Consider the following 57,671-nt stretch of genomic DNA (forward strand, 5'->3'; position numbering starts at 1 on the left):
CCGATTTAAAGCACAAGCACGCCGCTATCGCTATGTCGTCTATAACCATCCTGTACGTCCTGCTTTACTACATAAGCAAGTCACCCACATACATGCACCACTAGATGTTGCCAGCATGATCCTGGCTGCCAGCAAGTTTGAAGGCACGCATAATTTTGAAAGTTTTCGTGCTGCTGCCTGCCAATCAAATCAGCCAGTTCGTACCGTCAGTCACTGTCGTTTAATTCAACATGGATGCTATTTGGTCTTAGACATTCAAGCGGATGGCTTCTTACACCACATGGTCCGTAACATTATGGGCTGTTTGTTAGAAGTGGGCCAAGGCATGTATGGCATCGATCATATCGATACAATTTTTGCTGCCGAAGATCGTTCAGCGGCAGGCGTGACTGCACCGCCCGACGGTTTGTATTTCATTCATGCAGATTATCCTGAGCAGTTTCAGCTTCCTACAGCGCCACTTGGCCCACATTGGCTCAACATGCCTGAATAATATGTACTTTTTACTGGTTCTGCCCTTAAAAGAAGTAAAAAATGCTGTCCAAAAATCCATTTGCACGAGTTTATTGAGTGGGTACACCATATAAAAAATCCCTCCATTCAGGAGGGATTTCATGCGTTGTTTTTAAGATTTAACGTTGCTTACGCTTACGATATTCCACTGGGGTTTCGTTAGTCCAACGCTTAAATGCGCGGTAAAAGGTACTTGGCTCCGAAAAGCCGGTTAAGTACACAATTCGCTCAACACTTTCATTGGTATTGGCCAAGAGTTTTTTCGCTAAACGACAACGGTAATCCGACAAAATCTGCTGAAAGCTAGTATTGGCCTCTGAAAGCTGGGTACGTAAACGACGTGGCGTAATATTTAGCTGTGCAGCCACGGTTTCTAAGGTTGTTTCACCGCTTTCTAAGGTTGAACCAATAGCACGACGTACCTCACCTACCAAATCATAGCGCGCAAGTTCTTGCAGTTTTTCGATCGCAAGTTGTTCATGTAACTGTAAAAGCTCAGGTTCAGCTTGCCACAGTTGATAATCTAAAATAGCAGGGTCAAAATATAATCGTGTTTCTTTTTGCCCTAAGCTCACTGGGCATTCATAAACACGGAAATATTCATCATCCGGCGCGCCCTGACTAAAATTAAAGTCGATATAAATGGGCTGGAAACGCCCTTCAGTAATAAACTTAAAAAAGCGCAATACACCCGACATCGCACATTCAGAAAAATGACGATTAACGATATTTTCTGCCCAAGGCTGATGACCATTGGTTAAATAGCAACGATCATCCTCTATGACCAGTTTGGCATGAAAAGCATCACTAATTAAGCGCTGATAGGCCAATGCACGCTTGAGACCTTCACCAAAATTTTCTGATGAAATAAACAGGTGCTCAATCACCTGCCCGCGGTACAAAGGAAGGTGTTCACCCAGATGTAAACCAATATCTGGATCTTTGCTGACTTCTTCAGCTGCCACCCAAAACGCGTACTGCGCACTTAAAGGTGTACGATCATTGGCTTCAACCTGCTTCAGTGCAACACCAGCTTTGGTTAAAATATCTTCCGTCGGCAAACCCGCACGACGAATCGCTTGGTAGCCCAACCGCAATACTACGGATGCATCAGTTAGCTGACCCACTCAAGAACCTTCCTTGTATGTACTTCATTTATACTCAAATGCTTAATTTTAGATTAACTGTGATTGACCAAACTGACAACTATTCTACAAACATTTTTGTTGAAAAAGTTTAACCGCACTGTTCGCTTATTTTACTTGCATCTGATTATTCTGACGGCCGTTTCATCTTGTTTTATGCAAAAAAATTGACTATAATTTGCGCCTTGCTAATTTATTCATTCAGGTAGGCTATGGCCAATAAAGAGGAACTCATCGAGTTCGAAGGCGTTGTCACCGAGACGCTTCCTAATACTATGTTCCGTGTACGTTTAGAAAACGGTCATGAAGTGATTGCTCACATCTCTGGTAAAATGCGTAAACACTATATTCGTATTTTGACTGGCGACAGTGTTAAAGTAGAAATGACACCTTATGATTTGACTAAGGGTCGTATCACTTATCGTGCACGATAAGTTTTAGCGAAGCAGAAAAAGCCACATTACATGTGGCTTTTTTTATGCAATCGATAGAATAACCCGTATATCAAGCAGACTTAGTTCAAAGCACTGCTTTTACAGCCAATAGTCTTGCATTCACGTAAGCGCTCTAACAACCAATGATTACGCTCCTGTGTGGTTTCTAGACGGCAATTCACATTGACGCCTGTATCCGTCGTACAGTTTGCATCACGCTCACGAATCCATTGCAGTTGAGAACGCTTTAGCGTAGTTTTTTGCTTGTCTGATAACTTAGCCCGCAAAGCCTGATAATTCTTATTTAATTCAGCATCGGCACTGGCATAGACTTTATTGGTGCAATAGATATCATCGTAGGTATTACGCGCACTGTCGCAATTGTCTGCATTGGCATAGCTGGTCAGAAGCAATACGCCAAGCAATAAGATCTTTTTCATTTTATTCATCCAAAATCATTGTTTTTATCTTATGGAATTCACCTACACGCCATTTTTAAATCGCTTGTAAGATGCCTATTCATTTTAAAACATGCCCACAATACGGCGTAAGAAAAAAATTGTATCTTCATTCCACTTCAAGCATCGTGACTCATTCAAATTAACCGTTTATCAAATCACTACATAGTTATTGTGTTCAACTCCATACACTGGTTTGCAATTAGTCAGCATGAGATATGCTTATGAATTTTAAAATGACCTTAGGCCAATGTGCGCTTGCCTCTGTGCTTTTTGGCTGTGCCAGTACCCCTGTGATGAATGCGACTGAGCGAGAAAAATACTTAGCACAATTTGTGGGTCAAAGTAGCAGCTATATTCAAAGCCATTTAGACTTAGCCAAACTTGGCTATCAAAATGCCACTGCCCCATTCGTACAGCAAAATACATTAAGTTATACCGTGATTCGGCCGATTAGCATTCCTATTCCAATGGCACAGAATCCTGCCTTAGGTGCAGGTGCCGGGACTGCAGTGCCTATTCCAACACAAAGCTATGATGCAAGTCTTCAATGCGAAATTCGTTTTCAACTGCAAAACCAAATTGCGACTGCGGTACAACTCAGCGGACGTACCTGTTAATTGGTATTAAACGCCCTACTCACCCCCAATGATGTCCATAAAAAAACCGAGTCTGTAGACTCGGTTTTTTAAGATCAATAGAACTTAGTTCAATGCAGCTACAACTGCTTGACCCATTTCTACTGTACCCACTTTATTCATGCCTTCAGACATGATATCTGCTGTACGTAAGCCTTGATCCAATACCGAGCCTACTGCATCTTCAATGGCTTTTGCTGCAGCTTCTTCACGGAATGTATAACGAAGTAACATGGCTACAGACAAAATAGTTGCCAATGGGTTTGCAAGGTTTTGACCAGCGATGTCTGGTGCAGAACCGTGGCAAGGCTCGTACATACCTTTGCCGTTTTCATCCAAAGATGCAGATGGCAACATGCCGATAGAACCCGTTAACATCGCAGCCTCATCAGACAAGATGTCGCCGAATAAGTTAGAGGTTACAATCACGTCAAATTGTTTTGGTGCACGTACCAATTGCATTGCTGCATTGTCTACATACATGTGTGACAAGTTAATTTCTGGATACTGCTCTTCTTTCAATGCAGTCACTGTTTGTTTCCAAAGTTCAGTCACTTCAAGTACGTTGGCTTTATCTACAGAACATACTTTACCACCACGTAAGCCAGCCAATTCAAAGGCTACTTTTGCAATGCGCTTGATTTCAGACTCTGCATATATATCAGTGTTGAAACCTTGCTTCTCACCATTTTCTAATTCACGGATACCGCGTGGCTGACCAAAGTAGATACCGCCAGTTAATTCGCGAACAATTAGAATGTCCAAGCCAGCTACGATTTCAGGCTTCAGGCTTGAAGCATCCGCCAATTGCGGATACAAGATCGCTGGGCGCAAGTTTGCAAAAAGGTTAAGTTCGCTACGTAGTTTTAATAAACCGCGCTCAGGACGAATTGAACGTTCAATCGTATCCCATTTAGGACCACCTACCGCACCAAGCAGTAAAGCATCTGCTTTTTTGGCTTGTTCAGATGTCACTTCTGGGTAAGGTGAACCATGCGCATCAATTGCCGCACCACCTAATAGACCTTCTTCCCAAGTCAAACCTAAATTGAATTTTTCATTCACTCGGGTAAGCACTTGTTCTGCAGCTTTTACAATTTCAGGACCAATGCCGTCACCCGGTAAAATCAAGATATGTTTTGACATGAGTTTTTCCATTTTATGTGCCAATTATACGTGGCAATTGATTACAATTTTTTCTCTACAAACTCACCAAGCCCCGTCAGGACATTGTAGGGTTTGCAAAAACGTCGAATAGTTTTCTGTTCCATTTTCAAATCTACACACAAAGGATCTGGCGCGGAGGCCTCTAACAAGCTCGCTTTGTGTTTGGTTCGATCACGGTACATCGTTAAGGTATAATTCGCTTTGGGTTTAAACGCATGAATCACGTGTAAACGCTCAGCTTTGTCAGGCGATATCGGGTAAAACCGAACAACTACTTCATGCTGTACAGGGGTCACAGAAAGATAAAGCGCATTCGGCTCTTTCAACGATTTTCCCTGTATACGCACAATACCCGCCTTGATTGCTTCACGCTCAAGTTCATTATGCTCTTTCATAATGAAGGTCTGATCTAAACGCTCAAACTGACAGCTTTCTGTACCTGCACAATAAATATGTGCATTATTTTGCGTACTTGCAGATTCTTTTATATTTTGAACCTGTATTACCTGAACGCTTTGGCAAGCGCTCAACGATCCAATTATCGTGAGCCCTACTGCCATGTGTGTGAGTAACTTTTCCATGTCTGAACCCAGTATAAATCTGACATTTGTATATTGTTATGCCTAGATATTAGCAAGAGTTCGGCATGGTGACTATGCATTCGTCACTTCAATTGTTAAGCTTTTACGTCTGCAAATACCCAAGGGCGTGATGCTTTGGTTTTAGCTTCATAAGCTTTGATATCATCAGCAGCTTGTAAAGTTAAGCCAATATCATCCAAACCATTCAATAAGCAATGCTTACGGAACGGATCAACTTCAAATTTAAAGCTTTCGCCATTTGGCGTACGTACTTCTTGCGCTTCTAAATCAATCGTTAACTGATAGCCTTCCGATGCAGCACATTCTTTAAATAACTGATCGACAATCTCTTCAGACAAGATCACTGGCAACATGCCATTTTTAAAGCTGTTATTAAAGAAAATATCTGCATAGCTTGGTGCAATCACCGTACGGAAACCATACTCTTCCAATGCCCAAGGCGCATGCTCACGGCTCGAGCCACAACCAAAGTTCGCACGTGAAATTAATATGCTTGCACCTTGGTAGCGTGCTTTGTTCAATTCGAAATCTGGGTTAATCGGTCGTTTTGAAATGTCTTGACCTAAATAACCTTCGTCTAAATAGCGCAATTCATCAAATAAGTTTGCACCAAAGCCAGTACGCTTAATCGATTTTAAAAACTGTTTTGGAATGATTAAATCTGTATCGACATTGGCACGGTCTAAGGGTGCAACGATACCTTGTTCAACGGTATATTTTTTCATGCTGTTTGCTCCTATTAGCCCAAATTAGAACGAACGTACGTCAACAAAGTGACCCGCGATTGCAGCTGCTGCCGCCATTGCTGGACTCACCAAGTGGGTACGACCGCCATTACCTTGACGACCTTCAAAATTACGGTTTGAGGTTGATGCACAATGTTCACCTGGCTGCAATTTATCTGCATTCATTGCCAAGCACATTGAACAGCCTGGTTCACGCCATTCAAAGCCAGCTTCGATTAAGATTTTATCCAAGCCTTCAGCTTCCGCTTGCGCTTTTACCAAACCTGAACCCGGAACAACCATCGCTTGTTTGATTGTGCCCGCAACTTTTTTGCCTTTGGCAACTTCAGCGGCCGCACGGATATCTTCAATACGTGAGTTAGTACAAGAACCGATAAATACGCGGTCTAATTGAATATCAGCCAATGCCTGACCTGCATTTAAACCCATATAGCTATAAGCGCGTGTCCAGTCATTACGCTGCACGTCATCTTTAGCTTGATCTAAAGTTGGAACAGCTTGAGAGACAGGAATCACCATCTCAGGAGAAGTTCCCCAAGATACTTGCGGCTCAATCTCTTCACCTTGCAATACAACCACTGTATCGAAGTGTGCGCCTTCATCAGAGACCAAAGTATTCCAATATTCTACTGCTGCATCCCACTGCTCGCCTTTCGGTGCATAAGGACGGTCTTTTACATACTCAATGGTTTTTTCATCGACAGCGACCATACCAACACGCGCACCGCCTTCGATTGCCATGTTGCATACAGTCATACGGCCTTCAATCGACATATCACGGAAAACTTGACCGCCAAATTCAATTGCGTGACCTGTACCGCCCGCAGTACCAATTTTACCAATGATGGCTAAAACCACATCTTTTGGTGTTACGCCTTGACCTAATTTACCGTCAACACGCACCAACATGTTTTTCATTTTCTTTTGAACTAAACATTGGGTTGCCAATACATGTTCAACTTCCGATGTACCAATACCGTGCGCCAAGCAGCCAAATGCGCCATGTGTCGCAGTATGCGAGTCACCGCAAACAACTGTCATGCCCGGTAAAGTCAAACCTTGTTCAGGACCAACCACGTGAGCAATACCTTGACGTACGTCATTGATGTCAAACTGCGCAACATTAAAAGTTTTACAGTTGTCATCCAAAGTTTGTACTTGGATACGTGAAGTATCATCTTCGATACCCGCAATACCTTCAGCACGTTCCTTAGTAGAAGTCGGTACGTTGTGGTCAGGTGTCGCAATATTTGCACTTAAACGCCAAGGCTGACGACCTGCAAGTTGCAAACCTTCAAATGCCTGTGGAGAGGTTACTTCATGCAATAAATGACGGTCGATATACAGTAATGAAGAGCCATCATCTCGTTGTTTTACTAGATGGTCATCCCACAATTTGTCATACAATGTTTTTGCTTTTTGGGTTTCGCCTGCCATGTCGATTTGCTCCACTGGACTGGGTAAATTCTTTCATTAACTTCGATTATAACCACGTAATCACATAAATCTAATTTATCATTTTTATTAGTTTGTAAACTTTTTGGAATTGTTTTATTCGCTAATTTCACGCTTAAAATCGCTCAAAAATAAATCTAATTTTCCGATCGAAAAATATCAAAAAATCACTTTTACAAAGTAAATGAGAATCAGTATTATTTGCATATACCAAGCGAACACACTTTTTAAAGGAACATCATCATGGCGAATATTCAACAATTTGTAGAAAACAATCAACGTATGTTTAAAAAGACCTTAAGCTATTACATCATGCACATTACCGTTGCCATGATTGTCGGTTATGTTGTGACAGGTAGCTTATGGATGGCCATTACTTTAAGTTTAGTTGAACCTACAGTTCAAGCAGTTGCATATTTCTTCCATGAGCGTATTTGGGATAAAAAATCCGCTGTTGACAATCAGGAAGCGAGCGCCCAAGTCTAGTGTGATTGCAAATCACTTTGCTTGATGTTGTTCACGACCACCTACGGGTGGTTTTTCTATTGAAAACGATTTAAATCGACTACTGCGAATTTGTTTTCGAAACAATATTTTGTATCAAACCAATTTAGTGCTTTTGCTAAACCTAAGATAAGACTAAGAGTAAATATCTTAAATCTTCTTCTACTTGATACACAAAGGTCCGATATTTTTTAAACCACGAATCCAGTCATCCAATGCCATCTATTTACGTCCGCATATCCTGCTAGCGTTTGACTTTTGACATGTAAATTTGGGTTAAAATATAACAAGTGATTTTTTCTTAAAGCAATGCATGAAGCATTCCCTATAGATGCTTCATTTGACAAATAAATTATTCGTTCATCACCACAACTGATGTTCTCAATGTTCAGCAATGCTTCAACAATTTTCCCTGAATAGGGATTGGGTGGTGTTTGGTCGCAACTTTCTGTACATAATCACGTCGAATTGACCATGTCACTACACCTTGCTCGAGCCTCTGTATTTTCGTGATTTATCCACCGATCACCCTAAAATGATTATTCATTGATTTCATTTCTATTTTTGCCAATTGGATAAGTTTATAGCAAACAATTACACATTTCCTTTGATTTATTCTAATTTTTTCTAAATAATAAAAGTAAGCATAAATTTTCTTTATGGGTGATTAATATGAATCTTGCTGCATTCGAAGCCTTTGTCAAAGTCATGGAAACAGGCTCTATTTCTTTGGCTGCAGATCAACTGTTTATTACCCAGCCTGCGGTGACCAAGCGAATTCATAGCTTAGAAGAATATTTTGGTGTAAAGCTGTTTGAATCGGCTGGTCGTGGTGTACAAGCAACGCATGCCGCACATTCACTGTTACCTAAAGTTAAAAACTGGCTCAATGAATTGGGAGATATTCACCATACATTAAGCCATGAACAAGGCCAGATTCAGGGCAAGCTCAAAATTGGTACCAGTCATCATATTGGCTTACATCATTTACCTAACCATTTACGTAATTATGTACAAGCCTACCCAGATGTGACTTTAGATGTGCATTTTGTCGATTCAGAACAAGCACATGAAAAAGTACTGGCAGGTGATTTAGAACTGGCCTTTTTAACCTTACCTCCACAAGGTGATGAGCGTCTAAAATATGTCAATATTTGGCAAGACCCATTGGTGTTTGTGGCTGCGCCATTTCATCCTCTTGCACAGCAAAGCCATTTAACCCTTGAAGATTTAATCCAATATCCAAGCTTGCTTCCTGCTGCGCAAACTTATACCACCCAAATCACATTGGCTGAGTTTGAAAAGCAAGGGATTAAACCTAAAATCACCATGAGTAATAATCCCTTAGAATCTATTCGGATGTTGGCATCGATTGGTTTAGGTTGGTCTGTACTTCCAAAAACCATGATTAACCAAGACTTAAAGCAACTCGATATTGATTTGGTCATGCACCGTCAATTGGGCATGGTTTGGCATCCTGGCCGTACACAATCTAAAGCCGCTGAAGCTTTGGTGTCGCTCATGAAGCAACATTTGGCTTAAGCCCACTTATTGCATCAGTTATGTAGCAAACAAACTTTTACACATTAAAAAACGGCCTAGGCCGTTTTTTAATGTTTGTTTGAATGAATCATTGGCTTTATGCAAAATGTGCAATAAAGACAGCAACAAAGATAAAAGCCAACAACACCCAAGCAAGACCTAAATTGGTACCACCCGCTTGCTCAAGTGCCTGATTTAAATCACTGGCTGATAACTGACGACGCACTTTGGCAATTTTTTGTTCGGCAAATTTTTTATACAGACTGTTTCCGACTAAACCTAAGCTCACCGACACCGCTATTCCAACGCCTTTGGCTTCAAATTTAAACATATTTTCGAGTATGCTTAACGTCACTAATAACGCGACGACCAGCGTACCATAGCCATACATTTTGCGATAAAACAACCAAATCACACCAAAGACAAATGCGCCCCAATTGATTCCCGCAACATGTTTCGTTGCAGTTAATTGCGAAAATGCCTTTTGATAATAATGCTGATATTTTTCTTCACCTACGAAACATTGCATGAGTTGTTCATCGTGATAACTCAGTGCCGTTCTATGGCTTAAGGGAGGGGGTAAAACACTGGCTTCTTCATTCATCTCATTGTCCTTATTCTTATATTTTAGTTATCGCATTTGCTATACAACACACATCAAATCATCAATGTGATGTAAAAATTATTCAAAAGAAAAAGCCTCTGTACAAGTAAAACCCGACAGAGGCAAATACAAATTTTAGGGACTTTACCAATACCAACTGAGTACTTAAACTGAATCCTCATGTAAAGACTCATTTAACTGATCGACAATGATGGCCCACTCACCATCTGAGGCTATTTTTTCGGCCAAAAATTGACGTTGCCCCTCATTCCAATAATCAGCTTGTGTAATTTTAGTGTGCGCATTGAGTTGATGGGTCGCAATAAACAAAGCTATCGCTTGTTCGCTTGAATCTAAGCCCAACTGTTCAAATAAGTGGGTCATTCTTGGTCGTACACTCATCTTGTTCTCCTTATTTTACCCAATCAAAATATCAATTATGCTGTCATTAAGGATATAACATGGAACGTCCAAGCACTCAATTTAAACTGCGCTTATTGTCACCCACTGATTGAGAATACATACATATTCAATACGCCATGTGCTTCAGTCATTTAGCATATCAATACTGTAAAAAAGGTGTCGTTAGCATGTAGCCCACAACCATTTGTATACCTAACCATAAAATCGGTTGGCTCCACGATGTGCCCCCAGACTCTGCAAAAACCTGCGGACTGTACTTTGGCTGATGTTGATAGTCATGGACTTTTTCTTGTGCAAAACGCGCATATAAATCTGACCCGATAAAGCCATAAACCACATGTGGCAATACAGAAATACCCAACAAAATTGGCCACGGAAGCCCAATAACAGCCCCAAGCATGCCGAGAAAAAACAATATCGACAGCAATAAAAAAAACTGTGCGTACATTTTGCGGTAAAGCAACCAATAGGCCCCAAACAACAAACCGCCCCAATTAAAGGATGTAGGATTTTGCAGTGCTTGTACATACGCACTTACACGAGGGCCAACAAACATTTCAAACAATGTGGCTGTAGAAACAGAGCTTGCACTCGATGTATGGGCTTCAGACTGATGCGTCAATTTAAAAGTCACTCTTGATCATTGGATAATGTGTCCATGTAGGCAAAACCACTTCAAGCAAAGCAATGTATTGAAGGCACTGCTTTACTTAAATGACGGTTTTCGATGTCGTGTGATGTGTATTCAACACCACTTTAAAAAAGCATGAGGGTCTTTAAATTGACCAATCTTGAATTTCCCAACCCTGCTCTTTAGCCAAAGCTTCAAGGCGGTCATCAGGATTTACCGCAATTGCATGATCTGCATATTCCAATAAAAAACGGTCGTTAATTGAATCTGAATATGCCCAAGACTCTGTCACATCACGCCCTTGTAGCCATTGATCTAAGCGCGCCAACTTGCCTTGTTGATAACATGGAATATTGGTCACTTTACCAGTGTATTTTCCGTCTTTCACTTCTGCATTGGTGGCAATGACCTCTTGAATGCCAAATTCATGAAAAATAGGCGCAGTAATAAAATCAGATGTCGCTGTAATGCCCACCAGTTGATGACCCATTTCTTGATGTTTTTGAATGGCTTTAAAACCCTCAGGGCGCATTTGAGGACGAATCACTTTTTGCATAAATAACTGATGTAATTCTGTTAAATAGGCATTGTCATGCTGTGTTAAAAATTCAAATACAAATTCGTTATAGGCAATCGGATCAAGCTGACCTTTTTTATAATCTTCATAAAATTTGTCATTCATCGCGCGATGATGAATTGGATCTACCAAGCCCTCATTCACCAAAAACTCCCCCCAAGAATGGTCAGAATCTGTATTTAATAAGGTGTGATCAAGATCAAAGAGCGCCAATTTCATGAAAATACTCGTAAAAGCTGAAATTTAAGAAAAAAATTGTAAATCTATCTCCGCTAGTCGATAGAAATTCGTTAAGATCATAGCAATTTTAACATTTTTACACTTTGCTTTTTTCGAGCTGGATTAAAAATTCATGATCCCCGAAGGCAAAGATATAAATTACACAATATTTAGGTAGCCAAATGATCGACTCAGAAGGTTTCCGACCGAATGTCGGGATCATTTTGGCAAACGATTTTGGACAGGTTTTATGGGCAAAGCGCATTGGTCACAATGCTTGGCAATTTCCGCAAGGAGGTATTCAGCATGGTGAAACCCCTGAAGAGGCACTCTTTCGTGAACTCCGCGAAGAAGTAGGCTTATTGCCCGAACACGTCGAAATTATTGCGCAGACTAAAGGGTGGCTGCGCTACCGTTTGCCAAACCGTTATATACGCATGGACTCAGATCCAGTATGTATTGGTCAAAAACAGAAATGGTTTTTGCTGAAGCTGACGGCTTCTGTCAAAAACATTCAACTGGATTTGTCTGATCCACCTGAATTTGATCAATGGCAGTGGGTAAGTTATTGGTATCCACTGGGACAAGTGGTCAATTTTAAGCGCGATGTATACCGCAAAGCGATGGTGGAACTATGCAATCAGTTGCCCCAAAAAATATAAAAAATCGCAACACATTGCAGATTTTTCAGAGAACTATTGATATAAATTAAATGTCATAACAAAGGAGCAGGCCCGATGTCGAATATGCAACTGGATACCCTCAGACGCATCGTCCAAGAGATTAATGCGTCAACCAGTTTGCATGAATCTTTAGATATTATGGTCAAGCAGGTTGCTGAAGCCATGCATGTCGATGTCTGCTCTATTTATTTGCTCGATGAGCGTAATCATCGTTACCTACTCATGGCCTCTAAGGGTCTTAATCCTGACTCAGTTGGCCATGTTTCACTCGACACCAATGAGGGTTTGGTTGGGCTGGTGGGTCAGCGTGAAGAAATTGTCAACTTAGACAATGCGCCAAAGCACGAGCGCTTTTTATACCTTCCAGAAACTGGCGAAGAAATCTATAACTCATTCTTAGGCGTACCTGTCATGTACCGCCGAAAAGTAATGGGTGTACTGGTGGTTCAAAATAAAGAATCTCAGGACTTTTCTGAAGCAGCTGAATCTTTCCTCGTGACGCTCTGTGCACAGCTCTCTGGCGTCATTGCGCATGCACATGCTGTGGGCAATATTGACGTATTCCGTAAACCGAGCAACTTGCCTGCCTACAAAACCTTCCAAGGGATTTCAGGTTCTGGCGGTATTGCACTTGGTCGTGCAGTCATTCTATATCCACCTGCGGATTTAGCTTCTGTGCCTGACCGCGAAGCTGATGACATCAGTGAAGAACTCGAACTCCTCGATCATGCCATTGATTCAGTGCGTCAGGAAATTCAGTCTCTAGATGACAAAATGCAAGACGCGCTGATGGCCGAAGAGCGTGCGCTATTTAGCGTGTTCCTGCGCATGTTGGATGAAAATGCCCTCCCTGCAGAAATTAAAGATGAAATCCGTGACGGGAACTGGGCGCAAGGTGCAGTACGTAATGTGATTGATAAGCACATTGCGCTGTTTGCGCAAATGGAAGATGATTACTTACGTGAACGGGTCTCTGATTTAAAAGATTTGGGCCGACGCATTTTGGCTTTTTTACAAGAAGCCGATGCCAGTCACCGTGAGATTACCGATGAAAGCATTTTAATTGGTGATGAAATTTCGACAGCCGCTTTAGTGGAATTACCTGTCGATAAAATTGCAGCCATTGTCACCACCGAAGGTGCCATGAACTCACACATGGTCATTGTGGCGCGTGCCTTAGGCATTCCAACCGTAGTCGGTGTGACTGAATTACCCATCAATACACTTGATGATGTCGAGATGATTGTGGATGCGCATCAGGGCCGTGTATTCATTAATCCACCACGTCGTCTGCGTACACGTTATAAAGAAATTCAAAAAGAAGAAGAACAGATCGCCAAAGATCTCAAGCAGTATGAAACCAAAGATGCGATTACCCCTGATGGTGTAGCGGTACGTTTATTTGTGAATACTGGTCTGATGATTGACGTGGTCCGTGGTGTACAGCGTGGTGCTAAAGGTGTAGGGCTTTATCGCTCTGAAATTCCGTTTATGCTCCGTGACCGCTTCCCTGGCGAAGAAGAACAACGCACCATTTACCGTCAGCAATTGAGCCACTTTGCCAATAAACCTGTGGTGATGCGTACCCTCGATATTGGTGCAGACAAAGATTTACCTTATTTCTCCATTGAAGAAGAAAACTCAGCATTGGGCTGGCGCGGTATTCGCTTTACCCTCGATCACCCTGAGATTTTCTCTTCACAAATTCGCGCCATGCTCAAAGCCAGTATTGGCCTGAATAACTTGCACATTTTACTGCCTATGGTGACCAGTGTCAGTGAAGTTGAAGAAGCACTCTATTTACTAGACCGTGACTGGCAAGCTGTTCAAGAAGAAGAACAGGTGAAAATCACCAAACCGAAAATTGGTATTATGGTGGAAGTACCAAGTGTGCTGTTACAAATTGAAGAATTTGCACATTTGGTTGACTTTTTCTCGGTGGGTTCCAACGACTTAACTCAATATTTATTGGCGGTAGACCGAAATAACCCACGCGTAGCCAATGTCTATTCGCACTTACACCCTGCCGTATTAAAAGCCCTCACCCGCTTGGTGCAAGAGTGCCATAAATACGATAAACCTGTGAGCATTTGCGGTGAAATGGCTGGCGATCCTATTTCGGCCGTATTATTGATGGCGATGGGCTTTAATACCCTGTCGATGAGTTCAAGTAATATTTTGCGGGTGCGTAAAGCCATTTGCCATGTGCCAATGACCGATGCACAAGCGTTACTTGAGCATGTATTAAAAATGAATAATCCACTGATGGTGAAAAGTTGGATGGAATATTATTTTAGAACGCATGGCCTAGGTGACATGGTCAAAGCCTCTACACGTATTGTGAGCCTTTAATTCACGGGCTCAGCTTATTTTTCATGGCAGGTGCCTATGGATTTTATTCTGTTTTTAGTTTTTGCAGGTGTGGTGTTTTATTTTAACCAAATCAAACCACGCCAAAATCAGCGCGCGAACACGGAGCTCGAGGAACGTGCACCCCAACAGGTGCTACGCCAAAAACCGATCAAAACAGAAACATCATCACTAAGCCCTACCACATACTCGCGTCAGACGATTGAACGCCCACGCATGCCTCCTTTACACGGCATTGAAATATCAGCAACCCAATGCCGACGCCTAGGTAAGGATGATCCTTCAGTGATTGCAGCCCAGTTAAATAAAGCGTACTCGACTGGCACAGGCCATCCCCCTTCTTTCTTTGATCAGCTTAAACAGCAGTTAGAAAAAGTGGCTCAATCTGCCCAAGAGCATAGTCACTCAACATCCCCGACAGCGCCAACCTTAAGCAAACAACTCCATAAAATCTTTGATGATTTATTTTCCGAGCAACGCCCACGCTAAATTCAGCGTATATAACCTTATAGACTCAGAACTAAACGCAGTTACTGCTTGCAATACCAGCAAATAAAACGCTATAAAATCAATACTATTCAATCATTCACACACAACTGAAGTGACACTATGAATGTCGGTATCTTGTTATTTAATGAAGTAGAAGTCTTAGATTTTGCAGGCCCTTTTGAAGTCTTTTCAATTTGTAGCAATGCAGAGCAAAAAAAATTATTTAATGTATTTACTGTATCTGAGCACGCTCAAATTAGTGCTCGCAATGGATTGCAAATCACCAGCCATTACACCTTAGACACTGCCCCGCATATTGATATTCTTGTGATTCCAGGTGGACTTGGGGCCGAAACTGTCGAAATGTATAACGTGCCACTCAGACAATGGCTACTGCAGCGTCATGCACAGGCTCAACTGACTTTTTCGATTTGTACAGGTGCATTTATTTTGGCAGAAGCTGGTTTGCTAAATGGTTTAAAAGCCACAACACACTGGATGGACATTGCACGTCTCACGCAAGATTATCCGCACATTGAAGTACTCAGCGATGTGAAATATGTTGATGAAGGCAAAATCATTACTGCTGCGGGGATTTCTTCGGGGATCAATGCATCGCTTTATATTGTGGCCAAATTGCATGGCTTAGAGATTGCGAAGCAAACAGCGAAACGTATGGAATATGATGCAGCATTTGTTTAATGCAGATATTCAAGCGGAAGAATTCAGCAGAGTGATAATTTAGAAAATACACTGAAATAAAAAGGGAGATAATCATTCGAATATCCCCCTTTTTTGTGCTTTGCATAGCCACGTTTGGCATTTTTCTTTCGATCTACAAAAGTTTGGCTTTTGTTAAAATCGTTCATGTGTTTTGCCACAAAGTTGCGAACTTCAACTTCGGGCAGGACTTTTTTCTTTGCCATTTGCATTCACCTTTTTGCCTATGTAGCACCCTCGTGCTGTAGTGCATATATTGGGCAATTTTTGGCAAATTTCAAGCCTTATTTTAAATGCCTTTAAAATAAGCTCGCATAGACTGGCGCCATTACATTCAGTTCTTTATACAGCAGACTGACCGCCAAAAAGCCCATTACACAGGCCAAGCTACGTACCAGCATTTTCTGTACATGTAGCGGTTTGAGCACTTTCTTTAAACTGAGCGAACAGAAAATATAAAGCCCGCCAATGAATGCCAAAGTCAGCAAAGTCACAGACATCAGCATCGGGCTTTTTTCCTGCAAAGACACCGAACCAAAAATCGCAGGTACCAAAGCCAAATAAAAAGAAATGGTTTTCGGATTACTCAAGGTAATGAGTAAACCATCTTTATATGCCGAAAAGGTTTTACCCAAATTCATCTCATTTGAGCTTGCTAATAAGTCCCCCTTAAAAGTCCAAAATTGGTAAGCCAAATACAGCAAATAACAGCTTGAAAAGACGATCAAATAAAATGAAAAATTCGGGCTAAGCTGATTGATATAACTCAATAAAAAAATCGAAGCAGACAAGTAAATCATATCTGCGGTCATCAGGCCCAAGAGCATGACCATCCCAGCTTGATAACCTTGCGATAAGGTTTTAAACATGAGACCTGTCATACCCGGCCCTGGCAATAAAGCAGCCAAAAATAAAGTAAAAATATAAGTCGAAAGCTGTGTGAAATGTTCCATTTTGCAAAGGTATGATGAGCAATGAATGGCACTATTTTTGAATAATTTTATGGGTAAAACTGATCTATTTATTTTATAAAAAGCATATAAAAGGGTATAAATAACCTATAAATTTATTTTTAAGGTAATTTATACCAATGAGCCTTTTAGACAAGACAGATGCCAAAATTTTAAAAATCCTGCAAGAAGATTCCCGTACCACCAATGCGGAACTAGCCGAACAGATTGGTATGTCGACTTCACCCTGCTGGCGTCGGGTCAAACAGCTTGAGGACACGCAAGTGATTAAAGGCTATGGCGTCTTATTAGACCGTAAAAAAATTGGTCAAGGCGTGATGGTGTTTATCCGCGTGTCGATTGATAGCCATAGCGAAAAAGAAGCCAAAAAATTTGAAGAACGTGTGACTGAGCTGGAGCATGTGGTCGCGTGTTATAGCGTGGGCGGTGATGCAGATTTCTTGCTGCAAGTCGTATCACCGGATTTAGACACTTATGCTGAGTTTTCGATGTCGACGATCCGCCGCTTACCCGGCATTAAAGAAATGCAGAGTATTTTTGTGCTGAAAGAAATTAAGCCTTTCTTGGGCTATCCGATTCACAGTCAGAAATAAAATACTGACTGAAGCCCTCTCCCTAACCCTCTCCCAAAGGGAGAGGGAATTCCAAAGTATTTAGCTTGCAAAAGCCCGTTCCAACAAACGCTCTACATCGACCATTTTGGCATCCAGCATCCCCACCACTTGCCCATGTTTCTCACTATAACGGCTTTGAATAAAGCCATCTGCCACAAAGTCTGGTGCATAGCGTTTGAGTAATACCGCTTGTGCCAATACGGTTAAACGGCTCACTAAACTGCGCCCCATAAATTGTAAATCTTCAGGCGATTGATGGAACAATCTGAATAATTCCTGCAATTCTGTTTGCAAAGTTTCATCGGTACCTGCTGTACTGGCTAAATCTTTAAACAGTACTCCAATGGATTCAGGATCACGTCCAATGGCACGCAGTACATCCAAACACATGACATTGCCTGAACCTTCCCAAATGGTATTTACAGGCGCTTCTTTAAAGATGCGTGCCATGATGCCGTTGTCGACATAGCCATTGCCGCCAAAGACTTCCATCATCTCACCGGTCAGTTCCACCGCACGCTTACAAATCCAAAACTTGGCTGCTGGGGTCATGATGCGTTTCCACGCCACAGACAAGGCATCATCCGATTCGTAGCACTGCGCCAAATGGAAACTGAGCTGCGTCGCTGCTTCACTTTCTAAAGCCAAATCTGCCAAGACTGCACGCATGAGCGGTTGTTCAATCAGATGTTTACCAAAAGCCTGACGCTGACGGGTATAGGCAATGCATTGCACCAAAGCTTGACGAAGCATGGCGCTCGAACCGACCGAACAAGTCAGACGGGTGTAATTCGCCATTTCAATAATGGTTGGAATGCCGCGCCCTGCCTCACCAATCATAATGCCCCATGCATTTTTGAATTCGACTTCCGAGCTTGAATTCGAGCGGTTACCTACTTTTTCTTTCAGGCGCTGTACTTGAATATTATTCTTGGTGCCATCTTCCAGCCAGCGCGGTACAAAGAAACAGGCCAAGCCATCTTGTTCGGTTTTTGCCACCACCAAATGCGCATCACACATCGGCGCAGAGAAAAACCATTTATGCCCTGTCAGCAGATAAGCTTTACCTCGTCCTGTTTCTGCTACAGGCACCGCAATTGTTTCATTGGCACGTACATCTGAACCGCCCTGCTTTTCAGTCATGCCCATACCGAGCCAAATCGACTTTTTTTGTGCAATCGGCACATCACGTTCATCGTATTCAGTCGATAGTAGTTTCTCGCCAATTTTCGCCCATAGTTCAGGCTCTCGCTGAATGAGTGGAATACTGCCGAGCGTCATGGAGTTTGGGCATAAGTTACCGCATTCGACCTGACCTGCAAGATAAAAGCGCGCTGCCCATTCCACCCATTTAGTCTTGGAGTTAGGCTGATTAAAAGGATGCGCATGGGTATCAAACTGGCGGTTGAGTCCCATCCATTTATGCCATGAAGGATGAAACTCGATAAAGTCAGTACGGCGACCACGAGCATCGAAGGCATGTAAGATTGGCGTGTGTTTGTTGGCTAAAGCCCCATGCTGAAAGTATTCGCTCGAACCTGCGACTTTGCCCATTTCGCATAAAGTCGACTGATCATGGCTGCCGTTGCGTTTTAAGATTTCGTGTAAAACCGTATCGCTTGAAAATAGATTGTAGTTTTCCAGTTCATCAAATTGGTTGCTGATTTGATGCGTCATCCATGTCTGTTCTAATGTATTCATCGTCTATATTTTCCGCTTGTTCTTGTTGGCTTTTCATTTCAGTATAGAGAAAATTTAAAGCATAGGCGTTCGGTTTTCCACGCTTAAAAATATGAAGAATTCAGCCATTCAAATACGGCGCAAGCCACGTCAATCACGTGCCAAACTGACCCAAGAAGCCTTACAGGACAGTTTTGTTCGGCTTTTGCATGAGCGTCCTGCCAGTCAAATTACCATTCGTGAAATTACCGACCTTGCAGGCGTGGGCTTGGGAACGTTCTATGAATATTTTTCTAAGAAGGAAGATTTGATTGCGCTGACCATTCATTTGCATGTGAAACACAATGCGGAAAGCTTAAAAAGTTATGCACAAAGCTTGATCAAGTTATCCACAGATTTGGATGTTCAGGCGTATTTGGAGCAAATTATTCACTTTCAAATTGAGCAAATTCAAGCACAGCAATTTTTATGGTCACAGGTGTTTTTGTTGGAACGGCAAATTTCAGATATTGAAAGTTACCGTAAGAGTTATGCCATGATGGTGCACATGTGGCAGAGCATTCTTGAACCGTTTATTCAGAATGATGAACAACTCAATAAGTCGATGGCTTTAAATATGCAACGAGTGTGTTATGGCTTTGTGTCGCAGACTTTATTGATTGAGCCTGAGTTTTGGGAGTGGCAACAGCTTGAAAAGGATATATTAAAATCAATTAAATAAACTAGAAAATTAAATTAATAAAAAATTCAAAAGCTTAAACAACAATCATATTTACAATAACTTAAAACAAACAAATCTAAATAATTTGCCATAAAACCTAAATCTACAATGTGAAAAAATACTAATCTTTTCGCGTTTTACATACCTTTCATCACACTCTAAATATGTTCGTGTTTAAAAGGTTGAATACTCTCTTAATGCATACTTTGGACCCCCCCTATTATGAATAAGTTCATCTATTCACTTTTATTACCAACGACATTATTGATTAGCGCATGTGGAGGTGGCGGTGGCAGCTCAAATGACACCAATATAGAATCACCGACAACACCAACGCAACCGCCCGTAACTACGCAAAATATTCTAAGCTTTCCCATCACTCAATTTAAAATAAATAAAGTGGATATTGGCACACAAGCAGATATTTTTTCGATTCAACAAAATAATCAATCACTGTTGAATACTCTTATTTCAGAAGAGTCCAAAACATTGTATCAACAAAATACCAATTACAATCCTAACTGGCTTGGATGGCAAGAATTCATTCTTACTAAGAATAAACTCTACTATTCTGCAAATAGTCAGCACCCTCTTTACGTGATTAAAAATGCAGATTCAGTCCTAGAGCTAGCCTATGATGTGGATGGTAAAGGCTTAAAATCTACGATTAAGTTTAAGAATATTTCGATTGCTAACGAAACTGTAAATTCAAAAAAGATCACAACAGACTTGTTTAATAACTATATTCATTCAGATCTGAATGATGCTAACTTTATTAAACTCAGCAATGCAATTAATGCTTTATCTTTCAAATTTGATCAAGATGCTGTCTGCCATCAATACTTATCTAAACAATTCAATCAAGCCAATATTATTTTTTCTGAAAGCCAAGGAAATGACAAAAAAACTTTAGAAGATTGGAAGGCTGAACAAGCAGCTCTCAAAAATACAATAGTTGAAGCAACGTGGGCAAACCATAAAGTTGCTTATGTGGTAAGTAGTCCAGATCAAAACTTTTATATTGGGCTAGGCTACCGTCAAAATGCTGCGATTGAAAAAGATGGCAAATTGTATGAAGGACTTTATGATGATGCGCGTGTTTATGATTATCGTGAAGAATATGATAGTTCAGTACAGTTTTCCGCGGGCATTTGTCAGGCCTTCAATTCATCTGCTGCTGCAACCTTATATCAAGCAATATTAACACTACCTAAACAGTCATAATTGTTGTTGATACAACAAGTAAAAAACCGCCCTTTCGAGCGGTTTTTTTACATCTCAATGCAAATTACTTCACATCAAAACGGTCTGCATTCATCACTTTCGTCCAAGCTGCAACAAAGTCTTTTACAAACTTCGCTTTGTTGTCATCTTGCGCATACACTTCTGCATACGAACGTAGAATTGAGTTAGAACCAAATACAAGGTCTACACGTGTTGCTGTGTATTTCGTTTCACCTGTTGCACGGCTGACAATGTTGTACGAGTTCTTACCTGTCGGCTTCCAGTTGTAAGCCATATCCGTCAAGGTCACGAAGAAGTCATTGCTTAATGTACCCACATTGTCTGTGAACACACCTGCTTTAGAGTCACCGAAGTTCGCGCCAAGTACACGCAAACCGCCGACAAGCACAGTCATTTCAGGAGCCGTTAAGCCCAGCAATTGCGCACGGTCTAGCAGCAACTCTTCAGGCTGAACCACGTAGTCCGCTTTCACAAAGTTACGGAAGCCGTCCGCTTTTGGCTCAAAGTCTTCAAATGAGTAAGCATTGGTTTGCTCTTGAGATGCATCACCGCGGCCTGATAGGAATGGAACAGCCACTTCTACACCCACAGCTTTTGCCGCTTGCTCAACTGCCGCTGTACCGCCCAATACGATCAAGTCTGCAATGCTGACCTGAACGCCTGAAGCTGCTTTGATTTCTTCAAGTTTAGCTAATACTTTCGCTAGACGCGCTGGTTCGTTGCCTTCCCAGTCTTTTTGCGGCGCAAGACGAATACGCGCGCCATTTGCACCGCCACGGAAGTCAGAACCACGGTAAGTACGTGCGCTGTCCCATGCAGTTGCGATGAGTTCAGCAGCAGATAAACCGCTGTTTAACAGTTTAGCTTTCAAATCCGCAACGTCTGCATCAGACAATGCTGTACCTACAGGAATTGGATCTTGCCAGATTAAATCCTCAGCAGGTACATCAGCACCTAAGTAACGAGATTTAGGGCCCATGTCACGGTGTGTCAATTTGAACCAAGCACGTGCAAAGGCATCATCAAGCTCTGCAGGGTTGTTGTAGAAACGCTCTGCAATCGCACGGTAAGCAGGGTCAAATTTCAGCGCCATATCGGCATCTGTCATCATTGGGTTACGGCGTACATTCGGGTTGTGCGCATCAACAGGTTTATCTTCTTCTTTGATGTTGATCGGTTCCCATTGTTTCGCGCCTGCTGGGCTGAGTGTTTTTTCCCACTCATAAGTGAACAGTAAATAAAGGAATTCGTTATCCCATTTGTCAGGATGCGTTGTCCAAGCACCTTCTAAACCGCTGACCATGGTATTTGCACCATTGCCTGTGCCTTCAGAGTTGTGCCAGCCTAGACCTTGGAATTCAACGTCCGCGCCTTCAACATCTGCACCTAAATTTTCAGCTTTACCATTACCATGTGCTTTACCAACTGTATGACCACCTACGGTTAAAGCTACAGTTTCTTCGTCATCCATACCCATACGGTCGAAAGTGACACGCATATCTTGCGCGGTACGCAGCGGATCTTGAACACCGTCTACACCTTCAGGGTTCACGTAGATCAATCCCATTTGCACTGCAGCCAATGGGTTTTCTAGTGATTCACGGTTGTCATCATCGCCATAACGGTTTTCAGTTGGCGCTAACCATTGTTTTTCTTCGCCCCAGTAAATGTCTTTTTCTGGGTGCCAAATGTCTTCACGTCCGCCACCAAAACCAAAAGTTTTTAAGCCCGCAACGTCGTATGCAACCGTACCAGCCAAAACGATTAAATCACCCCAAGAGATTTTGTTACCGTATTTACGCTTGATTGGCCAAAGTAAGCGGCGGCCTTTGTCTGTATTGACGTTATCTGGCCAGCTGTTGAGTGGCGCAAAACGTTGGTTGCCTGTGTTCGCACCGCCACGGCCATCTTGCTTGCGGTAAGAACCCGCTAAGTGCCAAGCTGTACGTACGAACATACCAATATAGCTACCGTAATCTGAAGGCCACCATTCTTGACTGCTGTTAATTAAATCGCGGAGGTCTGCTTTTACCGCTTCAAGATCAAGTGATTTGAAAGCTTCTGCATAGTTAAAGTCAGGATCTAAAGGATTGGTTTTCTTATCGTGCTGCGAAAGAATGTCTAGGTTTAAGGCATTCGGCCACCAAAATGCATTATTTGTCGTATCTTGCGTGGTCTGTGCACCTGATTGGTGAAATGGGCACTTGCCTTGCGTATTCTGTGTCATTGTAAAGCTCCAAATAATTATGAAGTAATGTTTCGAACCGTATAAATCTTTAATTCCAGTTTTAACTTAACCTTTTTAGGTGACAATATGAAGTGAGTTTTACGAATAAAAACAATCGTTTTATTCAACTTAAGACATTAAAAATAAATGAATTTTTGTTTTTCATAGATTTAGATTTCTGCATATATTTAAAATTCAACACTGATGGTTATTTTGTAATATTATTTATATAAGCCATATTAGAAATTTTTAAAAAAAATCAACAAAATTGATTCCCCATAATCATCATATTTCTAGTTTTCTTTAAAATAAAGCTATTGATATTCAAATATAAAATGATAAAAAGGTGCTCTGCGATGCAATACAATATTGAAAAGATTATCCAGCAACATAACATTATTTTATTCGATGCAATTTGCGTACTTTGTAATGGCTGGGCCAAGTTTTTAATTCAAAATGATACGCAGCAAAAATTTAAATTGGCTTCTGTCCAATCGCCTCTTGGGGAAGCGATTTTAAAATATTATGCAATGTCGACAGTGGATTACACCACGATGGTGGTTATTTTCAATGGACAACGCTATCTCGAATCTACAGCTTTGCTCAAAGTCATGCAGCACCTAGGCATGCCCTATTCGCTACTCAGTGCAGGCTATGTGGTTCCTCAATTCATCCGTGATTTTTTATATCGGCGTGTCGCACTGAATCGCTATCAATTGTTTGGTACAACCGACTATTGCATGTTGCCATCAACAGACAACCAACAGCATTTTTTAGAATATGCCATCCATGACTAAACTACATCGACACATTCTGCTAGGCATTCATGCCACGCTAGCGACTTTATGGATCTATCAGGGCTTGGTGCCTAAAATTTTAGTACAAGCTCCAGATGAATTACGTATTTGGGCACTGCAAGGCGTCACTGCAGATCATGCGGTCATACTCATGCAAATGTCAGGTTGTGCTGAAATTATATTTGGGCTGTTGTTTTTTATCTTGAGAAAAAGTTTGTGCTTACATGCACTCAATTTACTGGCGATGCTACTTTTAAGCGGATTAATTGTATGGCTCGATCCAAGTTACTTTTTGCAGGCTTTTAATCCATTTGTGATGAACCTAGCAATGGCAACACTTTCGATGATTGCCATTGCGCTCATTCAAGATGCGAAAAATACAGACTTAAACCGTTAAGCGTTTTCCTTCACGGATGCAAATAAACGGATTCATCAACTTAGAAGATTTCTGACGTGCTTTTTGTAAGTCCTCTTCTGGCTGCTCACGGCTCTCATCTGTCAGCTGGAAAGTACGGTAATGAATCGCCAAAGAACATTTGGCATGTAAGTCTTTATGCGCTTGAAATGCTTCATCAGGATTCATGTGCAAATAACGCATCAGCAAACGTGGCTCGTATGCACCAATTGGCAACAATGCTATCCGTGGCGCGCCATATTTGGCAAAGATGTCTTTAAAATGTGGTGAATAGCCTGTGTCACCGGCAAAAAAGCAATGGTCCTGCCCATTTAACACCGAAAAACCACCCCACAATGCACGATTCTGATCGCGCAGACCACGCCCTGAACCATGCTGAGCTGGGGTATATACAAATTTTAAATCACCCAATAATGCCGACTGCCACCAATCCATTTCATAGACTTGGAAATGCTCTGGCAAATAATAACCATTGCCCAAACCTGTATAAATTGGCATGGCAAAGCGTTCATGTAACCAATTTAAACTGGCAATGTCCATGTGATCATAATGATTATGACTCAGTAAAACAGCATGAATTTCTGGCAGTTCTTCTAAAGCAATCCCAGCAGGACAAACCCGACGTGGTCCACTGCCCTGTTTCGGACCTGCATATTCAGCCCACACAGGGTCTGTCAACAAGTTATAAGGGCCAATTTGAATGAGCACGGTTGCATGCCCTACAAACCACACCTGCCAATCATCTAAGCGTGCATTTGGCCTATTTTGAGGTAAAGAGCGTGACGCTTGCTCAAAGGTCGCATATTCACGCTTACGATCGACCTTCCATGTTGAGCTACGTCGCTTTAACATCCATTTAATAAAATTTGAGCGCTTATGTGCTTCAGGCGGACGCAAAGCATTTAAAAAATGCGTGCCATTAAAATGATTTGATGCAAGAAAATCAAATACAGGTTGCTGCCAAGTATGCGACAAACAACGCGCTGCAGGTAACTGGAAATTTTTATGTTCTAAATCTTGCTTCATGAATATTTCGAGTTCTTCAATGTTAAATATGCCAACTCTGACGAGTTCAACCCCTACAGTGACACCGAAAGTAGCGAATTTCAACCACCTACAGGACCTTTGTCTACGTTGAATCGATCAACTGCCATTGTACGCTAATAAAGAGTGCCATAATTTTATGTAAATTATGTTGAATTTATGCGTCTAGACTTTGCAACATGATCAACTTTTAAGTTCTTTCAACAAGGACAAAGATCAAACACACATCGTAGGTGTTCCACATGGAACATTTTTCACCCAAACATCAAAAGAGACATAAAAAAAGGAAGTCTCAGACTCCCTTTCCTTCACCACCGTATATTATTTGGCAAAATACTGCTCGCGCCACTCTTTCCAAAAATACAGCACAATACCAAACATCACCACAGCAATCCCCAGTACAGCATTAGCACTAATGTGTTCGCTATTTAATGTTGCGCCTAATACCAGTGCAATAATTGGCGTCATCACATTACTTAAAGACACGGTTGAAGCCGCTAGGCGTTTGATCAGCCAGAAGTAGCACAGCATTGCCACAATAGATGACAAAATCATGGTAAACAAGAAACCAATGATGGCATTACTACTTGGTATTTCGGTTGGAAAATGCTGCCAAATAAATGGAATCAGCAGTAATGAACCCAGTGCAGATACCATAAGTGAACCTGTCGCCTGTGACATCGGCTTCAAAGGTGCATTAATTTGTTTCACCCAAAAAATCGAACTGATGTATGACACCATACTGATCAGCATCAATACCACGCCCCACGGATTGACCTTGCTGTCGGCAGAATCTAAAAAGACAAAACTCAAGCCACCGACGGCAACCGCCATGCCCAGCCACTGCAACCACACCAGTTTATGCGTTTTTAAAATCACATGCCCAATCAGGCCTGCAATGAGCGGTGAGAAACCAAAAATCAGCGCCATCAAGCCAGAGGTCAAATAATTGGCAGCCAAATAAATAAACAGCTGCGCGCCAATCAAATTTAGACTGCCTGCTACGTAACTCTGTAGCGATACTTTGTCAAAAGGCAGCGGATTACGCATAACCGCTAAAATGGCCAAAGCAATGACACATGCGCCAAAGTAACGAATGATCAGCACCCACATTGGATGCACTTCCGCCACGCTCCATACAATTGCAAGCGGCGTTGCTGCCCAAATCAGCACCAGCAAAGCATAAATACTTGCCGTGACGATCATGGGAGAGGAATTAGAGTTCATAAATGGTTCTATCGCAATATAAATTCAGAAGCATTGCAGCACAGAAAATCCACCCAAAATCTATTCCGCGTGGCGGCATGGATGCCGCCGATAAGCTGAGATATAGGGATATACCTTCAGCTTATCGAAAGATTTTTGTCACTTTTGATCTCTCAAAAGTGAGGCTTCACCTGCGCGTGAGCAGTTACCCATGACACAAAATTTGAGGTTTTGATATTCTCATCATCATTGAAAAGTAAGACATACCTACGCAATGCCATTAAAAATTAAAATGCAAATTGCGGTCATGCCTCAATCATCAAAAAATATAGCCATAAAAAAGCAGACCTAGGTTGCCCAAGGTCTGCCCTTTTGTAAACGCATTAATAACGCAAAGGTTATTTCACGAGTTTACGAAGATCTTGGCTTAGATCTAAATATTTATCAGCTTCAAAAGCAGCTTGTTTGCTGATTAGCTTTTTAAGATGACGCATTTCTTTCGCCGCATTTACAGTAATACCGCCAACGATCACACCGTCAGTCACACCGAACAACACGAAAGAAGATTCCGCGCGTTGTTCCGCATTGATTTCACCGCGAACAAGCCATTCAGTCGCAGCCATATCACCAACAAATTGATAGTTGATGTCTAACTGGTCTGTCCAGAACCATGCAGGGTTTGGCGTAGGATGCTCAACACCCATCACATGACGTGCAAAGATGCCTGCTTGAAGGTTGGCATTTTCCCAAGTTTCCACACGGCGATGGTTACCGCAGTCACGCAGCTGAGTTGCAACGTCACCAGCTGCATAAATGTCAGCATTTGAAGTTTGGCAGTTTTCGTTGACTTTGATTGCAAGGTCAACGTCTAAACCAGCTTCAGTCGCAAGCTGTGCATTTGGCACGATACCAATACCGTAAACCACTGCATCTGCACGAAGCTCTTCACCGCTGCCTAAAGTCACAACGATTTCTTCGCCATCCAATTTGCAATCTGCAATTGAAGTTTCAAGGCGTACATCAACACCAGCAAGGCGCTGCTGTGCCAATAAGAATTCGCTCAATACACGTGGAGATGAACGACCCATCACCATTGGACCCATTTCAATCACTGTAACGATACAGTCTTTGAAACGTGCAGATGAAGCAAGCTCTAAACCGATTACACCGCCACCGATCAAAATAATACGACGGCCAGCTTGTAATACTGGAACTAGCGCTTGTGAATCTTCAAGATTACGCAGTGTATAAACGTGTTTACCCAACGCATCAAAGTTTGGTAAACGACGCGCAGCACCGCCAGTCGCTAGAAGCAACTTGTCATAAGCAACAAGGTCACCGTTTTGAAGTTCAACAGTCTTCGCGTCTGCATTGATTTTCACAACGCCATTGCCGCGAATTGTCTCTACACCAAGATCAGTCAGCTTTTCTTCTGACAAAATTTCGATTTTGGTTTCTTCAGGTTTTAGAATCACGTCTTTTGATAATGGCGGACGCTCATAAGGAAGATGCGTTTCATCACCAATTAAAATGATTTTGCCTTCGTATTTGTTCCCACGAAGTTCTAAAATCGCGCTCGCACCTGCTTGACCAGCACCTACGATTACAACGGTTTCAATATTGCTCATATCTCTTAACCCTTTAACTCTGCAGATACGATGCCGAAGCCCGCAATCCACTCGCTAATATCTTCATAACAGTGAGTCGTCATTTCGTACTCACCGATTTCGTGAAGGGCTGCAAATGCTGCCATCCAAGAACGAACTTCTTGACCACCACGGCCACCGTCACGACGGATTTCATCTTCTTGCATTGCTTCCATTGCAGCGAAATCAGCATTCTTGAATTTCTCAAGCAATGCGATATCCCACTCAGGACTCAATGGCACAGCAACAGAAGTATCACCCGCAGCCAATTTTTGACCTACAGCAATAATCTTCGCTTGACGTGCATTACGTGCCTCTTCCGTTGGGTTACGGCCAGCAATCAGGAACTCTTCCACTTCTGGCGGTACAGAACCCATTTGCGGTGTAGGCGGATCGTGTGAAAGACCGCCAGTACCCAATACAAGAACACGCTCGTTTTCAAGGTTTAAAGACTTGATAAACTGACCTACAGCACGGCCCAAAGCGATCGTACGCTTTGTGGTTGGCATTGGTGCTGCAGCGCCATTAATAAATACTGGAATCGTTGGGTAACGATCAAGTTTGCCTTCACATAAGAAATGTAATGGCTGAGTCACACCATGATCCGCTTGCATACGGTAAGAGTACGCAACGTCAACACCTTCATCGAGTACACGGCGAACCATAGCCAAAGCTTTGTCTTCAGGTACATCAATGTGGTCATTGTCTTTACCATAATCCCAGTCGCCTGCTGCTTTGGCACGAATACCTACGCAGAAACTTGGCATAAGGTCATAGAAGAAACCATTAAAATGGTCTGGACCAAACGTGATGATTAGGGTTGGGTCGTAAGCTTTTACTTCAGCAGAAAGTGTTTCAAATGCAGAACGGACTTTTTGTTCTTGCGCTTGATCTTGCGGTGAAGCAAATTCCATCAAAGGACTGTGCGATGCACAAATAAGTTTAACGGCCATGAGAGACTCCAAAAAGGAAGGCAGCTAATGGTTAGCTGCCGATAAGTCCATTTAAGACTAGATTTTTATTCGTCAAAGAATCCCGCACGTGGCTGACGTAAGCCGCGAATACCAAGACCGCATTCTGCATTAATCAGAACACCAGTCAGCGGACGGTTATTTTGACGAGATGCCAAGAGCACATAAGAACCTGTCATTTCTTCCGGTTCAGGTAAGAAATTCAGTGGCATACCACGTGCGATTTTCTCAGGATCACGTGCATCTAATAAGCCAAGGTTTTCTTGACCCAAAGATGCAGCACCTTTGATATTCACATTCATACCTGATGGTGCAACAGCGTTCACTCGTACTTTAGGCGCAAGTTCATAGGCTAATTCTTTCATAATCCCCACACCAGCATGCTTAGATGCAGTATATACAGGGCCTCCGCCAGCGGAGTACAGTGCCGAATTAGACAAAGTAAATATGATAGAACCTTCAGAAGCGATCAATGCATCAAGCGCAGCCTTTGCACCTAAGATGAGCGATTTGGTGTTAATACCCATAATCTCATCAAAGGCTTTTTCTAGCTGCTCGCCAGAAGTATTGACGATATCTGCATAGTGATCCCAGATACCGGCATTACCTACGAAACAGTCGAGTTTACCGAAACGCTCTACAGTTGCTTGAACTGCACGAACGTTATCCGCATAGCTGGCTACATCACCTTCAATTGCAAGAACCTTACCACCAAAGTGCTCATTCAATGCATCCACTTTTGCCTTTGAACGTTGAAGAACGGCCACTTGTGCACCTTCTTCTAAGAAACGTTCAACCAAAGCCCAGCCTAAACCAGAACCACCACCAGTAATAAGTGCAACTTCGCCTTGTAGCCAACCCATGCTTACTCTCCTGCCATTTCTACAAACAATTGACCATCTTCAACAATCACTGGGAATGTTTTAATTGGATCAGTTGCTGGTAGACACAATGCTTCACCTGTTTTTAAACAGAAACGCGCTGAATGTAATGGACATTCAACAGTACCGTCATCTTCAAGGTAACCTTCTGACATAGAAGCATTACCATGGCTGCATTTATCGTTCATCGCGAAGAATTCTCCGCCATTGTTAAATACAGCAAGCGCTTCGATACCGTTTACGCCACAATCTACTTTCAATGCTTCGCCTTCGTCTAATTCATCAACTTGGCAAACAAAAATCTTATTCATTAGAAGAACACACTCAGGTTATGTGAGTTGTAAGTCACCTGATCAAGGGTAATCTTACGGTTGAAGATTTCGAACCCTTGCTCAGTGTCGACTTTGCGGATCTTGTCGTGACGCTTACCACAGTAGATTGTTACATCTTTCTCTTTCTGGGTACGGTACAACAAGTACGTTACGTAAACGTCGTATTCGCCTTCAACTTCTGTCGCTTCAACAATCACATTTGAAACCATGTGTGTTGTACGTGAAGGAGGTTCTTCAGCCCAAGCCATACCTGTTTCTAAACGAGCTACACGGCGTTCCAACAAATCTTTAGTATCATTAAATACCCAAGTTGTTGGCGGCTCAATCGAACGACGACGGTCACGTGTTTGCGCGTTTGGTGTTGTGCGTAGCGTATAAGAAATATCTTCCGCTAATACAGCTAACCAATCACGGAACTTCCAATCGTCAAGCAATTTTGCTTCACGATAAAGAAACTGACTAATTTGATGATGAAGTTCTAAACTCACTTGACTCATTTCATAAGCTCCTTCTCATATTCGTCAGCCGCAGCTTCAACGTCTTCCCATTTTTCATGAATCAATAGATCTGCCCAACGACGGTACATACCACGTGCTGCAGTTTCTGAGAAAATGTAGTTGGTAATACCTGGAATGCCGTCTTCACGTACTTTCTCGTTGCCTTTACCCATTTCCATAATGAGTTTGTTTTGACGCGCTTTATAACCACGTAAAACTTTTTGAATCTCAATCCAGTTCTCAGAGTCATCTTGCTCTAGGAAACCAGCTGGACCAAATGCACGTGTTGCAGAACGTTCAAATGCTTCTTTCACTTCTTGTGATGCTTCAGCGTCTGCAATACAGAATGCCCAAACTTCAGTTTTGTTTGGACCACGTGGGTGCCATACGCGAAGTGTTGCAGTACCGTTTAACCAAGACAATGTTGGGAACATGGTGTTATGACCTGCAAGACGTAATGCACGTACTTCACCTAAACGCTCTTTAACTTCTTCATAAGTTTCACGGAAGTAGTTTGCAACTTCACCGTCTACCCATACGTTAGCATCTGGCTTTTCTGTAAAGAAGAAACCTGAACCATGACCGCGTGAACCGTATTGGATCGCGTCTTTCGCAGTTTCCCAAACTGGACGTGCAGTTTGCGCAGCGCCTAATTTCTTAGAAGCTTCGTCGTCTGGTTTCGCGCCAAGTACTTGAATTGCAGATGCGTGAGAGAACAATGCGTGGTATTGGTCAGATGCAAACTGTTCAGCTGCAAATTTCCAGTTACACTCGATTTCCCACTTGTGTACACCACCAATAATTTCTGTACCACCTGGACGACGGTCTAAAACGCCATCTAAGTACCAAGCGATATCGCCCATGTATTCTTCTAGGTCAGGTGTTGTTTCATCCCAACATGCGAATACTAAGCCTTTGTATGATTTAACACGGGTAACTTCAACCAGACCCCATTGCTCTTTACAAGCGCCATGCGGGAAAGCACGGTCTTCAAGTGGGATGTCTTTAAGTGAACCGTCAATACCGTATGACCAGCCGTGGTATGGGCAAGTGAACGCACGTGTGTTACCACAGTCTGCGAAGCTTACGCGCATAGAACGGTGACGGCATTGGTTTAAGAATGCTTTGATTGAACCGTCTTTTTGACGTGCAACAATAATTGGATCTTCACCCATGTAGGTATTGAAGAAATCCCCAGCCTTAGGAATTTGGCTCTCATGGCAAAGGAACAACCATGTACGACCGAAAACACGCTCTAATTCTAATTCGTAGATATCAGGATCTGTATAGATAGATGGCGTAATACGTCCATTTTGTGCATCGACCAAAGCATCGATTTCGCGCACATCAATTTTTCCACTCATGAAAAGCTCTCCTGTGGCCACTTAGGTCACAAAACAAATAGACTCAACTTTCCGACGATGATGGATTTTCACTGAGTTTTGCGGAAATATTTTTTTTGTTTTAATTAAGAGCTTTCACCAATTATTAGAATAGATATTTTTGATATACGCTTTCAATAAAACCCGCCAAGGCCATTTATTTTCTAAATGGCAAAATCAACTTCACGACATAGTTGTTTATAGATTATACTGACTTGAACTCATAGTAAGACATTTTTTGGATTACTCCTAGGCTAGATATATGGAATTACGACACCTTCGCTATTTTATAACCGTTGCTGAAGAATTAAACTTCAGTAAGGCAGCACTCAAACTTTATACAGCTCAGCCATCGCTAAGCCAACAGATTAAAGACCTTGAAGAAGACGTCGGTGTACAACTCCTACACCGCACGAAGCGTAAAGTAGAGCTGACTGAAGAAGGCGCCGTGTTCTTAGAACAAGCTCGCTTAACTTTGGCACAAGCAGACAAAGCCATTGCAATGGCACGTCAGGTTTCACAAGCCAAACAACAAATGCTCCGTATTGGCTTTGTCCCTGTGGCAGAGATGAAAATCTTTCCGTATGTACTGCCCAACCTACGTGTACAAAACCCTGACCTCAAAATTGAATTACTCAGCCTAAACAACGTTGAGCAAATGAAATTATTGAAAAAAGGTGAACTAGACATCACTTTTACCCGTCATAATTTCAATAGCGACGAAATTGAAAGTCAGTTCGTATTGCGTGAGCCTCTTATTTTCATTTTGCCTAAAGATCATCCTTTGGTAAAATATGATCGAATTCCAGTTAAAGCACTGAATGGCATAGATTTTATTATTCCTGCCGCAGAGCAATCACTGACCCTACATACAGCCATTTTAGACTTTGCCAAAGCCAATAATATTGAATTTAATATTGTGCAAAAAGCCGATAATATTTTGTTTAATATCAACTCAATTGGCATGGGATTGGGCTGTACAATCTTACCTGGCTACATTGCACCACTGACCATGAACAATACGGTTATTCGTCCTTTGGACATCGAACTGCCGTATCTTGATTTGTATGTCAGCTGGCGTAAAAATAGCGAATCTATTGCGGTAAACAAATTTATGGAACTGCTCACACGCGTGTTTTATTTAGATATTGCCCGCGAACAAAATTAATTTTTAATATCTTTTTACTAAAAAATATAGCACCATTATTTCTTAAATGAATAGTGGTGCTTTTTTTTGACTGGTTTTGCCCACTTTTTATCCAAACTAGACTTAAGTCTTACTCTTTTTATGTATAAAACATCTACTCTTTATGGGAAATAACTTATAAGAAAATGTTTCCATATCTATAAACCTAGGCTTTTTTAGTCAAATTACAACTTAAGTCTAATACGCTGGTCTAAGACCTAACCCATAAATACGACCTTTTTCTTAGCGAAGTTATACAAACAAGCCCTCATTTAACGATGCCAAGCACCCTAAATGTTACAAATAATGTTCCTTTTAAGCGCATCAGCTAAAAAAAAGAGTGCCGAAGCACTCTTTTTTATTCAGTTATGGCTTATTTCACGCCATGTACTGCTAAGTAGTTTTTAATTACTGTGTTAAATTCTGCTGATTTTTCAACTTGTGACCAGTGACCACATTGACTGAAAATGTGCGCATCAGCATTTGGCACAATATTTAAGATATCCCAAGTACGTGAAACTGGGATCACCACGTCTTGTGTACCATGAATCAAAAGCACAGGGACAGTGATGTCTTTCATTTTTTCGAAATCTAATGGGAATTCGAAACGATCACGGTCACGTGCGCCAACAACGTCCATCAAACGGTTTGATGCATAGTCATTTGCAGCAGATGCAAAACGTACTTTTACCAATTCATCAGTGATTAGGTCTTTGTTCACAACGAACATAGACAAAGTTTTCTTGATGCCTTCTTCTGTTAATACAGGGTTTGCATGTGCTTTAAGCGCTGCAGTTTGTTTCGCACCGCCCGTACCCATCGATACGATACCCAATACACGCTCAGGATAATCAAGCGCCATTTGGAATGCTAACCAACCACCTAATGAGTTACCTACCAACCAAGTTTTTTCAATACCAAGTGCATCTAAAGTACGTACTGCATGGTCTACCCAAGCACGGATACCATAAGCTGTATTTGGTGCAACTACTGTTTGGCCATAACCAATGGTATCAATTGCGATACAACGTGCTTGCTCACCAATTTGTGGTAGGTTTAACCACCAGTTCGCAGCTGCAGATACGCCAGTACCAGAACCGTGTAAAAATAGAATCGGCGTACCTTCACCAATTTCGTGGTAATGGGTTAATTCGCCTTCAGCAGTTTCAATCCATTTATCTTCTAAACCAAAGAATGAATCTGTCGTGTATTCAGGGATTTGAACTGTGCTCATACATACTCCTCGTACAGCGTCGTACTTGCGTTTCAATCACATCCGGATTTAAACGCCAATTAATTAAATATTTTGAGTTTTACCATTGCATATTACCCGCTATCCGCGTAGCTACTGATACAAAATTACGATCATAAGCAATAAAATTAATATAATTTAAATATTTGTTTTTATTAAGTTATTTTTATTTCATTTCCCTAAAAAGCATCGGGTATTTTCCACTGGAATATGGATGCATAAAAAAAGGGCAACCCAATTTGGATTACCCTTTGTTTTTTAAACCTACAAATTAGAACTTATAGGTATAAGTTGTTGCTACACGGTATTCCTCTAGGTCTGGCCTATAGTCAAAGTTCGCATCAATATACATTGCTTGGAAACCTAAACCTTTCAACTTACCTTCTGGAACTGTGTAATTCACAATTAAATTCAGCTCATCAGATTTCTGATCTTTCTTTCCATTGGTCTCAGCATCTTGGCCCATCATGTAAACCGCAGTCGCATTTAAACCTTTAGCGCCCATTTCAGCGAAGTCATAACCATAAGTTAAGCCATACGATTTTTCATTTTTCGCAGTGAATGTTGCTACACCCCAGTTCACTAAGTATGGCTGTGGTACCCAGCCACCCAATGTAGGGAAAGCATCATCACCAAACATCTGTTGGTAACCCAAGCCGACTGTATGTGAACCATAATTCACTTTTGCACCTACTGATAATGCCTGATTATCAATCGGCCCATATAAGCTATTGCCTGAATCTGCATTGTCAAAATAACGAATATGGCTATCAAATTTCGCTTTTTCACCTAATTTCGTTTTGTAGTTTAGGCCAACATAGTTTTGACGATAAATATCTTGCACATCGGCATACCAGTAGCTCCCGCCAATTTCAGGTGTAAACTGATGGTCAACACCCGCAATATACATACCGTCTGATTTTGGGCCATTATCGTAATAGCTCGCACCTTTTGCAGGAGCAAATAAAGTCAAATCACGGAATTGGTTGTCATAACGGTTATTAATGCCGTCAATATAAGCCAAGGTCAATTTTGTGTCTTTAATGTCTTTAGACTCTAACCATGCACCACTAAATGTAGTGAGTAGTTGACGCGATGGGTCAAAGACTAAAACTGGAGAAACGGGTAACAATTCACCTACTTTCAATTCTGTTTTAGCTACTTTTGCTTTTAAGGTCGCACCGACTTTGCCAAATTCATCTTTCGACTCTTTACCATCATGCGGCAAAATGAAGTCTGCATTTGCATCACGGCCATTGAGTTTAAAGGCATGTTGTACCAAAAGGTCTGCACCTACTTGAACACCACCACCAATATCTTGGTAACCTGATTTGGCATCCAACGTGATGCCTTGGCTCCATGAACCCCAGTTTTTGTTTGGCGTATCTTCAATTTGACGGTCTAAATAGAAATTTTTAAATTTCAATTGAACCTGACTGTCGCCAATAAAGTCTGCATGAGATGCAGTTGTCCCTAAAGTTGCTGTTGCAGCAAGCATTGCTATCCATAAGTTTTGACGACGCATGGCTCTCTTCCTAAATCATCAAATTAAGCTATGGTGCTATCATGCTGAACAATGCGAGTTTGAGAAATCAGACCACAGTATTAAGTTTTTTCGATGAATATCTCATCCTGATTCATTGCGTAATTTTGACTGATTTTGTTTAGAGTTTTCAGCAATAACTGTTTTGCACTTTATTTACCACATGGTTTAAATAAGTGCTCGTTTTATCATGGTTAAAATTATTTTTTAAAGTTTTTAATTCAGTTCTACACGCTACTTATTGCTTTTAAGTTTAACACCTTAAAATAGAGGCCTAATCTCGCCCCCAAACTTATATTTAAAACAAATAATACAATATATTAAAACTATTAATTTCAAATGTTTAGATCAAAAAAATAACATATTTTTCAACAGTTTTATTAAGTTGAATTGTTTCAGCACACAATGACACTGTTATGACATGCAAAATCTCTTTTTAGCAACATCATCGGTCAATCGACAACATCAGCCTCTTGTCTAAAATTCATGTGCGATAAACAAAAAAAGCACCCCAAATGGAGTGCTTTTTAGTGAACTTTGCTTAAGTAATATTAAGCTTGTAATTCACGTGCTTTAGACATTGTTAAAGCCAAATCTTCGATCATGTCTTCTTGACCGCCAACCGTACCACGACGACCAAGCTCAAGAAGAATTTCACGCGCAGAAACACCATATTTTGCTTCAGCACGTTTAGCAAATAACAAGAATGAAGAGTAAACGCCTGCATAACCTAATGTTGCAGCATCCCGATCGGCACGGATCGGGTTGTGCATCATTGGAATTACTAGGTCTTCAGCAATGTCTTGTACTTTAAACAAGTCAACGCCAGTTTCCATTTGCATACGGTTCGCAACAGCTACAAATAACTCAAGCGGTGTGTTACCCGCGCCAGCACCCAAACCTGCAGATGCCAAGTCAACACGGATCGCGCCGGCTTCAACAGCAGCAACCGTGTTTGCCACGCCCATACCTAAGTTATGGTGACCATGGAAACCGATTTCGATGTTCGAATCTAAGTTTTGACGTAAAGCGCCAACACGGTCAGTCACATCTTGCGGAAGCATATAACCCGCAGAGTCAGTCACATAGATACAGTTTGCACCGTAAGACACCATCTTTTTCGCTTCTTCTAATAAACGCTCTGGAGAAGCCATGTGCGCCATCATTAAGAAACCGACTGTGTCCATACCCAACTTACGTGCAGCAGTGATGTGCTGTTCAGAGCAATCCGCTTCTGTTGAGTGCGTTGCAACACGAATGGTTGAAACACCAATCTCATGCGCCATTTTCAGGTGATCAACCGTACCGATACCGGGAAGCAACAATGCTGTTACTTTGGCATTTTTCATACGCGGCACAACTGCAGATAAATATTCTTCATCTGTAGCAGCTGCAAAACCGTAGTTGACTGAGTTGCCGCCAAGACCATCACCATGTGTCACCTCAATTAAAGGCACACCTGCTTCATCTAAAGCAGTTGAAATGGCAATCATTTGCTCAACCGTAGTTTGATGGCGCTGTGGGTGCATACCGTCACGCAGTGTCATATCATTAATAATCACTTTAGACATGATGTGCTCCTTAAGCTTCAGCAACTTGTGATGCGATTAAACGCTCTGCAAACATTTCTGCAGTACGCGCAGCTGCTGCAGTCATAATATCGAGGTTACCCGCATATTTAGGCAAGAAGTCACCTAGGCCTTCTACTTCTAAGAAGATAGAAACACGGTTGCCATCAAAAATAGGACCATTTACAAGTTTGTAACCTGGTACATATTTTTGAACTTCCTTAAGCATGGCATGAACAGCTTCAGTAATAGCAGCTTGATCAGGCTCACCTTCAACTAAGCAATGCACTGTATCGCGCATATACACTGGTGGCTCAGCTGGGTTAATAATAATGATGGCCTTACCTTGTTTTGCACCGCCAACTTTTTCAATTGCGCTTGCAGTTGTACGGGTAAATTCATCAATATTTTTACGTGTACCAGGACCAATAGACTTAGTCGAAGCAGTTGCAATGATTTCGCCATAGTTCACAGGCTGAACGCTAGCAATCGCAGCAATCATTGGAATTGTTGCTTGGCCACCACATGTCACCATGTTTACGTTTGGTACTTCACCTGATTCAAGTAAAGCATTCAAGTTCACTGGTGGTACGCAGAATGGACCAATTGCAGCAGGTGTTAAGTCAATCATTAACACGCCAAGCTCATTTAACTTGCGGCTGTTTTCAGCATGTACATAAGCTGAAGTTGCATCAAATGCAATTTTGATGTCGTCTTCGATAATATGCGGAAGTAAACCATCTACGCCTTCAGCAGTGGTTTTCAAACCCATTTTTGCAGCACGTGCAAGACCTTCAGAAGTTGGGTCAATACCCACCATCCATACTGGTTCTAACCATTCGCTGCGTTGAAGTTTGTAAAGCAAATCAGTACCAATATTACCTGGACCGATCATTGCACATTTAATCTTTTTCATTAACGTACTCTCTAAAAATTTTGCTCAGGCCAAGTCTTATTCAGCAGCAAATGCAGCTGTTACAGAACCAAAACCTTCAATTTCAACCACAAATTCGTCACCCGCGTTTGCCACAACCATTGGGCCAAGCGCACCAGTCAAAATAATGTCACCTGCCAAAAGTGGACGACCACGGCGTACCATTTCATCTGCCAACCAAACAGCAGCATTCAGTGGGTTTGCAAGACATGCTTTACCAACACCTTGAGATACCACTTCGCCCGCGCGAGTCATGGTCATTTTGCAATTTACAAGATCAAGGTTTTCCAGTTTCACAGGGCGTGAACCTAAAACATAAGCCGCTGAAGATGCATTATCAGCCACGGTATCAATCAATGAAATTTTCCAATTTTCGATACGGCTATCAACCACTTCTACCGCAGGAAGTGCATAGTCAGTTGCACTAATAATGTCTGCGTAAGTGTGTTTTTCTTTCGTTAAATCTGCTTTGATCACTAAAGCGATTTCTGCTTCAACTTTAGGCTGGATCAAAAGACCCGCTGGGATCGCTTCGCCATCACCATAAGCCATATCGGCAAATAACATACCAAAGTCAGGCTGATCTACGCCCAACTGTGCTTGAACTACTTTTGAAGTCAAACCAATTTTACGGCCAGTTAAACGACGACCTTCTGTTAAAGCGCGCGCAGTATTTACTTCCTGAACTGCATACGCAATATCAACATCTGCACTTTCACCGCCAAGTTGTGGACGGATTGGCGCAATCGCTTTTTTTGATAGTTCAGCTTCTCGCAGTGCTAAAGCAACTGACTCAACAACAGCAGAATTCGACATCAATGTTTCCTTAAACTGCAAAAATGGGACTTACAGCGCCATCTGTGAAAAGTCAATTTAAAGTTCATGTGTAAAGTCAATGAACCTCAACCCTTCCTAACCAACAATCATGTCTGGCAGGTGCTTCAGCAGAGAACGCTTATATGAATAAACTGGTTTAGAATCGGGATTTTGCTATTCAAGTGCCAATACTTATTTTATTTCTAACAATAGCTAATTCCTATAAATTAACTCGGATTTATTATTTAAAAACAAAACTTTAAGATTAAACAATAAGCTGCAATCAAAATCACAGCGGGTGTATGAATTTCCCTCAATCGAAAATAAACACCCTATATACGACTAAAAGACTAGATCATTTGTTGTTTTTTAAGACTATGCCTACCAATATAAGCTTCAAATTTTTCCAATACTGCATAAAAAAAGGCGGGACTCGTTAGATACTAGCCACCCGCCATTTCTCTTTATTTAAGCCAGTTAAAGCTTAAATCAGTTCAATATCTTGTACTTGTGCCAAAAGAAAATCATGCAATTTACGCACATCAGACACAATTGCCAGTGGAGCAAATTGCGACAGTACTTGCTGATCATGCACACCATATAGCACCCCAACTCGAGGCATCTGAATATTTTGCGCCATCTGCAAATCATAAGAGGTATCCCCCACCATAATTGCAGCCTCTGCAACCACACCTGTTTGCTGCAAGATTTCTTGCAACATCAACGGATCGGGTTTGGATTTAGTTTCACTAGCAGCACGTGTTGCAACAAATAAATCTTCGCTTTGCGTCTGATGTAACACACGGTCTAAACCTTTACGACTCTTCCCTGTAGCAACCGCCAATTGCACTCCTTGATCTTTCAAATCACGTAGCATTTCGGACACGCCTGCAAACCATGCATCACCTTTTGAGTTCGCGACATAATGGGTTGCATAGCTTTGTAAAATCTCTTCATGTAATTCAGGTACATTCGGAAATAAACACTGAGCAACTTCTGGTAAACCTAGGCCAATAATGCTTTTTGCATCTTCAGCAGTCAGCGGTTGCTGATACTGCTCGGCAGCAAACATAAGACTTGCCACAATTTGTCCAACGGAATCAAATAAAGTGCCATCCCAATCAAAAATGATCAGTTCTACTGGTTTTTTCATAAAATTTTCCTAAATTTGATTCTGCTTAAAACAAATCATGTGCATACCCCTTGTAGAGCAGGCTTGGGAGAAATGAGTTCTAACTCAATTTTACACAGCGCAGAGCTATAGAAAGGACAACAATTTAAAAATTAATCCTCAGGCGTTGCAGCTGGTTTATCCGCTTTCTGTGCGCGCAGCTGTGCCACTAAACTTTGCATGTCTTCAGGTAATGGCGCCTCAATCGTCGCATAACCAGGAATTTCAAGGCGCATTGCATGTAAGCATAAACGGCGCGGTTTCGGACCTTTATAATCAGTTTCATGACCGTATTTATCATCACCCACCAATGGATGACCAATACTTAAACCATGCACACGAATCTGATGGGTACGACCAGACAATGGCGAAGCGTACACCAAAGTTGCATGCATAAAGCGTTCTTGAACATTCCACTGGGTTTTCGATTCTTTACCGTCTTTAGACACGCGTACACGACGCTCGCCATTGGCCAATTCATAACGAAGTAGTGGCTGATCAATCAACTGCTTATCTAAACTCACTTGGCCTTTGACCACAGCCGCATAGGTCTTTTGAATTTTGTGCTCGCGCAACATATCTTGTAAAGTCTTCAATACACTACGCTTTTTAGAAATCATCACCAAACCAGATGTATCACGGTCAATACGGTGAATCAGCTCTAAATATTTTTTACCTGTAGCAGCACGTAAGCCTTCAATCAAGCCATAAGCCACACCACTACCACCATGCACAGCAATACCTGATGGCTTATTGACCACCATTAAGCCTTCATCTTCGTAAATCACACGCGCCAATAAACTTTGTGCCACTTTATCGGACACAGGTACGGCTGATTCGTCTTTTTGTTCATAACGAATTGGGGCAACCCGAACTTGATCGCCAATATTTAATTTAGTTTCTGCTTTCACGCGTTTTTTATTTACACGCACTTGGCTTTCACGAATCAAACGATAAATTCGACTTTTAGGTACGCCTTTGAGTCGGGTAAATAGAAAATTATCAATGCGCTGTCCCGCTTGATGCTCATCCACTTCAAACCAAGTGACGCTTTGCCATTGCTGTGTAGAATTCATACAATTACTGTGACCTAAAAAAAATACTAAATTTGGTTAAAAACTGATCATTTAGGCTATGCTTTACACAAGAAACATAAGCTTAGCCCATAGGCAGATGATGCAAGGTTTGATATAGTCAGCGCACGGAAACCATCGTTGGTGGACAAAAGTTGAATCGTTTCAGTTTACTGAGCATGCTTTTTCAATGAAATGCCCATCTAAATACGCATAGGTCCCAAAAGAATTATGCCGACGCCGAAGGCTTATTATATCGGCAAAACTGTAAGCTGTTGCGTTTAATTACATCTATACGATGTAAAAGCAGCTTACCCAAAAAAATATGCTGCCAACTTTAGTTGGTTTTAAACGTAAACTGATACACATCAGATTAGTCGCGCCCTAATGCTGCATTCAGGCTACAGCGTTGATACATTGGATCTGCACAAGTTGTAAAGATACGATGATAATTCCGTATCAAGACACTCTATCTACAAAGAAGGGATGATCTTTGAGCAATGTGACAGTGAAAGTTACTCACATCCAATGTACCGCTTGTCCGCCAGTGAATCCATGAGGTGACTTTAATCGTTTAAAGATTGAAGCCGTATTGCCATCATCAATACGTGAATCAAAAACCGAAGCCCACTATAAAGAAGGCCGGTAAAAAAACTCAGACCGCAATCGGTATATTTGAGATCTGAGGGTTGATCCGTTGTTTGATGTTCGCTACGTGTATAGCGATGTTTTGTTGTGTATCACTATTAGGTGTTACTCCATGAAACGTATGTTGATTAATGCAACACATGCCGAAGAGATTCGCGTTGCACTTGTCACTGGACAACGTCTTTACGATTTTGACTTAGAAAATCGTACGCGTGAGCAAAAAAAATCCAACATCTATAAAGGTCACGTGACTCGCGTTGAACCTTCTCTAGAAGCTGTATTCGTTGAATACGGTGCAGGTCGTCAAGGTTTCTTGTCGATGCGGGAAATTGCCAACTCATATTACAAAGCTGACCCTCGTCAAACTTCAAACATTCGTGAGCTCATCACGGAAGGCACTGAACTTTTAGTTCAAGTGGAAAAAGAAGAACGCGGCAACAAAGGCGCAGCTTTATCTACTTTCATTTCACTTGCGGGTCGTTATTTGGTACTTATGCCAAACAACCCTAAAGGTGGCGGGATTAGTCGTCAAATTTCTGGTTCAGTTCGTGAAGAATTGAAAGAAATGTTGGCATCTTTAAATATCCCTCGCGGTATGAGCGTAATTGTACGTACTGCAGGTATTGGCCGTTCACAAGAAGAATTGCAACTTGACCTACAGCACTTATTAGACCTTTGGGCTCAAATCCAAAGCACGTCTAATTCAGGTCCATCACCAATGCTTGTTCATCAAGAAGCTGGTGTCGTAACACGTGCAATTCGTGACTATCTACGTGATGACGTTGCAGAAATTCTGATTGACTCTGAACAAGCCTATAACGAAGCATATAACTTTGTTAAAGCTGTGATGCCTCGTCAAATCGACAAACTTAAAACATATACTTTAAATGAACCGTTATTTGCTCATTTTGGTATTGAAAGCCAAATTCAAACGGCTTATGAGCGTGAAGTTAAACTTCCTTCTGGCGGTTCAATTGTCATCGATCAAACTGAAGCTTTAGTGTCTATCGACATTAACTCAGCGAAATCAACACGTGGTCACGATGTAGAAGAAACTGCACTCAACACCAACTTAGAAGCAGCTGAAGAAATTGCGCGCCAACTTCGTTTACGCGACATTGGTGGCTTGGTTGTTATCGACTTCATCGACATGACCAAAGACCGTAACCAACGTATGGTTGAAGCGAAACTTCGTGAAGCTACACAAAGCGACCGTGCCCGCATTCAATTCGGTCAATTGTCTCGCTTTGGTTTAATGGAAATGAGCCGTCAACGCTTACGTCCATCACTCGAAGAAGCAACCGGTTATGTATGCCCACGTTGCCACGGCACTGGTATGGTTCGTGACCTACGCTCTCTTTCACTTTCAATTATGCGTAAAGTTGAAGAGATTGCCCTTCGCGAGCGTCATGGTGAAGTTCAAGTAGAAGTTCCTGTAGAAATTGCAGCCTTCTTATTGAATGAAAAACGTCATAGCCTTGTGTACTTAGAACAAACTTCAAATGTACGTGTCACTGTATTGCCTCACCCGCATTTAGAAACACCACATTACGAAATTTCATACAACCCAGAAGGCTTTGCGCCAACTAGTTATGAACGTACTGAAGCAACGCGTTCAAGCGAAAAAGAATTGGGCTATGAAGCTTCTGAATGGCATTTAGAAGACGAACAACAAGTCGCTCAAGCGCCTGTTCAAACACAAGAAAAAGGCCATAAAAAGTCACAACACAAGGCTCAAGCTGCACAACAAGCACCTGTCGCTCAAGCGCCAGCACCTGCTGTTGCAAGCTCTAGCCCATGTGCTTGGTTAGAAAACTTGTTTGTACAAAAGCAAGCTGCAACCATCGATCAATCACGTACTGCAAATAATGCAGCAACCATGATTGAACAAATGGTGAATGGTGGTGCTGTAAGCCGTGGTCAATTTGGCCAAGTGGGTCAAGTTGCTACAGCCGCTGCACCAGTTGCCGCACCTGCAAGCAATGTGTACTTAGCGCCGTCTACGTCTGTTACACATAAGCCTGATGTTCGTGAAACAGAAAAACATGTTGAGAAAGACGAAAAAGCAACTCAGCGCAACCACAACAAAAAGCAACGCAACAAACACAAAGAACCACGTGAGCAAGTTGCTCAAGACAATGCACCACAACATCAAGTGCATGAAGAAGTGCTCCAAGTGTCGCGTCAAGAGCAACGTCAAGAAGCGCGTGAAAACAAGCGCAACTCACGTCGCCCACACAACAACAATCACAACGAACAACAGCAGCATGATGTGCAACAAAATCATGAACAACAAGCTGTTCCACGTCGTGATCGTAACAACCACCAACGTCCAAACCGCCCAAATCGCCACCGTGATCCAAGCGTTTTAAATGAGCAAACCATTGCTCAAGAGTTGGCAGTTGAAAACACGCCTGCTGTTGCTTCGCGCCAACCTAAAGTAGAAACTATTGAAGTACCTCGCCAAGAGATTCTTCCAACTGCTATGGTGGTAAACCTTGATCAAGCGCAAAGTGAAATTGTTGCTTTAACGCCTGAAGCACCAGCAAAAGCTGAAAAGCCAGCACGTGCACAAGTTGCAGAAGCTACACCAGCAGAAACTGCTGTTGTTACTGAAGCACCAAAAACAGAGCACAAGAGCAAAGCCAAAGCACATCAAGAACCTGCTGAAAAGCCAGTTCAAGATGCACCAGTGAAACGTGCAAGCAATGACCCGCGTCAACGTCGTCGTCAGCAACGTGAAGCGCAAAATCGTCAAGCTCAGGCACCGAAGTTATCACCTTCACAAGTACCAACTTTGGGTGAATATACTGTGGGGAGTCTAATTCGCCATGTCTATGGTGAAGACTGCTCTGTGCTAATTGAACAGTTTGGTTTAATTCCAACATTCAACCGTGCATTGCAAAAATTCACGGAAGAGTATGCAGCTACACTTTCTACAGTTGCACCAACAGCTGTTGAGAAAAAACCTGTCACACGTGATGTTGTCGTTGCTAAAGCAGCACCTCAAGCAGAACCTGCACCGGTATTGGACTTAACACCACCGAAAGCAACTTCTGAAAATCGTGTTTCAAATGATCCACGTGTACGTCGTCGTTTAGCTAAATTGGCGGCAGAACAAGCCCTTGAGCAAGCGAAAAGCGCGCAAGCTGAAGTAACCGAAACAGCTGAAAGCACAACTGAAGCAACGCCTGCTGTTGAACATGTAGCTGAAGTCGCTCCAGTGCTTGAAGAACTCGCACCTACTCAAGCAACGCTTGCAATAGAGCCAGTTGTAGAAGAAGCAACTGAAACACCAGCAGAAGTTGAAGCAACACCTGTTGAAGTGAATGAAGTTGTTGAAGCTGAGTCTGAGGTTCAGGAAGCCGTAGAAAATACGGATGTCATTGATGCAGATGACGAAAAAGTCAAAGCAGACAAAGACAAACCTGCTCGCCCGCGCCGTCCTCGTGGTCGTCCACCAAAGAAAAGTAATACTTCAGCTGAGTAATACTTGCAAAATTGCAGCTGATTAAAAAAATCCAGTCATTTCGGTGACTGGTTTTTTTTTGATACTTTTGTCAAATTAGGTTGATTGCACTAGATTAAAACGATTAAAAACCAATATCTCTACTGAATGCATCATATACCGCTAACAAAAGACGTATTGGATTACGCAAAATAACTAGGATTCTCATGAGCCAAACTACACAACACGACCTGATTGGGATTGCGGATGTCGCTGCTAAAATTCCAAAATTTATGAGCAAAGTCCCTAATTTATTGACGGGACTAAAACAAGCCTATTTACGCACTCCAAATACACCTGCTGGTCTTGGTCTCGCATTTGAAAAAGCCGTTAAGCGCAATCCAAATGGCATGGCTTTACTCTTTGAAGAACAAAAATATACCTATACCGAGCTCAACCAATGGGCTAACCAGATTTCGCATTACTACCTTTCCCTCGGAGCTAAAAAAGGTGATGTGATTGCGGTGATGATTGAAAACCGCTCTGAGTTGGTGGCATGTATTGTTGCGTTAGCAAAAATTGGCGTGACGGCTGCACTGGTGAATACCTCTCAAGTAGGTAAGGTGCTCGCACATAGCATTAACCTTGTGAACCCGATCGCTGTGATTGTAGGTGAAGAATGCCGTGTTGCTGTTGATGAAATTCGTAATGACCTGAGCGTCGCACCAGAGCGTTTACATTGGTTTGCCGATCAAGCAACACTAATAGATGCAGGTAAAGCACCTAAAGGCTTTCAAAACCTCGCTCAGCTGATTGAGCAATTTCCAAAATTCAACCCACCAACCACACAAAGTGTAAAAGGCAAAGATGGCCTGTTTTATATTTACACTTCTGGCACCACCGGCCTCCCTAAGGCCGTGATTTTTACCAATAGTCGTTGGACATTGGCTTATGGCACTTACGGTCATATTTTAAATCTCACTCCAGATGACGTCATGTATGTCACCCTGCCCCTTTACCATGCAACAGGTACTGTGGTGTGCTGGTGTGGTGTGATTGCAGGTGCTGCAACACTCGCAATTCGTCGTAAATACTCAACTTCCTCTTTTTGGAAAGATGTACAAAAATTTGATGCCTCAGCGATTGGCTATGTTGGTGAGCTGTGTCGCTATCTTATGGATGCACCACCATCTGATCTTGAAAAAGGCCACCGTGTCACCAAAATGATTGGTAACGGTATGCGCCCAAATATCTGGGACAAATTTAAAGAACGCTTTGGTATTGAAGAAGTCTTAGAGTTATATGCGTCGAGTGAAGGCAACGTTGGCTTTAGTAACGTATTTAACTTTGACAATACTGTAGGCTTCTCGCCAACACCGTATGCGGTTATTCAATTTGATAAAGAAAAGAATGAGCCCATCCGCAATAAAAAAGGATGGTGCATTAAAGTTAAAAAAGGTGAAGTGGGGCTATTGGTGGGTAAAATTACCCGTCGCTCACCGTTCGATGGCTATACCGATCCAGAAAAAAATAAATCGGTCATTATCAAAGATATGTTTAAGCATGGCGATGCTTACTTCAATACCGGCGATTTAGTGCGTGATATTGGCTTCCGCCATGCACAATTTGTGGATCGCCTAGGTGATACCTTCCGCTGGAAAGGCGAGAATGTGTCAACAACTGAAGTTGAAAACATGGTGAGTGAGTACAGTAAAATTTCAGAAGCCGTAGTTTATGGTGTAGAAATTCCAAATACCAATGGTCGTGCAGGTATGGCAGCCATTACCCTACACCCAAATGCTGTATTAGATGAACAAGACTGCAAAGATATGCTGGTTGAATTTAAAAAATGCCTTCCAGCCTATGCAGTCCCGTTGTTTTTACGCATACAACAGCAAGTTGAAACCACAGGCACCTTTAAATATCAAAAGAGTAAGTTAAAAGAACAAGGCTTTGATCCTGAAAAAACCAGTGATCGTATCTTGGTTTGGCTACCCAATAGTGATGCTTACTGTGACTTAACTGCAGATATTTTAAGCAACATTAACGCCTACAAGTATCGTTTCTGATTATAAAAAGCCCGTTTTTTGATAAAAACGGGCTTTTTTGTTGTATTTATAAACAAACAAAAGCAAGTTTATGATTTTTTACTTGCGCTCAATCGATATCTTGCTACAATACGCACCATCAAGTGATATGGGTCGTTAGCTCAGTTGGTAGAGCAGTAGACTTTTAATCTATTGGTCCCGCGTTCGAGTCGCGGACGACCCACCATTTACTTCGATACCCCAAAGATGGGTCGTTAGCTCAGTTGGTAGAGCAGTAGACTTTTAATCTATTGGTCCCGCGTTCGAGTCGCGGACGACCCACCATCTTTCTAAAACTTCGGTTTTAGACTAAAATGCAGTATACTCCCTAAGGGTCGTTAGCTCAGTTGGTAGAGCAGTAGACTTTTAATCTATTGGTCCCGCGTTCGAGTCGCGGACGACCCACCATTCTTTCTTAGGGCTTCTTTCTTCCGGCATGCGAAGAAAAAGAAACCTGCAAGTTCCGACCAAGACCAATCTACCCATTCGGGTGTATTTGCCATTCTCGAAATTTTGCTATACCGATGTTGCAATGTACGGTGTTTTTTGACGTCTATACATTCACTTTTGCACTCGGGTGATGCTTCAAAGCAATGCTTTAAGTTCACTAATCCTGACAAAGGGTTGTTAGCTCAGCTGGTAGAGCAGTAGACTCTTAATCTATTGGTCGTGGGTTCGAACCCCACACAACCCACCACATTCTGTTATTTTCAATTTGATCTATTCTTGCACAGATCGAGTATTAATTTTTTCTAGCACATAAGCTTTCAGTGGCAATGGATTCCCTTCAGCAAAATATTGCTGATTCACTTCAGTTGCATGAGCAATTTTATCCAAATCCATCACAATATTTTTTTAGCATCAATATCATAAAAAAAGTCGCCCCCTGAAGCACGATGCAAAATAATTTGATGCACATTTGGGTCATAAGACCAATGGTCCTGCCGATATTGTTGATTGGAGGTAAAGGTAATGGAGCCACGATGTTTAATCATGCGATGTGCTATACCATTGGGTGATAAACTGATAATGAAATCAGCTTCACCACTTTCACAACCGACAAAAGCATCTTCGCAATCAATTTTCGTGGCATAACGGCCAACATAAGGCATCGCCTCTTGGTTCACCAAGCCCACATTCATAGGTTGTTCAGCGATCGCAACCCTCTCCTGCCCCAACGCCACATTCAATAAAGCACGACCCTTCTGTTTTTCTAGATCCAACCTATCCACTTGGATGACATCTTTTTGCACATTACTGGCTTGATGCTCAGGTGAGCTACACCCTATGAGGGCAAAGCATGATAAAACCATCATGCCTAGCCAAACTTTCTTCGTCACCCAACGCTGGCAATACTTCGATAAGTGAAGAGCGGTTAAAATTTTCATCAGTAAAATATGCTCTACTCTTATATATGATGACCAATTGCTTATCAGACATTAAAAAACTCTAAATTTTATAGATATGTATGCTGTATAAATTTTTAAAATTAAATGTATGCCACCATTATTTTCTAAATCCTCATTCTTTTACATATCTTTACGTTTTTTTTGCTTAAAACAGCTTTAAAAATTGATCCATGTCACCATTTTAAAAGTATGGATGCATGATTGAATTAAGTTTTATCGTTCACATGATGCTTCATATAACAATTGATGAATTAAGGAGACTTGAATGGCCAATGTTGGTTTATATCGTTCGAACCGTTCAAACATGATTGCGGGTGTAATGGGCGGTATTGCTGAACGTTTTGGTTGGAATGCAAATTTGTTGCGCGTTATTTTCGTGATCGTTTCATGTATGAGTGCAGCATTTCCAGGGATTTTGGTGTATTTGGTTTTATGGCTGGTGATTCCAAAACAGCAAAGCCAATACAAAAATATGCAAGGCTATGACCACCCTGTACGTACTGTAAATAATGATCCGTTGCAGTAATCTGCATTTAAATTCAGGTTATTTTAATTTTAGTCTGTTGTTATAAACACAATAGAGATCCCTTAGACCTCTTTGGTCGCTGTAGGTTTTCCCCCAAAAGCCTACAGCTTTTTTTTGCCTACATTTAAGCTTTCTCTTTTAAGAAGTGAATTTGCTGATTTAAGGCTGCAATCATGTCTGCACGACTAATCATGCCAATTAAGCGCTGATTTTCAACCACAGGGATGTAATTAAAAGAACGCTCAACAAAGTATGGAACTAAATCTTCAATCGGTTGATCTGGTCTGACAGTCACCACTTTAGGATTCATAATCTGATATACGTGATTTTCCCAGCTGGCTTTAGGATCAGCAGCGCGTTTGAACCACTCCACGACCTCATACAAAGCTAAATTACCCACCAATCGGTCCAAATCACCTACCACGGGCAGGCTCATTAAATTCACCTGTTTAAATTTTTCTAAAGCCGACTGAATATCATCTTCGGCCCTCAAAGTAAGCACCTGACGGCTCATAATGTCACGACAGCTAAACTGACTTAAATTGCGACGGTTTGCCAACTGCTGTGCTTCTAAAATAATTTTCTGTAAGTCATATTCACTAATATCAAGCAACTGGCTCTGACGTTCTAATACCTGCTGAATATCTACTGGCCGAATGGACACTTTCTGCATCGGTGTCGGATCTGCGCTGCGTATATTGACCTGTGGACGCTGCGGATATGGTTTACCAAGCAAACGGTTATAAAATATAGCAAAGGCCATCAGCAATACAGAATTTAATAGCACAGGATAAAACAGAAATGCATAACCCAAATCTTGTACAGCTTTGCCACCCAGCACCGCAGTAATCGCCACCGCGCCACTCGGCGGATGTAAGGAATCTGTGGTCATCATCAGCACGATAGCCAGCGCAACGGCTACACTAAATGCTTCAGTCTGATTGGGTATCCACATTGCGCAGGTCACACCGATGAGCGCCGCAATACTGTTACCAACCACCATATTCCAGGGCTGTGCCAAAGGACTAGCAGGCACAGCAAACAACAGCACTGAAGATGCGCCCATAGGCGCGATATACCATGCATTTAGGTTACCTAGTGCAAGCCAACTGATGAGCGAGGAAATACTTAATCCAAGCAAAGCCCCTACCCCACATAAGACGCGGTCTTTAAGCGGGAGCACTTTAAAATTAGGTTTTAGGGTATTGAGCCAAGCTGCTTTGGAGTGAAACACGTGAGACCTGCATTTGCTGTTTTATATTTAAACGAATTATAGGCGACACTTCATTAAAAGATGTATTTATTTTATATGTTATAAATATTAGATTTATTTTTGAAAATATAAATAAAATTTGAAAAACATCAACTTAACCATAATATAGTAAGCAACATATGACTTTATAAAAAATAATGAACCCAAAGCGCGAAGAACTTTTAAAACACTTAGCAGCCTCTTTAAAAGATGCTAAAGAAGATGGTGGTGCAATTTTACTGGTCGGAGCAGGCATTTCTGTATCTGCTGGCATACCGCCTGCGCAAAAGCTAATGAAAATCGCGATCGACAACTTTCCTAATTATTTTACAGAAGAAGTAAAACGACAATCCATAGAGAATTTAAGCATACTTCAATACAACGACATTATGAGTAAACTATCACCTGCTCATCGTAAAGAGATTTTTCAATGGCATATTCAGGGTAATGAAGCAAGGAGCATCCCCAAAGCCAAACTAAACTTTGCTCACCTGACCATCGCAGAATTATTAAAGCAAGGTTATATCAAACGTATTTTGACCACTAACTTTGACCCATTACTCATTAATGCTTGTTATATGGTTGGCATGTATCCACTACCAGCTATTTATGATCTAGGTTCAGTAGATCAAATAAATCCTGAACTTTTTGATGACCCCTGTATTATTTACTTAAATGGTCAACATGCAGGACAAGTTCAAAGAAACACATCATCACAATTAAATATACACGATCCGATTTTACAAAAAGTTGTAGTGTCTACAGGCTGTAAAAGTCCTTGGATTGTTGCAGGTTATAGTGGGGAAAATGATCCCTTAATGGATGCTTTAAATGAGCTAAGGCCATTCAATAATTGGTTATATTGGCTCGAATACAAAGAACAAGTTTTACAAAAAGAAAGCCATCAATTTTTAGAGAATGATGAAGAGTGCAAAGTCATTTATGGCTGTGATGCCGATTCTATATTTTTGCAAATTAATAAAGATATAGAGTGCCCTTTAAGTTTTATCGAAGATCCTAGTGAACGACTCCAACTATACATTGATGAAATAAAATTCAATACTCACCAACAATTAGGTAATTTTTATCAAGAATTTATTCATGATTGTAAAAAGCATCTAGAGAGAATCAACCATTCACAAAAGCTCGAACAACATCAAAAATTCATCAACCTTGTCTATAAAATTCTTAAAATATCAGACCTAGAAGGTTCCTATAATTTTAAAGAACGCGCTAAACCATCCCAATACAAGCATCTCATTCAAGAAAGATTAAAAAATCTTTTTACTTTGAAAAAGTATTTACTCGAAGCATTAGAAAGCAAACCTAATAATTTTTGGGCTTTACTTAATCTTAGTCATACTTGTTTAACGATTTATCGAATTCAAAAAGAAAACAATTTGCTCAGTGAACCCAGCTTTCTTCAAGAAGCCGAAAATGCTCTCAACAAACTTAAAACAACCGATGAATACCGAAATAATACTAACAATATAATCAGTCGCATTTTATACAATCAAGCATGTTTAGAAGCTTTAAAAGATAATGTCGACTCAAGTTTAAATCTACTAGAAGCATCACTTAAACAGAATCAAAAAGATACTGAAAGCTATTTCACACTCCGTGATGTCGAAACAGATTTTGATTTCAAAAACTTACTCATGCATCCTAAATTCAAGGAACTCTGTAATCAATATTTTTAATGCTGATAGAAAATAAAAGACCTTTGCCACACACCCCCAAAATCCTTATAATTGAGCACAATTTTTATCTAATTTTAAGTGGATGACCATGAGTCGCGCCATATCGCATATTGATACCTTCCAAGGCTTAATTCTTGCCTTACAAAACTACTGGGCTGAACAAGGCTGTGTAGTCCTTCAGCCTTACGACATGGAAATGGGCGCTGGTACATTCCACACTGCAACATTCCTACGCGCTTTAGGCCCTGAAACTTGGAACGCAGCTTACGTACAGCCGTCGCGCCGTCCTAAAGATGGCCGTTATGGCGAAAACCCGAACCGTTTGCAGCACTACTACCAATTCCAAGTTGTGCTTAAGCCAAACCCAGACAACATCCAGCAGCTGTACCTAGACTCGCTTAAAGCGATTGGTATTGACCCGCTTGTACACGACATCCGTTTCGTAGAAGACAACTGGGAATCTCCAACACTAGGCGCTTGGGGCTTAGGCTGGGAAGTTTGGTTAAATGGTATGGAAGTGACTCAATTCACATACTTCCAGCAAGTCGGTGGTGTTGAGTGCTACCCAGTAACTGGCGAAATCACTTACGGTTTAGAACGTCTTGCAATGTACCTTCAAGGTGTGGACTCTGTTTACGATCTTGTTTGGACTAAAGGCCAGTTCGGTACAGTAACTTATGGTGATGTATTCCATCAAAACGAAGTTGAGCAATCGACTTACAACTTTGAATATGCGCCAGTTGATAAAATGTTTGAATTGTTCGACTTCTACGAAGCTGAAGCAACACGTTTAATCGAAGCTAAATTGCCACTTCCTGCATACGAGCAAGTGATTAAAGCATCACACAGCTTTAACTTGTTAGATGCTCGCGGTGCGATTTCTGTGACTGAGCGTCAGCGTTATATTTTACGTGTACGTTCATTGGCACGTGCAATTGCAACTAGCTACGTGGCAGCACGTGCGGAACTTGGCTTCCCTATGGCTGAACCGCACTTACGTGATGAAGTATTGGCGCAATTAAAAGCACAAGTTGAAGCAGAAGCTGCAGCGGAGAACAAATAATGTCTAAACATACTGTTTTATTTGAACTTGGCTGTGAAGAACTTCCACCAAAAAGCCTGAAAAAATTACGTGATGCACTGCAAGCTGAAACGGTTAAAGGCTTAAATGATGCTGGCCTTGCATTTGACTCAATTGAAGCATACGCAGCGCCGCGCCGTTTAGCGCTTAAAATTGTGAATGTTGATACTGCTCAAGCAGACACACAAAAACGTTTTGACGGCCCTGCGAAACAAGCAGCGTTTGATGCGGAAGGCAACCCGACTAAAGCGCTTGAAGGCTTTATGCGCGGTCAAGGCATTACAGTTGAGCAAGTTTCGACTTTCCAAGCAGGTAAAGTTGAAAAAGTTTGCTACTTAAAAGACGTTAAAGGCCAAAGCCTTGATGTGCTTTTACCGCAAATCTTACAAACTGCGTTGGATAACCTTCCAATTGCAAAACGCATGCGTTCTGCAGCCAGCCGTACTGAATTTGTACGTCCGGTAAAATGGGTTGTGCTGCTTAAAGACAACGATGTTGTTGATGCAACCATTCAAGACCACAAAGCAGGCAACGTGACTTATGGTCACCGTTTCCATGCGCCAGAAGCAATCACTTTAGCCAATGCTGAAGAATACTTGCCTAAGTTAAAAGCGGCTCACGTCGTTGCGTCTTTTGAAGAGCGTCAAGCAATCATTGACGGTCAAGTGAAAGCTTTGGCTGATGAAGTGAATGCGATTGCGATTGTCCCTGCCGACTTACGTGACGAAGTAACAGCATTGGTTGAATGGCCTGTTGCGCTACGTGCAAGCTTTGAAGAACGCTTCCTTGCAGTTCCTCAAGAAGCATTGATTACGACGATGCAGGACAACCAAAAGTACTTCTGCTTAGTTAATGCTGATAACAAATTACAGCCTTACTTCATTACTGTTTCAAACATTGAGTCTAAAGATCCGACTCAAATTATTGAAGGTAACGAGAAAGTTGTTCGTCCACGTTTGTCTGATGCTGAATTCTTCTTCTTACAAGACCAAAAGCAACCGCTTGCGTCTCGTAAAGAGAAACTTGCGAACATGGTTTTCCAAGCTGAACTTGGCACACTGTGGAACAAGTCTGAACGTATTGCGAAATTGGCTGTTGCACTTGCACCGATTACTGGTGCAAACCCAGCGGATGCTGAAAAAGCAGCCCTTCTTGCAAAATGTGACTTAACTTCGGAGCTTGTGGGTGAATTCCCAGAACTTCAAGGTATTGCGGGTACTTACTACGCACGTCTTGAAGGTGAAAATGATGAAGTTGCTGAGTCTTTAGGTGAGCAATACTTACCTAAATTCGCGGGTGACGTTTTACCGAAAACCAAAACAGGTACAACCATTGCCCTTGCTGACCGTTTAGACACGCTCACAGGTATTTTCGGGATTGGTCAAGCGCCTACAGGTTCTAAAGACCCGTTTGCACTGCGCCGTTCTGCAATTGGTATTTTGCGTTTAGTGACTGAAAATGAGTTAGACGTTTCAATTGAAGACCTGATCAAACTTGCTTTAACTGCTTATGGCGACGTATTGAAAGATCACGCTAAGACTTTGGCGGATGCTGTTGCATTCCTTGAAGGCCGTTACCGTGCGAAATATGAAGACCAAGGCGTTGCTGTAGACGTGATTCAAGCGGTTCAAGCGCTTTCTCCAAAATCACCGCTTGATTTTGATAAGCGTGTAAATGCAGTAAATCACTTCCGTAACTTGCCTGAAGCTGCCGCACTTGCTGCTGCCAACAAGCGTGTTGCCAACATTCTTGCGAAAGAAGCTGCACCTGAAGGCGCTGTGGTTGAAGCGAATTTGGTTGAAGATGCTGAAAAAGCATTGTTCGCTGAACTTGCGAAAATTACACCTGTGGTTGAGCCGTTATTTGCTGCCAAAGACTACACTGCTGCGTTGTCTGCACTTGCTGCGCTTCGTGCGCCTGTAGATGCGTTCTTTGATGGTGTAATGGTCATGGCAGATGATGCTGACCTAAAAGCAAACCGTTTACGTATGCTTGCTCAGCTTCGTGACCTGTTCACGAAAGTGGCTGATATTTCTGTGTTACAACACTAAGTTCTGAATTAAATAAAAAAACCCGCTTTCGAGCGGGTTTTTTATTACTTTTAATATTTATTGACAGCTTACTTAAATCTTTCTAAATAATTTTTATTTTAAATTTCATAAACTTATTTACTTTATTTACTCTATAATCCTTCCAAAATATTCAATAATGTTAGAAGGGGGAATATTTAAAAATGAAGAAATTATTGGTTGTGCCTTTATTGCTTGCACTGGCTTTTACAGAAACGGGATGTTCTGCTGTTATGGCTTCAAAACAGCCTAAAAAGAAAGACCTATCCGTCATTGCACAAGGTATGCCACGTAGTACAATTTTAGCTGAAATTGGCTCTCCAATTGCCAGTGAAACTAAGCAGGATGGTAAGCGTGTTGATGTATTCTCCTTTACGCAAGGCTACAGCACTGCAAACCGCGTTGGACGCACACTGTTCCATGGTGTAGCCGATGTTGCGACACTGGGCTTATGGGAAATCGTGGCCACACCAACTGAAGCGACCTTTGATGGTAAAAAAGCAGCATTTGAAGTGACATACGACTTGAATGACCGTGTAGAGAAATTTGTACGCCTGCAATAAAAAACGTATTTTAAATATATTAAAATCCTGCTAAAACTAGCGGGATTTTTTATAAGAATAATAAATTTCAAATATGAAAGTTCCGCGTCATTATCGCCCTGATCTGTATCTTTTTATAATTCATGCCCTGCTATTAGCACTTAGTTTCGCTCTGGTGAAATTCTATCCACATATCATCACTAAGCCAGATATGAGTGGCCTGTTCTTTATGTTGATTTCGATTCTGGGTGGCATCATTGCTATCGTGATACTTGCAGTATCCTTGAGTCGCCTTGACCGTTCAGTTCGTGCATTAGCCATAAATAAATTTATCTTGGCTGTGCTGTATTGGATATCCAGCACGGCTATTTTTGTGTTGTCGGGTTATTCTGAGTTTTTGTTTAATAACCCACTGTGCATACTCATTTTTGCAGGCATTCTGTACCCAAGTTTGTATTTTTCTATCCTCAACATTGCAGAGATGCGTAAGAAAGACTGGCTCATAATAGGCGGGATATTGGGTAGTTTGGTAGTACTGTTCTTTTTGCCAGGGATTTAATTACACAAAAAAGGACGAGGCTTGCTGAGCTTTATTATTTTTTTATAGCCGTTATGGATATTTAGGTGCTTCAGCCCTAAGTTCCAATTACTGTTAAAAAACCGCTTAAATGCGGTTTTTTAACATACGTTTTAAGTGACAAAGTTAGGTCTTGAAAATAAATCTTATTCCCCTTTCAAAGTCATTTTTCGTAGTGTTAACGTTTTCATCCATTGTGAAGCTAACCAAATATGCAGCACCGTTAAAATAACGTAATAA

Annotated in this window: 56 protein-coding genes and 4 tRNA genes (2 of these 60 cut by a window edge); 27 read left to right on the forward strand and 33 right to left on the reverse strand. The window is 41.7% G+C overall.

Features of this window, described 5'->3' with window-relative positions:
* On the forward strand, window positions 1–493 hold the 3' portion of the coding sequence (gene truA / locus DYI81_RS04395) for a tRNA pseudouridine(38-40) synthase TruA (RefSeq protein WP_117006824.1). The gene continues 305 nt to the left of window position 1, outside the view; the window shows 493 of its 798 coding nt (coding positions 306–798); its start codon lies off the left edge, out of view; its stop codon occupies window positions 491–493.
* Between the two features lie 139 nt (window positions 494–632).
* Here the strand turns inward: truA and DYI81_RS04400 are convergent, their stop codons facing one another.
* Window positions 633–1,640, reverse strand: coding sequence for an AraC family transcriptional regulator (locus DYI81_RS04400; protein WP_117006825.1), 1,008 nt, complete (start codon window positions 1,638–1,640; stop codon window positions 633–635).
* Window positions 1,641–1,870: 230 nt separating this feature from the next.
* Between DYI81_RS04400 and infA the strand changes: the two genes are divergently transcribed.
* On the forward strand, window positions 1,871–2,092 hold the full coding sequence (gene infA, locus DYI81_RS04405) for a translation initiation factor IF-1 (RefSeq protein WP_001284370.1): 222 nt from the start codon (window positions 1,871–1,873) through the stop codon (window positions 2,090–2,092).
* Window positions 2,093–2,172: 80 nt separating this feature from the next.
* On the opposite strand, the gene DYI81_RS04410 is transcribed toward infA, so the two are convergent.
* Window positions 2,173–2,532: a lysozyme inhibitor LprI family protein gene (locus DYI81_RS04410; RefSeq protein ID WP_117006826.1), complete on the reverse strand. Its 360-nt coding sequence runs from the start codon at window positions 2,530–2,532 to the stop codon at window positions 2,173–2,175.
* Between the two features lie 242 nt (window positions 2,533–2,774).
* Between DYI81_RS04410 and DYI81_RS04415 the strand changes: the two genes are divergently transcribed.
* Window positions 2,775–3,170, forward strand: coding sequence for a hypothetical protein (locus tag DYI81_RS04415; RefSeq protein ID WP_117006827.1), 396 nt, complete (start codon window positions 2,775–2,777; stop codon window positions 3,168–3,170).
* 84 nt (window positions 3,171–3,254) lie between these two features.
* On the opposite strand, the gene leuB is transcribed toward DYI81_RS04415, so the two are convergent.
* From leuB to leuC, 4 genes are all read right to left on the reverse strand, one after another.
* Window positions 3,255–4,334, reverse strand: coding sequence for a 3-isopropylmalate dehydrogenase (leuB, locus tag DYI81_RS04420; RefSeq protein ID WP_117006864.1), 1,080 nt, complete (start codon window positions 4,332–4,334; stop codon window positions 3,255–3,257).
* Between the two features lie 41 nt (window positions 4,335–4,375).
* Window positions 4,376–4,936 carry a hypothetical protein gene (locus DYI81_RS04425; protein WP_117006828.1) on the reverse strand — a complete coding sequence of 187 codons (561 nt, stop codon included), beginning with the start codon at window positions 4,934–4,936 and terminating at the stop codon, window positions 4,376–4,378.
* Between the two features lie 95 nt (window positions 4,937–5,031).
* Window positions 5,032–5,682, reverse strand: coding sequence for a 3-isopropylmalate dehydratase small subunit (leuD, locus tag DYI81_RS04430; protein WP_106985381.1), 651 nt, complete (start codon window positions 5,680–5,682; stop codon window positions 5,032–5,034).
* A 24-nt stretch (window positions 5,683–5,706) separates the two neighbouring features.
* Entirely contained in the window at window positions 5,707–7,140 is a 1,434-nt protein-coding gene (leuC, locus tag DYI81_RS04435) for a 3-isopropylmalate dehydratase large subunit (protein WP_117006829.1), read from the reverse strand.
* 261 nt (window positions 7,141–7,401) lie between these two features.
* Between leuC and DYI81_RS04440 the strand changes: the two genes are divergently transcribed.
* Window positions 7,402–7,644, forward strand: coding sequence for a DUF2061 domain-containing protein (locus DYI81_RS04440; RefSeq protein ID WP_106985379.1), 243 nt, complete (start codon window positions 7,402–7,404; stop codon window positions 7,642–7,644).
* Between the two features lie 690 nt (window positions 7,645–8,334).
* On the forward strand, window positions 8,335–9,204 hold the full coding sequence (locus tag DYI81_RS04445) for a LysR family transcriptional regulator (RefSeq protein WP_106985378.1): 870 nt from the start codon (window positions 8,335–8,337) through the stop codon (window positions 9,202–9,204).
* A gap of 97 nt (window positions 9,205–9,301) precedes the next feature.
* Here the strand turns inward: DYI81_RS04445 and DYI81_RS04450 are convergent, their stop codons facing one another.
* From DYI81_RS04450 to DYI81_RS04465, 4 genes are all read right to left on the reverse strand, one after another.
* A complete protein-coding gene (locus tag DYI81_RS04450; protein WP_117006830.1) occupies window positions 9,302–9,808 on the reverse strand; it encodes a DUF2628 domain-containing protein in 507 nt (168 codons plus the stop codon).
* A 165-nt stretch (window positions 9,809–9,973) separates the two neighbouring features.
* Window positions 9,974–10,210 (reverse strand): DUF2789 family protein, encoded by a 237-nt coding sequence (locus DYI81_RS04455; RefSeq protein WP_106985376.1) that lies wholly within the window; start codon window positions 10,208–10,210, stop codon window positions 9,974–9,976.
* A 160-nt stretch (window positions 10,211–10,370) separates the two neighbouring features.
* The gene (locus DYI81_RS04460) at window positions 10,371–10,865 is read right to left on the reverse strand and encodes a DUF2628 domain-containing protein (protein WP_117006831.1); all 495 of its coding nucleotides are present in this window, start codon (window positions 10,863–10,865) and stop codon (window positions 10,371–10,373) included.
* Window positions 10,866–11,007: 142 nt separating this feature from the next.
* Window positions 11,008–11,658 carry an HAD family hydrolase gene (locus tag DYI81_RS04465; RefSeq protein WP_106985374.1) on the reverse strand — a complete coding sequence of 217 codons (651 nt, stop codon included), beginning with the start codon at window positions 11,656–11,658 and terminating at the stop codon, window positions 11,008–11,010.
* Window positions 11,659–11,840: 182 nt separating this feature from the next.
* Here DYI81_RS04465 and DYI81_RS04470 point away from each other — a divergent pair, with 182 nt between their 5' ends.
* From DYI81_RS04470 to DYI81_RS04485, 4 genes are all read left to right on the forward strand, one after another.
* Entirely contained in the window at window positions 11,841–12,320 is a 480-nt protein-coding gene (locus tag DYI81_RS04470; protein WP_106985373.1) for an RNA pyrophosphohydrolase, read from the forward strand.
* A 75-nt stretch (window positions 12,321–12,395) separates the two neighbouring features.
* Complete coding sequence (ptsP, locus tag DYI81_RS04475; RefSeq protein WP_106985372.1) at window positions 12,396–14,693, forward strand: phosphoenolpyruvate--protein phosphotransferase; 2,298 nt, start codon at window positions 12,396–12,398, stop codon at window positions 14,691–14,693.
* 36 nt (window positions 14,694–14,729) lie between these two features.
* Entirely contained in the window at window positions 14,730–15,200 is a 471-nt protein-coding gene (locus tag DYI81_RS04480) for a hypothetical protein (RefSeq protein WP_117006832.1), read from the forward strand.
* 120 nt (window positions 15,201–15,320) lie between these two features.
* On the forward strand, window positions 15,321–15,902 hold the full coding sequence (locus DYI81_RS04485) for a DJ-1/PfpI family protein (RefSeq protein ID WP_106985370.1): 582 nt from the start codon (window positions 15,321–15,323) through the stop codon (window positions 15,900–15,902).
* A 23-nt stretch (window positions 15,903–15,925) separates the two neighbouring features.
* Here DYI81_RS04485 and DYI81_RS04490 read toward each other — a convergent pair whose 3' ends face one another.
* Window positions 15,926–16,126: a hypothetical protein gene (locus tag DYI81_RS04490; protein ID WP_117006865.1), complete on the reverse strand. Its 201-nt coding sequence runs from the start codon at window positions 16,124–16,126 to the stop codon at window positions 15,926–15,928.
* Between the two features lie 93 nt (window positions 16,127–16,219).
* A complete protein-coding gene (locus DYI81_RS04495; protein WP_117006833.1) occupies window positions 16,220–16,873 on the reverse strand; it encodes a LysE family translocator in 654 nt (217 codons plus the stop codon).
* 131 nt (window positions 16,874–17,004) lie between these two features.
* Here DYI81_RS04495 and DYI81_RS04500 point away from each other — a divergent pair, with 131 nt between their 5' ends.
* Window positions 17,005–17,484 (forward strand): Lrp/AsnC family transcriptional regulator, encoded by a 480-nt coding sequence (locus DYI81_RS04500; protein WP_171356308.1) that lies wholly within the window; start codon window positions 17,005–17,007, stop codon window positions 17,482–17,484.
* 60 nt (window positions 17,485–17,544) lie between these two features.
* Here the strand turns inward: DYI81_RS04500 and DYI81_RS04505 are convergent, their stop codons facing one another.
* Window positions 17,545–19,206: an acyl-CoA dehydrogenase family protein gene (locus DYI81_RS04505; protein WP_117006834.1), complete on the reverse strand. Its 1,662-nt coding sequence runs from the start codon at window positions 19,204–19,206 to the stop codon at window positions 17,545–17,547.
* Between the two features lie 91 nt (window positions 19,207–19,297).
* Between DYI81_RS04505 and DYI81_RS04510 the strand changes: the two genes are divergently transcribed.
* Both DYI81_RS04510 and DYI81_RS04515 read left to right on the forward strand, forming a co-directional pair.
* On the forward strand, window positions 19,298–19,906 hold the full coding sequence (locus DYI81_RS04510; RefSeq protein WP_117006835.1) for a TetR/AcrR family transcriptional regulator: 609 nt from the start codon (window positions 19,298–19,300) through the stop codon (window positions 19,904–19,906).
* A 222-nt stretch (window positions 19,907–20,128) separates the two neighbouring features.
* Window positions 20,129–21,130 carry a hypothetical protein gene (locus DYI81_RS04515; RefSeq protein ID WP_117006836.1) on the forward strand — a complete coding sequence of 334 codons (1,002 nt, stop codon included), beginning with the start codon at window positions 20,129–20,131 and terminating at the stop codon, window positions 21,128–21,130.
* 64 nt (window positions 21,131–21,194) lie between these two features.
* On the opposite strand, the gene katG is transcribed toward DYI81_RS04515, so the two are convergent.
* On the reverse strand, window positions 21,195–23,378 hold the full coding sequence (gene katG, locus DYI81_RS04520; protein WP_117006837.1) for a catalase/peroxidase HPI: 2,184 nt from the start codon (window positions 23,376–23,378) through the stop codon (window positions 21,195–21,197).
* 356 nt (window positions 23,379–23,734) lie between these two features.
* On the opposite strand from katG, the gene DYI81_RS04525 reads away from it, so the two are divergent.
* The gene (locus DYI81_RS04525; RefSeq protein ID WP_106985363.1) at window positions 23,735–24,175 is read left to right on the forward strand and encodes a DCC1-like thiol-disulfide oxidoreductase family protein; all 441 of its coding nucleotides are present in this window, start codon (window positions 23,735–23,737) and stop codon (window positions 24,173–24,175) included.
* Complete coding sequence (locus DYI81_RS04530) at window positions 24,168–24,572, forward strand: DoxX-like family protein (protein WP_117006838.1); 405 nt, start codon at window positions 24,168–24,170, stop codon at window positions 24,570–24,572. Before DYI81_RS04525 ends, DYI81_RS04530 begins: the two co-directional genes overlap by 8 nt.
* Here the strand turns inward: DYI81_RS04530 and DYI81_RS04535 are convergent.
* From DYI81_RS04535 to hcaE, 8 genes are all read right to left on the reverse strand, one after another.
* On the reverse strand, window positions 24,561–25,616 hold the full coding sequence (locus DYI81_RS04535; RefSeq protein ID WP_106985361.1) for an MBL fold metallo-hydrolase: 1,056 nt from the start codon (window positions 25,614–25,616) through the stop codon (window positions 24,561–24,563). The genes DYI81_RS04530 and DYI81_RS04535 overlap by 12 nt on opposite strands.
* A 339-nt stretch (window positions 25,617–25,955) precedes the next feature.
* Entirely contained in the window at window positions 25,956–26,861 is a 906-nt protein-coding gene (locus DYI81_RS04540; protein WP_117006839.1) for an EamA family transporter, read from the reverse strand.
* A 377-nt stretch (window positions 26,862–27,238) separates the two neighbouring features.
* Window positions 27,239–28,468 (reverse strand): 3-phenylpropionate/cinnamic acid dioxygenase ferredoxin--NAD(+) reductase subunit, encoded by a 1,230-nt coding sequence (gene hcaD, locus DYI81_RS04550; protein WP_117006841.1) that lies wholly within the window; start codon window positions 28,466–28,468, stop codon window positions 27,239–27,241.
* Between the two features lie 5 nt (window positions 28,469–28,473).
* Window positions 28,474–29,439, reverse strand: coding sequence for a 3-carboxyethylcatechol 2,3-dioxygenase (locus DYI81_RS04555; RefSeq protein ID WP_117006842.1), 966 nt, complete (start codon window positions 29,437–29,439; stop codon window positions 28,474–28,476).
* Window positions 29,440–29,504: 65 nt separating this feature from the next.
* Window positions 29,505–30,320 carry a 3-phenylpropionate-dihydrodiol/cinnamic acid-dihydrodiol dehydrogenase gene (gene hcaB / locus DYI81_RS04560; protein ID WP_117006843.1) on the reverse strand — a complete coding sequence of 272 codons (816 nt, stop codon included), beginning with the start codon at window positions 30,318–30,320 and terminating at the stop codon, window positions 29,505–29,507.
* Between the two features lie 2 nt (window positions 30,321–30,322).
* Window positions 30,323–30,649, reverse strand: a complete 327-nt coding sequence (gene hcaC / locus DYI81_RS04565; RefSeq protein ID WP_004278517.1) for a 3-phenylpropionate/cinnamic acid dioxygenase ferredoxin subunit — start codon at window positions 30,647–30,649, stop codon at window positions 30,323–30,325.
* The gene (gene hcaF, locus DYI81_RS04570) at window positions 30,649–31,167 is read right to left on the reverse strand and encodes a 3-phenylpropionate/cinnamic acid dioxygenase subunit beta (protein ID WP_106985355.1); all 519 of its coding nucleotides are present in this window, start codon (window positions 31,165–31,167) and stop codon (window positions 30,649–30,651) included. The genes hcaC and hcaF overlap by 1 nt, the downstream gene beginning before the upstream one ends.
* Window positions 31,164–32,531, reverse strand: a complete 1,368-nt coding sequence (gene hcaE / locus DYI81_RS04575; protein WP_106985354.1) for a 3-phenylpropionate/cinnamic acid dioxygenase subunit alpha — start codon at window positions 32,529–32,531, stop codon at window positions 31,164–31,166. The genes hcaF and hcaE overlap by 4 nt, the downstream gene beginning before the upstream one ends.
* Window positions 32,532–32,811: 280 nt before the next feature.
* Here hcaE and hcaR point away from each other — a divergent pair, with 280 nt between their 5' ends.
* Complete coding sequence (gene hcaR / locus DYI81_RS04580; protein WP_117006844.1) at window positions 32,812–33,717, forward strand: DNA-binding transcriptional regulator HcaR; 906 nt, start codon at window positions 32,812–32,814, stop codon at window positions 33,715–33,717.
* Window positions 33,718–34,108: 391 nt separating this feature from the next.
* Here hcaR and DYI81_RS04585 read toward each other — a convergent pair whose 3' ends face one another.
* The 7 genes from DYI81_RS04585 to DYI81_RS04615 form a co-directional block, all read right to left on the reverse strand.
* Complete coding sequence (locus tag DYI81_RS04585; RefSeq protein WP_106985352.1) at window positions 34,109–34,969, reverse strand: alpha/beta hydrolase; 861 nt, start codon at window positions 34,967–34,969, stop codon at window positions 34,109–34,111.
* A 289-nt stretch (window positions 34,970–35,258) separates the two neighbouring features.
* A complete protein-coding gene (locus tag DYI81_RS04590; protein ID WP_117006845.1) occupies window positions 35,259–36,512 on the reverse strand; it encodes an OprD family outer membrane porin in 1,254 nt (417 codons plus the stop codon).
* 569 nt (window positions 36,513–37,081) lie between these two features.
* Window positions 37,082–38,101 carry a 4-hydroxy-2-oxovalerate aldolase gene (gene dmpG, locus DYI81_RS04595; protein ID WP_117006846.1) on the reverse strand — a complete coding sequence of 340 codons (1,020 nt, stop codon included), beginning with the start codon at window positions 38,099–38,101 and terminating at the stop codon, window positions 37,082–37,084.
* 10 nt (window positions 38,102–38,111) lie between these two features.
* Window positions 38,112–39,014, reverse strand: coding sequence for an acetaldehyde dehydrogenase (acetylating) (locus DYI81_RS04600; RefSeq protein WP_106985349.1), 903 nt, complete (start codon window positions 39,012–39,014; stop codon window positions 38,112–38,114).
* 36 nt (window positions 39,015–39,050) lie between these two features.
* On the reverse strand, window positions 39,051–39,848 hold the full coding sequence (locus DYI81_RS04605; RefSeq protein WP_106985348.1) for a fumarylacetoacetate hydrolase family protein: 798 nt from the start codon (window positions 39,846–39,848) through the stop codon (window positions 39,051–39,053).
* A 484-nt stretch (window positions 39,849–40,332) separates the two neighbouring features.
* Window positions 40,333–41,001, reverse strand: a complete 669-nt coding sequence (locus tag DYI81_RS04610) for an HAD-IA family hydrolase (protein WP_117006847.1) — start codon at window positions 40,999–41,001, stop codon at window positions 40,333–40,335.
* A gap of 131 nt (window positions 41,002–41,132) precedes the next feature.
* Window positions 41,133–42,095 (reverse strand): RluA family pseudouridine synthase, encoded by a 963-nt coding sequence (locus tag DYI81_RS04615; protein WP_106985346.1) that lies wholly within the window; start codon window positions 42,093–42,095, stop codon window positions 41,133–41,135.
* Between the two features lie 757 nt (window positions 42,096–42,852).
* On the opposite strand from DYI81_RS04615, the gene DYI81_RS04625 reads away from it, so the two are divergent.
* The 6 genes from DYI81_RS04625 to DYI81_RS04650 all read left to right on the forward strand — a co-directional run bounded on the left by DYI81_RS04625 (window position 42,853) and on the right by DYI81_RS04650 (window position 48,972).
* Window positions 42,853–46,230, forward strand: a complete 3,378-nt coding sequence (locus DYI81_RS04625) for an Rne/Rng family ribonuclease (RefSeq protein WP_117006848.1) — start codon at window positions 42,853–42,855, stop codon at window positions 46,228–46,230.
* Window positions 46,231–46,415: 185 nt separating this feature from the next.
* Entirely contained in the window at window positions 46,416–48,257 is a 1,842-nt protein-coding gene (locus tag DYI81_RS04630; protein ID WP_117006849.1) for a long-chain-acyl-CoA synthetase, read from the forward strand.
* A gap of 129 nt (window positions 48,258–48,386) precedes the next feature.
* Window positions 48,387–48,462 (forward strand) — tRNA-Lys (locus tag DYI81_RS04635).
* A 22-nt stretch (window positions 48,463–48,484) separates the two neighbouring features.
* A tRNA-Lys gene (locus DYI81_RS04640) sits at window positions 48,485–48,560 on the forward strand.
* A gap of 47 nt (window positions 48,561–48,607) precedes the next feature.
* Window positions 48,608–48,683, forward strand: a tRNA-Lys gene (locus DYI81_RS04645).
* A gap of 213 nt (window positions 48,684–48,896) precedes the next feature.
* Window positions 48,897–48,972, forward strand: a tRNA-Lys gene (locus DYI81_RS04650).
* A 23-nt stretch (window positions 48,973–48,995) separates the two neighbouring features.
* On the opposite strand, the gene DYI81_RS18220 is transcribed toward DYI81_RS04650, so the two are convergent.
* Window positions 48,996–49,118, reverse strand: coding sequence for a hypothetical protein (locus DYI81_RS18220; RefSeq protein ID WP_265936308.1), 123 nt, complete (start codon window positions 49,116–49,118; stop codon window positions 48,996–48,998).
* Entirely contained in the window at window positions 49,118–49,663 is a 546-nt protein-coding gene (locus DYI81_RS04655) for a hypothetical protein (protein ID WP_117006850.1), read from the reverse strand. Before DYI81_RS04655 ends, DYI81_RS18220 begins: the two co-directional genes overlap by 1 nt.
* Before the next feature lie 286 nt (window positions 49,664–49,949).
* Between DYI81_RS04655 and DYI81_RS04660 the strand changes: the two genes are divergently transcribed.
* Window positions 49,950–50,210 (forward strand): PspC domain-containing protein, encoded by a 261-nt coding sequence (locus tag DYI81_RS04660; RefSeq protein ID WP_106985342.1) that lies wholly within the window; start codon window positions 49,950–49,952, stop codon window positions 50,208–50,210.
* Window positions 50,211–50,334: 124 nt separating this feature from the next.
* Here the strand turns inward: DYI81_RS04660 and DYI81_RS04665 are convergent, their stop codons facing one another.
* Window positions 50,335–51,444 (reverse strand): HPP family protein, encoded by a 1,110-nt coding sequence (locus tag DYI81_RS04665; protein WP_117006851.1) that lies wholly within the window; start codon window positions 51,442–51,444, stop codon window positions 50,335–50,337.
* A gap of 176 nt (window positions 51,445–51,620) precedes the next feature.
* Here DYI81_RS04665 and DYI81_RS04670 point away from each other — a divergent pair, with 176 nt between their 5' ends.
* The 5 genes from DYI81_RS04670 to DYI81_RS04690 all read left to right on the forward strand — a co-directional run bounded on the left by DYI81_RS04670 (window position 51,621) and on the right by DYI81_RS04690 (window position 57,413).
* The gene (locus DYI81_RS04670) at window positions 51,621–53,162 is read left to right on the forward strand and encodes a hypothetical protein (RefSeq protein ID WP_117006852.1); all 1,542 of its coding nucleotides are present in this window, start codon (window positions 51,621–51,623) and stop codon (window positions 53,160–53,162) included.
* An 88-nt stretch (window positions 53,163–53,250) separates the two neighbouring features.
* A complete protein-coding gene (gene glyQ, locus DYI81_RS04675) occupies window positions 53,251–54,225 on the forward strand; it encodes a glycine--tRNA ligase subunit alpha (RefSeq protein ID WP_117006853.1) in 975 nt (324 codons plus the stop codon).
* Window positions 54,225–56,294, forward strand: a complete 2,070-nt coding sequence (glyS, locus tag DYI81_RS04680; RefSeq protein WP_117006854.1) for a glycine--tRNA ligase subunit beta — start codon at window positions 54,225–54,227, stop codon at window positions 56,292–56,294. Before glyQ ends, glyS begins: the two co-directional genes overlap by 1 nt.
* 182 nt (window positions 56,295–56,476) lie before the next feature.
* Window positions 56,477–56,875, forward strand: a complete 399-nt coding sequence (locus DYI81_RS04685) for a hypothetical protein (RefSeq protein WP_106986515.1) — start codon at window positions 56,477–56,479, stop codon at window positions 56,873–56,875.
* A gap of 208 nt (window positions 56,876–57,083) precedes the next feature.
* Window positions 57,084–57,413, forward strand: a complete 330-nt coding sequence (locus tag DYI81_RS04690; RefSeq protein WP_227865814.1) for a hypothetical protein — start codon at window positions 57,084–57,086, stop codon at window positions 57,411–57,413.
* A 164-nt stretch (window positions 57,414–57,577) separates the two neighbouring features.
* Here the strand turns inward: DYI81_RS04690 and DYI81_RS04695 are convergent, their stop codons facing one another.
* On the reverse strand, window positions 57,578–57,671 hold the 3' end of the coding sequence (locus DYI81_RS04695; RefSeq protein ID WP_106986517.1) for a hypothetical protein. It continues 335 nt past the right edge of the window; 94 of the gene's 429 nt are visible here — the last part of the coding sequence; its start codon lies beyond the right edge, outside the window; the stop codon is at window positions 57,578–57,580.

Origin of the sequence: Acinetobacter sp. SWAC5 (assembly GCF_003419885.1) — a bacterium.
GTDB lineage: Bacteria > Pseudomonadota > Gammaproteobacteria > Pseudomonadales > Moraxellaceae > Acinetobacter > Acinetobacter cumulans.

Excerpts from the sequence above, each read along its gene's own strand:
- DYI81_RS04625 (WP_117006848.1), top strand. The coding sequence starts at position 42,853 with ATGAAACGTATGTTGATTAATGCAACACATGCCGAAGAGATTCGCGTT.
- DYI81_RS04510 (WP_117006835.1), top strand. The coding sequence starts at position 19,298 with ATGAAGAATTCAGCCATTCAAATACGGCGCAAGCCACGTCAATCACGT.
- DYI81_RS04490 (WP_117006865.1), bottom strand. The coding sequence starts at position 16,126 with ATGGCAAAGAAAAAAGTCCTGCCCGAAGTTGAAGTTCGCAACTTTGTG.
- leuC (WP_117006829.1), bottom strand. The coding sequence starts at position 7,140 with ATGGCAGGCGAAACCCAAAAAGCAAAAACATTGTATGACAAATTGTGG.
- DYI81_RS04515 (WP_117006836.1), top strand. The coding sequence starts at position 20,129 with ATGAATAAGTTCATCTATTCACTTTTATTACCAACGACATTATTGATT.
- DYI81_RS04670 (WP_117006852.1), top strand. The coding sequence starts at position 51,621 with ATGAACCCAAAGCGCGAAGAACTTTTAAAACACTTAGCAGCCTCTTTA.
- DYI81_RS04655 (WP_117006850.1), bottom strand. The coding sequence starts at position 49,663 with ATGAAAATTTTAACCGCTCTTCACTTATCGAAGTATTGCCAGCGTTGG.
- DYI81_RS04685 (WP_106986515.1), top strand. The coding sequence starts at position 56,477 with ATGAAGAAATTATTGGTTGTGCCTTTATTGCTTGCACTGGCTTTTACA.
- DYI81_RS04485 (WP_106985370.1), top strand. The coding sequence starts at position 15,321 with ATGAATGTCGGTATCTTGTTATTTAATGAAGTAGAAGTCTTAGATTTT.
- hcaB (WP_117006843.1), bottom strand. The coding sequence starts at position 30,320 with ATGGGTTGGCTACAAGGCGAAGTTGCACTTATTACTGGTGGTGGTTCT.
- DYI81_RS04585 (WP_106985352.1), bottom strand. The coding sequence starts at position 34,969 with ATGAGCACAGTTCAAATCCCTGAATACACGACAGATTCATTCTTTGGT.
- DYI81_RS04445 (WP_106985378.1), top strand. The coding sequence starts at position 8,335 with ATGAATCTTGCTGCATTCGAAGCCTTTGTCAAAGTCATGGAAACAGGC.
- DYI81_RS04555 (WP_117006842.1), bottom strand. The coding sequence starts at position 29,439 with ATGGCCGTTAAACTTATTTGTGCATCGCACAGTCCTTTGATGGAATTT.
- DYI81_RS04690 (WP_227865814.1), top strand. The coding sequence starts at position 57,084 with ATGTTGATTTCGATTCTGGGTGGCATCATTGCTATCGTGATACTTGCA.
- glyQ (WP_117006853.1), top strand. The coding sequence starts at position 53,251 with ATGAGTCGCGCCATATCGCATATTGATACCTTCCAAGGCTTAATTCTT.
- DYI81_RS04660 (WP_106985342.1), top strand. The coding sequence starts at position 49,950 with ATGGCCAATGTTGGTTTATATCGTTCGAACCGTTCAAACATGATTGCG.
- glyS (WP_117006854.1), top strand. The coding sequence starts at position 54,225 with ATGTCTAAACATACTGTTTTATTTGAACTTGGCTGTGAAGAACTTCCA.
- DYI81_RS04540 (WP_117006839.1), bottom strand. The coding sequence starts at position 26,861 with ATGAACTCTAATTCCTCTCCCATGATCGTCACGGCAAGTATTTATGCT.
- leuB (WP_117006864.1), bottom strand. The coding sequence starts at position 4,334 with ATGTCAAAACATATCTTGATTTTACCGGGTGACGGCATTGGTCCTGAA.
- DYI81_RS04600 (WP_106985349.1), bottom strand. The coding sequence starts at position 39,014 with ATGAAAAAGATTAAATGTGCAATGATCGGTCCAGGTAATATTGGTACT.
- DYI81_RS04415 (WP_117006827.1), top strand. The coding sequence starts at position 2,775 with ATGAATTTTAAAATGACCTTAGGCCAATGTGCGCTTGCCTCTGTGCTT.
- DYI81_RS04450 (WP_117006830.1), bottom strand. The coding sequence starts at position 9,808 with ATGAATGAAGAAGCCAGTGTTTTACCCCCTCCCTTAAGCCATAGAACG.
- DYI81_RS04480 (WP_117006832.1), top strand. The coding sequence starts at position 14,730 with ATGGATTTTATTCTGTTTTTAGTTTTTGCAGGTGTGGTGTTTTATTTT.
- infA (WP_001284370.1), top strand. The coding sequence starts at position 1,871 with ATGGCCAATAAAGAGGAACTCATCGAGTTCGAAGGCGTTGTCACCGAG.
- DYI81_RS04590 (WP_117006845.1), bottom strand. The coding sequence starts at position 36,512 with ATGCGTCGTCAAAACTTATGGATAGCAATGCTTGCTGCAACAGCAACT.
- DYI81_RS04440 (WP_106985379.1), top strand. The coding sequence starts at position 7,402 with ATGGCGAATATTCAACAATTTGTAGAAAACAATCAACGTATGTTTAAA.
- DYI81_RS04470 (WP_106985373.1), top strand. The coding sequence starts at position 11,841 with ATGATCGACTCAGAAGGTTTCCGACCGAATGTCGGGATCATTTTGGCA.
- ptsP (WP_106985372.1), top strand. The coding sequence starts at position 12,396 with ATGTCGAATATGCAACTGGATACCCTCAGACGCATCGTCCAAGAGATT.
- hcaC (WP_004278517.1), bottom strand. The coding sequence starts at position 30,649 with ATGAATAAGATTTTTGTTTGCCAAGTTGATGAATTAGACGAAGGCGAA.
- DYI81_RS04425 (WP_117006828.1), bottom strand. The coding sequence starts at position 4,936 with ATGGAAAAGTTACTCACACACATGGCAGTAGGGCTCACGATAATTGGA.
- DYI81_RS04505 (WP_117006834.1), bottom strand. The coding sequence starts at position 19,206 with ATGAATACATTAGAACAGACATGGATGACGCATCAAATCAGCAACCAA.
- leuD (WP_106985381.1), bottom strand. The coding sequence starts at position 5,682 with ATGAAAAAATATACCGTTGAACAAGGTATCGTTGCACCCTTAGACCGT.
- DYI81_RS04465 (WP_106985374.1), bottom strand. The coding sequence starts at position 11,658 with ATGAAATTGGCGCTCTTTGATCTTGATCACACCTTATTAAATACAGAT.
- DYI81_RS04630 (WP_117006849.1), top strand. The coding sequence starts at position 46,416 with ATGAGCCAAACTACACAACACGACCTGATTGGGATTGCGGATGTCGCT.
- DYI81_RS04535 (WP_106985361.1), bottom strand. The coding sequence starts at position 25,616 with ATGAAGCAAGATTTAGAACATAAAAATTTCCAGTTACCTGCAGCGCGT.
- DYI81_RS04455 (WP_106985376.1), bottom strand. The coding sequence starts at position 10,210 with ATGAGTGTACGACCAAGAATGACCCACTTATTTGAACAGTTGGGCTTA.
- hcaD (WP_117006841.1), bottom strand. The coding sequence starts at position 28,468 with ATGAGCAATATTGAAACCGTTGTAATCGTAGGTGCTGGTCAAGCAGGT.
- DYI81_RS04410 (WP_117006826.1), bottom strand. The coding sequence starts at position 2,532 with ATGAAAAAGATCTTATTGCTTGGCGTATTGCTTCTGACCAGCTATGCC.
- DYI81_RS18220 (WP_265936308.1), bottom strand. The coding sequence starts at position 49,118 with ATGGATTTGGATAAAATTGCTCATGCAACTGAAGTGAATCAGCAATAT.
- hcaF (WP_106985355.1), bottom strand. The coding sequence starts at position 31,167 with ATGAGTCAAGTGAGTTTAGAACTTCATCATCAAATTAGTCAGTTTCTT.
- DYI81_RS04605 (WP_106985348.1), bottom strand. The coding sequence starts at position 39,848 with ATGTCGAATTCTGCTGTTGTTGAGTCAGTTGCTTTAGCACTGCGAGAA.
- katG (WP_117006837.1), bottom strand. The coding sequence starts at position 23,378 with ATGACACAGAATACGCAAGGCAAGTGCCCATTTCACCAATCAGGTGCA.
- dmpG (WP_117006846.1), bottom strand. The coding sequence starts at position 38,101 with ATGTCTAAAGTGATTATTAATGATATGACACTGCGTGACGGTATGCAC.
- DYI81_RS04610 (WP_117006847.1), bottom strand. The coding sequence starts at position 41,001 with ATGAAAAAACCAGTAGAACTGATCATTTTTGATTGGGATGGCACTTTA.
- hcaE (WP_106985354.1), bottom strand. The coding sequence starts at position 32,531 with ATGAGTGGAAAAATTGATGTGCGCGAAATCGATGCTTTGGTCGATGCA.
- DYI81_RS04530 (WP_117006838.1), top strand. The coding sequence starts at position 24,168 with ATGACTAAACTACATCGACACATTCTGCTAGGCATTCATGCCACGCTA.
- DYI81_RS04495 (WP_117006833.1), bottom strand. The coding sequence starts at position 16,873 with ATGGAACATTTCACACAGCTTTCGACTTATATTTTTACTTTATTTTTG.
- DYI81_RS04615 (WP_106985346.1), bottom strand. The coding sequence starts at position 42,095 with ATGAATTCTACACAGCAATGGCAAAGCGTCACTTGGTTTGAAGTGGAT.
- hcaR (WP_117006844.1), top strand. The coding sequence starts at position 32,812 with ATGGAATTACGACACCTTCGCTATTTTATAACCGTTGCTGAAGAATTA.
- DYI81_RS04525 (WP_106985363.1), top strand. The coding sequence starts at position 23,735 with ATGCAATACAATATTGAAAAGATTATCCAGCAACATAACATTATTTTA.